The organism is Brucella intermedia LMG 3301 (assembly GCF_000182645.1).
GTDB classification, from domain to species: Bacteria; Pseudomonadota; Alphaproteobacteria; order Rhizobiales; family Rhizobiaceae; genus Brucella; species Brucella intermedia.
In genome coordinates this window covers 1,149,756-1,207,426 of the sequence record NZ_ACQA01000002.1, presented here as the reverse complement: position 1 = coordinate 1,207,426, position 57,671 = coordinate 1,149,756, and the positions used below count along the sequence as shown (strand labels likewise).

The following is a 57,671-nucleotide window of genomic DNA, read 5'->3' as shown; positions in this document are numbered from 1 at the left end:
TTTTCTGTGTTCATTGTGGAGAAGGAGCGTGAGCCCCGGCATTGTCCCGGTTAGGATTCCTCGACAAACTTTGGCACGTTCAAAATGTCCTTGAGGGAAATGACTCAGATCAAGACATAGCAACCCACAAGAAATATACATAAATTCAGTAATTATAATATTGCATTAATTAGTATTATAGCAGATTATCCAATTAAATAATTGGAAATCAAGATTTTTCCTCATGAAATTGCGGTTTATTTTGAATAGCCATCCTTGGAATTTGCGTGATTAATAAAAGTATTAATGCTAACATTATTGTTAATTTAAGCTATACATCATTCTATAGTAAGTTGTTTGTATATTCTGCATTAAATGCCTTGCGATACAATTTACTATTTCCAGTATTACGTGGATAATATCCGGGTATTAATGCAATTCATCCCGTATAAATGAAAATCATGTAAAACATTCTCATGCTTTCACGATGCATGATTTTTTACAGTACGCCGACAATAATTCTCTATTTTAGATATGGAAAAACAACATATTAATTTCGCGATGTAAGTATGACTATAAGCAGAACATTAATTCAAACAGAACGCACACTAAAGGAGAATATTATGTATACTTTAAAACTAATGACCAACATATCCTGTTTGATGATCTTGGCAGGGTTGGTGCCGGCTGCTAATGCTGCACAAGTCAATGGTAAATTGCAGGTCAAAGTCAATATTGGAGCGGCTTGTGAGTTGAAAAGTGGAGATAAGTCCGTTCTCGACTTCGGAAGCTTGAATAACCTGAATGATAAGGATCATGACGAGCAAACTGCTGCCAGCACTGGTGTTGAGATTCAATGTAGCAAAGGCATAGCTTATAAAATAGGTCTCGGTTACGGGCTCAATCCATCTAATAGTCATCGCCAGATGAGCAATGGCGGTTCTTTTGTATCATATGATCTATACCGAGATTCTGCTCGCACTCTATGGTGGGGACGGCTTATAGACACTTCGTCTATACTTAGCGGCGTAGGCAATGGTGTTATCCAATCGTACCCGGTTTATGGACGCATTCCCAAGCAGGCCACACCTGCGACCGGCGCATATTCCGACACTGTATCCATTGAGGTTAGCTTCTAAAACCCTCCCGGAGATATTTCCATGTCCAGAATTTCAGTCTTGCTGGCGGTTGTCTCCGGGTTGGTTTGCGTGAGTAGCGTTCAGGCCGCATCTTTGCAGGTGTCGCCGATTTCCCTCGATCTCACCGCACCCGCCCGTACATCCTCCGTCACACTTCGCAATAATACCGACGGTACAACCAATGTTCAGATTCGTGCTTACAAATGGACTCAGGTCGCGGGTGTAGACCAATTGATGCCTGCCAATGACGTTATCGTTAGTCCGCCTGCTGCCGCGCTGCGGCCAGACACAACCTATACGATCCGTGTCGCTCATCTTGGAGCGCCTTCCCAAAAGATTGAGCAAAGCTATCGTCTCCTCATTGATGAACTGCCTGACATCAATGTTCGTCGCCGCAACACCGTCATCAATTTTGCCACACAATATTCCATTCCGGTGTTTTTTTCCGATCAATCCGCGAGTGCAGATTTGCGTTGGAAAATGCAGCGCAAAGGCAAGGAGCTGGTGATCGAAGCGACCAACTCGGGCACACGTCATGCCAAGGTTGCTAATTTAAGTGCTTCAACGCCTGGCGCACGCGTCAGTTTTGGCAGTGGTCTCAATGGCTATGTGCTGCCCGGCAGCACCATGCGCTGGGCCGTTGCAGTCGGCTCCATTCGGACCGGGGACAAAGTCACCATCAAGGCCGAAGGGGACGACTATGCCGTTAACCAGTCAGTCGTTGTCTCGGGCCACTAGATTAGTAATGACGCTCTGGTGCTTGTTATCCGCAAGCACCAGAGTGGCACAGGCTGAAGAAGCCGCGCCCGCCAACCCTTCAACACAAACATTTATGCTCGGTGTTGTTATTAATGATCAGCCAACCGATGCGATCGCCGCTTTCAAGCGTCTGCCCAATGGCAGATTTGTTGTCACACCGGGTGACTTGGAGACTGCAGGCATCAAGTCAAAGATTGGCAAGTTAGGTCCGGATGGCTTGATTGATCTCGATACGCTGGTCGGCGTTACATGGCGCTATGATGAACCGCGCCAGCTCATACTCTTTACTGCACCGGATGCCGCTCGTGTCCCTAAACGCATCGATATCGGTTCAACAGCCAAACCCATCGACTTTTCCCGCGTGCGCTCCAATCTGGGCTTTGTCCTTAATTACACGCTGTATGGCGCCACGGGTTGGGGCGGTGGTTCGCACAAAGCCTTTAGCGGCAGTTTTGATGCGCGGCTTTTGACACCATACGGTGTCACTTCGACCTCGGCGCTTGGCAAGTTTGATGCCTTCGTGGACAAGACGAGTGAATTCAGCAACGGACTAACCCGTCTCGATAGTAGCTGGCGCTATACCGATCCCAAAAGAGCATTGGTGTATCAGGCTGGTGACAGTATTTCTGGCAGCCTTCCCTGGAGTTCCTCCTGGCGATTTGGCGGCATTCAGTTAAAGCGCAATTTCGCCATTCGCCCCGATCTCGTCACCTCCCCGGTTCCCAATCTGTCCGGCAGCGCCTCCCTGCCTTCATCGCTGGACCTTTATCTTAATAATATCAAAGTCTTCTCAGGCAATGTGCCGGCCGGCCCATTCGATTTCCGCGGACTTCCCTTTATCAATGGCAATGGTGACGCAAGCATTGTCATGCGCGATGCACTTGGTCGTGAAATCCGTACACGTTACGCTTACTATTACGGACCCAACATGGTGGGTAAGGGAATTTTTGACTTCTCGACCGAACTCGGCTTTCCCCGTCTTGGCTATGGTGAGAACTCTTTTGAATATGATCAAAATCTAGCAGGTTCCGCCAGCGTGCGATACGGTCTGACTGACTGGCTAACCATAGAAGGCCATTTTGAAGCCACCAGAGGTCTGGTCAACGGTGGCGCTGGTTTCATCACCAGTCTGGGGTCTTTCGGATCGTTTAGTGCCTCATTGGCTGTCAGCCGTTACAGTGGCGCAGGCGGCGTTGAGAACGGTGGCAAGGCGACAGCCACGTTTCAGACCGGATATAATGGCTATTCGTTCTATGCCGATACCAGTCGTAGTTTTGGTGATTACAATGATATCGGCTTGGTCGTTGACCGGCTGCATGGAGCAAAAACACCGGTCTCCGTTCGCGCGCGCAGCATCGACAATGTGGGCATTTCTTTCCCGCTCTTTTTTGACCCCTCTTCGCTTGGAATTAATTTCTCCCGCGTGCGCGGTGCAGGCAAAGGTGACGATGCCAGTCTTTTGAGTGTTTCGTGGTCACGAACCGTGTTCGAAAAGGCCTCTCTCTATGCGACCGCCTATACGGATTTCGAAAAACGCAAGAACTATGGGTTTTTTGTGGGGTTCAGCATTCCGATTGGCGATAACATGACGGCCTCGGTCAGTGCCGATAGTGATGGTGTTGATACCACTTTGACAAAATCTGCGCGCCTTGGCGAAGACCCGATTGCCTGGTCATTGCGCGATCGCGAAAATCTAAGAGGCGGAGGTAACCGCTCAGCTACCGTTGATTATCGTTCCTCCTTTGGCGAGTTCTCCGGTTCCGTCGATCAGGCTGGTGACATGGGCCGCATAACGGCCACGGCAGATGGTGCGCTTATCATTGCCGGTGGCGGTATATTCTTTGTCAATCAGGTCAGCGACTCCTTTGCTGTCGTCAAGGGCGGCGGGCCCAATGCGCCAGTTTCACTCAATGGTCGGCATGTCACGAATACCAATTCCTCTGGACATGCTGTTGTATCGGACCTGCAATCCTATCAAAACAATACGGTCACCATCGACCCCACGAACCTGGCTGTCGATCTCCAGCCCGAGAGCACGCAGGCCATTGTTGTGCCCGCAGATCGATCCGGTGTTGTCATTGATTTTGGAACAAAACGAATGAGCGCTGCGACGGTCATACTGACAAATGCAGAAGGCAAACCTTTGCCGATGGGAGCGGAAGTCTTGCAGGACGGAACAGGACAGCCCGCAGTTATGGGGTATGACGGCCGTGTATGGCTTACCGACCTGTCTCCGAAAAACAACCTGACCGTAACGTTGCCCGAAGGGCTTGGCACATGCCATGCAAGCTTTGATTACAAGCCGGTTCCGGGCTCCATACCTGAAATTGGCGGGGTGATATGTAAATGAAACGGAGAGCTTTCATGTATATGTCGGGTGTTTTCCCCCCTAGCAGATGCCTGGGCAGTCACAAAACGGCTCAGTCGAACATCTTCCTCTGCCTGCTGGCTCCGATCATATTTGCCATCCTCACATTAGAACTGTCACCGGCTGCGGCCGGTGGCGGTGGGGTCTGTACCCTTAAGAGCCTTGGCACATTCGGCAATACAGTGGTCGATGTTGTGGGGAATGCGGCTGCATCGGCAACAAGTCAGGTGGAGTATAATTGCAGATCGTCCATTAAATTCAACAGTATACAATTTTGCACCTACATACAGGCTGCAGATGGCAATCAGGCAAACTCGCAAGCAGGCAGCACTTTCTATCAGGCGCGGGACGCCAATGCGCATCTTGCCTGGCAGATGAGGCTTCAAAATGGTGGAGATATGCCGGTTGGAAAGTATGGTAGCACAAGATCAACTGTTGGCTGGACACATTATACCAATTGGTCGCCATCAAATCAGAGCACCATTGCCTCACAGCAACTCACATTAACTTATCTCGACCGCCAACAGCAGGATCGTGTGAAGGCGGGCGTTTACAGCAACGCTTATCAACTGGTCACACAATACAAGTTCAATACCGGCACCCCTGCGTCATCGTGCAGTTCAGGTATTGCCGATCCCGACGGAACGATCTTCAGTAATTTTATGACAACTGCGAATGTTACCAAGAACTGCCAGTTGGAGAATTTTCAGGACATTGATTTCGGAAATCAAAATGGACTTGAGTTTACGTCCAGGGGTGCAGGCCAGTTCCGTGCTTATGGCAATGTCGGTATTCGTTGCACATATCAGACGCCCTACAAAATCAGTATAAATAGCGGCGATAATCCTGAAAATGGTGTCGCACGATTAAAGAGTGACAATAATTTTTTACCCTACAAACTGCTCCAAGCAGGATGTAAAGCGGCATGGGACGACAAGAATGTTCTTTCCGGTAACGGCAATACCGTCAACATTGTCGATAATCATCAGGTCTGCGCGGAAATTTTAACGCCACTCGCAATAGCACCGGCACCGGGTATCTATATTGATACCGTTATTGTAACAGCAACGTTTTGAAACAAAGAAAGGAGTAATATCGCCCTGGATTCTGTCGTAGAGTTTTTGGCTTTTCAAGGTTGGAGTTGCCCCTTAGACGTTTGATCACAGGCATGGATGGATCGGGATGAACCTGCATCGTTCTGGCTCTTTTGTCCAGTATTTGCAGATGAATTCATATGGAGCGAGGCCCTTGAGGGTCTTTAATCGTCGGGTAAAAATTGTAGGTCGATACGAAATTGTCGAGATGCTGGCGGAGTCGGTCGCGGCTCTCATAATAAAGCGCTTGACGGTGGTGTCCTTGATGGTTCGGTTTATGCGCTCGATCTGGCCATTGGTCCAAGGATGTTTTGTCTTGGTGGTGCGATGCTCGATATAGTTGGTGGCGCAAGTATATTCGGAGGCACGAGACGGCGGTAAGATAATGCGCGCCCCGCAACCAAAAATACCAAAAACCCGCCAAATGACGGTTTGGCGTTCAAAAATAGCTCACTCTCCACAACATACGAAAGCCGCTCCCAGCACGCTCCACGCTGACACTTCACCCTCGCACAAGAATCTGGAGGTGAGGAAAAGACTTGGCGTGGCGCGGACAATGAAAACTCATGGTACAACAGTTGTCGCATGATTAATTAGGCCTACCACATCCACGGTATCGCCAATCTTACAGCAAGTTTCTTCGACGGGACGAGGTCAACGTTTCCTGGACCACTACTTCACCAGCCGTACCGAACGCGTGTGAGGCGGCGTCGGTGGGGCGGTTGCTACAACAAGAACAATGACAAGTACCCAGTCTATGATGAACGGTCCGGAGATACGAGCCTGTCAAGCTGGGTGACCGCTATGCGTATAACGGAACGCTCGGGTTCCGTGTTTCATTCTAATCCTTTTCGTCTGCAGCTGAGTTTAATGCGTCTGTGTTAATTCAACAAACCGGAATGTTGGTTGGTCCCAAAACTCTTGCCGAATTCAATAGTTTAGCAAATCCTTTGATGACGAATAACATTTGGCGGGCGGTTGCGAATGAGCAATTTGGGCTGGCGGGAATTGCCCCTCCGCAACCAGGCTGTCAACGGCCCGGGTGGGACATCGGCGACCTGCAGGCAATGGAAACGGGGGAAACGTCGCTTCGCGAATTCGACTGCGCTGGGTCGCGTTCTGTGCGCGCTCATGGTTCCCGCAGCAGTCATCAGCAATTCCTCATTTGTAGGGCCCGTCCGTGCCCAGCAGCAATCTGGCTCGGGTGGTGCGGGCGGTGCGGAAGGCACGCCCCCATCGCATTTCGACGCCAAGGGAAATCCGGGCGGACAGGGCTCCGGTGCTTCCGCCATGTCCGGCGGTGGCGGCGGCGGAGGTGGAGCAGGCGGTGCCGCGGGTGGGAATCACGTTGGCAATAACGCTTCCGCCGGAAGGGGCGGCGCTGGTGGCGAAGGTGCAAGAAGCGCGCATGGCGGTGAAGCGGGCACCAACGGTGTCATTGGATATCTAGGGAGTTCGGTCCCCGGTGTTCTGCTCCTGCGCGGTTTGGCTGGCGATAGCGGCAAGCCAGGCGATGTCGGGAAAAAGGGGCAAAGTGCATTTGCAACCGGCAATGGCGCTTCCGGCGGTGGCGGGGGCGGAGGCGGTGGGGGCGGAACGGGCGCGATTTTCACCGGCGATGTGATGACATTGCACCAGCAGACGGTCATTGGTGGGGATGGTGGTGCTGGTGGTGCTGGCGGAAAAGGTGGCGACGGCGTTACCGTATGGAACGTCTTCACTGTTTCTCCGGGCGAGGGTGGCAGCGGCGGGGGTGGCGGTGGCGGTGGCGGCGGTGGCACCGGCATATCAACGGCTTTCAACCTTACTGTCCGCAGCGGTGGCACGATTTTAGGGGGCATGGGCGGTGCTGGCGGGGCTGGCGGCATCTCGGGCATGCATGCGGACGAAAACAACAGCGGCAGCATCATGGTCTGCGAGGACGATGAGGGCGAGATTGAATGTTCCAGCCCGATTTCGATCCCGTCCGCATCTTATGACACGCTTACAACCGGCGGCGGACGCAGTGGCGACGGCGGTGGCGGTGGAGACGCTATCAGCAGTTCGGGTCAATCCGTAATCGCGATTGAAACAGGTGTCACGGTGCGTGGTGGCGATGGCGGGCGGGGCGGTGCAAGTCTGCCCGGCGGCAATACGGCGTCCGATGGTGGACACGGAGGTCGTGGTGGCGACGGGATCACGTCGACGGGCGAGGCTGCAACCATCACTAATGCTGGTGCCATAAGCGGTGGTAATGGAGGCAACGGTGGACGCGGCGGTGGTGGTGCGGATACCGGCGGTAATGGCGGCAAAGGTGGCGACGGCGGCATCGGTATGTCCATGAGGGCCGGCGGAACGCTGGCCAATGTAAACGGGGCCAGTATCTCGGGCGGCAACGCCGGTGCTGGTGGTAAAGCGCCATCAGCTCCCTTCAATCCGCCATCCTGGTGGTACAAGGGCGCGGATGGGCAGAACGGAACCGCGGGGGTCGGGGTCTATTTCTCGTCCGGCGACGCGACGTTGTTCAACGCCGGTACGATTTCCGGCGGTGTCAATCAGGACGGTTCCTACGCCAATGCAGTTACGTTTTCCGGCAGCAACAATACGCTGGTCCTCGGAGCGGGTTACACCTTCAACGGCAAGGTGGTTGCGGGTTCGAGCGCCCAGAACACGCTGGTCTTCGGCGGAAGCGGTACGGCTCAGTTCGAACTGACTGGTTTTGAAAGGAGATTTCAGGGGTTCGACGCGCTGGAGAAGCGTGACAGCAGCACATGGACTTTGACCGGCTCGGCTGAAACGTTCAGCGGCGATCTCGGTGTTCATGGCGGAACACTGGTTCTGGCCTCCGGTGCTCAGCTCAACACCACAGACGTTCTTATCGGTTCGGTGCAGGGTGAAAGCGCCTTGCTGGAGGTGACGGGCAGCGGCACCAGCCTCAACATAAGCGGCGCGTTGAATGTTGGAGGTTACGGCGATGACTCGCTGAATGTTGAAAATGGTGGGCGGGTTAATGTCGGCGGCGATCTTTCCGTCGGCGACACTGCATCGGCGATTGCGGGTTTGCAAAATGGGTTGACGGTCAGCGGGAAGGGTTCCACGCTTCATTTCGGTGGCACCGCCGATATTGGCGCTCTCCTTTCTGTGACGGACGGCGGCGCGGTTCACGGCAGGCAGTTACACGTTGGTGCGGGTGATCCGGGCAGCAATGCGGCGCAGATCACGGTTGATGGTGCCGGTTCGCTCCTGAATGTTGCTGAAATCGATGTCGGTTCGGTCGGGAACGGTTCGCTGACGGTGTCGAATGGCGCAAGCGTTGGACAGGCTGCGGCGGGCAGCGTCTTGCAGGTCGGACAGAACGGCGCGCAAGGTATCGTGAATGTTGGCGCGGCTACGGGCGATACCGCGGCTGCAGCCGGAACAATTCACAGCACTGTGGCGCTGGGCAATCAGGGCACGCTCAACCTCAATCATAATACGACCGGCTACCGCTTCGATACGACGGTGGAAGGCACCGGCACGGTCAATTTCCTTGGCGGAACGACGACAGTCTCCGGGCAGGGACTGGCCCAGTTTTCCGGTCAGTCGAATATCGACAACAGCAGTGTGGTCCTGGCGAGTTCGGCTGTGGTCGGTGGCAATGTCGCCGTCAACACTGGCGGCACACTGAGTGGTTCCGGCACATTGGGCAGTACCATGGTCAGGAGCGGCGGTACGATCATTGCCGGTTCGCAGTCGCAACTGAAGGTCAACGGCGATCTCACGCTGGAGAGTGGGGCGAGCTTTAACTACGATCTAGGCACGTCCAACGCCCATAAGGCTGCGTCCATTCAGGTCAACGGTGATTTGACATTAAACGGTGCGACAGTGAATGTCACCGGCACCTCCGATAGCGCATTGATCGGCTATCATCGTCTGATTTCCTATGGCGGAGCGCTGACGACTGCCAATGCCGGTTTGGTGGTAGGCGAAACGCCGATTACCGATCCCATCGGTTATTCATATGCCATCGATTACGCGCCGAATGTCGTGGATCTCATAGCGCTGCCGAACGGTCTGGACCTTCTCCAGGTATGGGGCGGCAGTGCATCGGCTCTTGACGGCGGCGATGGAACCTGGTCGGCATCGGATCAGAACTGGCTCGATCCGCTGGGCGGCAGCAGCGCACTGGGTTCGGGATGGGGAAGCGCCTATGGGGTGTTCCGCGGCATTGGCGGTACGGTCACGCTGGATGGAACGCAAACAGCTGTTGGCCTACAATTCGTGAGGGGCGATTATACTATCACCGGGGGCACCGCCCTGAACCTCATCAGCTACTCGGGAAATGGTATTATCATCCCCGTGCCGGAATTACGGGTACTGGCCGGTGAAACCGCAACAATCGAATCGACGATTACCGGAAGCAAGGGTTTTGAGAAAACCGGTGACGGGCTGCTCATTCTGTCCGGTTCCAACAGTTATTCCGGCGGCACCATCCTCAGTGCGGGCACCCTACAGATTTCGGCGGCGGATAATCTAGGGCAGGCCAGGAACGATCTTACGATCAACAACGGCACCTTACAGACGATCGGCACCATATCGTTTGGCAGTCTTGTAACGCTCGGTGGTGAAGCGGCATTTGATGTCGCATCGGGCACGGAACTGCAACTGACCGGGATTATTTCCGGTTCCGGTTCGTTGACCAAGCAGGGCGATGGCACGCTGCTTGCCGGAAATACGGCCAACGGATGGTCCGGTGGCACGCTGATAGAAGCGGGAACATTGCGCATGGCGGCAGGTAGCGCCGGTGCGTTGCCCGATATGACCGACTATGTGATGACCGGCGGTACGCTGGATCTCAATGGCAATGCCCTGACCATGCGTTCCTTGTGGGGCAGCGACGGTATCATCGCTATCGATAATGCGAGTCTTACCGTCAATCAGGATGAGGACACGGTTTTTGCGGGCGACATAACGGGCGCAAGCGCCAATAGCAGCCTGACCAAGGACGGCGACGGCATTCTGGTCCTGACCGGCAACAACAGTTTTCAGGGGCGGACCAATATTCTGGGCGGTATGCTCGCAATATACGAGGCAGAGAATATCGGCACCGGAGCGGCAGGCATTTCAATCAGCAATGCAACGCTCACGACGCTTGGCGATATTACCTTGGCCCGCGATTTTGAACTTTCCGGTACGGCGACAGTCGACACGCTGCTTGGCACGGCGCTCGATCTGACCGCCGATGTGTCGGGCAGCGGCTCGCTATATAAGGAAGGGGCGGGCTCGCTTATCATCAGCGGCGGTGCCAGCCATAGCGGCGGTACCACGATTGCCAACGGTTTCCTGCAAATCGGCAATGGCGGCACCACGGGTTCGATTGCGGGCAATATCGTCAATAATGGCGGTCTCGTCTTCGACCGCCTGAACAGCTACACCTATTCCGGCATGGTTTTGGGGGGCGGGCGCGTTGATCCAGGCAGGGGCGGGCACCACTGTCCTCACTGGTGAAAACAGCTATACCGGCAACACGTTTATCGCTGGTGGAACGTTGCAGATCGGCGATGGCGAAACCACAGGCTCTATCATCGGTGGTGTTCTGAATGAAGGGATTCTGGCCGTAAACCGGTCGAACAACTACAATTTCGAAGGGCTGATCGTCGGCACCGGTTCATTCGTGCAGGCGGGCCCCGGTATGACCATTCTCACCGCCGACAACGCCTATTATGGCGGGACGACCATCGCCCATGGCACGCTGCAACTTGGGAACGGCGGTAATTCAGGCTGGATCGAAGGCGATGTCGTGAATAATGGCACGCTCGCCTTCAATCGTTCGAATGCAGTGCTTTTCTCCGGTGCTATCAGCGGCAGCGGCAACGTTAACCAGATCGGCGCTGGAACGACGGTTCTTGCAGGCGAGAACAGTTATACCGGTGGTACGATTATTCAATCCGGCGCGCTGGTCATCGGCAATGGCGGGATGACCGGCTCAATCAAGGGCAATGTCGAGAATGACGGCATCCTTGCCTTCAACCGCGCCGACACGATGACTTATGCAGGCACGATCAGCGGTTCGGGTGGGGTGCAACAGATTGGACGAGGCACAACCATCCTGACCGGCAGCAACAACTATACCGGCGCGACGACGATTGCAGCCGGGCGCCTGCAAATCGGCAATGGCGGTACGTCCGGTTCCATCACCGGTCACGTGCTCAATGACGGCACGCTGGCCTTCAATCGTTCCGATACGGTGACCTTCGACGGCATGGTGTGGGGCGAGGGAAAGCTGGAGCAGGCGGGCGCCGGTACACTCGTTCTTACCGGCAGAAATCAGTATGGCGGTGGCCTCACTATATCCTCCGGCACACTGCAACTGGGGGATGGCAGCGAAAATGGCACGCTTACCGCCAATGTCGAGAACAATGGGCAGTTCATCATCAATCGTTCTGGAACGGTCGTGCTGAAAGGCGATATTTCCGGTTCCGGTTCGCTCGAGCAAATCGGCAGCGGCGTGACGGTGCTCGCAGGCAATAACAGCTACGGTGGTGGCACCACGTTGCAATCCGGAACGCTGGTGGTCGGGCTTGGTGATAGCGGAGGGATTGCGGGCAATATCGTCAATAATGCTTCGCTCGCCTTCAATCGCGCGGACAAGTACAGCTTTTCGGGCGCCATTTCCGGGACAGGCGCAGTCTGGCAGATCGGCGAGGGTACAACCGTTCTCAGCGGCAACAGCAGCTATTCGGGCGCGACCGGCGTTTATGATGGCCGGCTGGCGATCAACGGCTCGATCGCGACCTCATCGCTGGTCACCGTCTATGGAGGCGGCGAACTTGGGGGGAATGGCAACGTTTCCACCACGCATATCGACGGGGGCACGCTTGCGCCCGGCAATTCCATCGGAACGCTGACGGTGAGCGGCGATTTGAGCTTCACCGGCACATCGACCTATGCCGTGGAGGTTTCGGCATCTGACGCCGATCGGGTCAATGTTACTGGTCGGGCGGATTTGGGTGGCGCGACGGTGGCAGCGACGTTCGCACCCGATAAATATGTCATGCGCCGCTATACGATCCTCAATGCGGGCGGCGGAATTGGCGATACTCGGTTCAGTGCGGAACTGGCGACCGATCTGCCGCAGAGCTTCAGCTCAAACCTCAGCTACGATGCCGGCAATGTCTATCTCGACCTGACACTGAACATCATCGGTCTCAACATGAACCAGCGCAATGTCTCGGCGACGCTGGTCGATTATTTCAATCGTGAAGGACAGATCCCGCTGGCCTATGGCGGGTTGGATGCGCAAGATCTGACCGTAGCATCGGGCGAACTGGCGACGGCCGTTCAACAGACGACCGTCGATGCGATGAGCCAGTTCATGGCGACGCTGGCCGATCCGTTGGTCGCGGGAGGAACGAAAACAGCAGCCTCCGTTGAACACGATCCTTTCAAGACCCGCTGGAATGTATGGGGTGCAGGCTTTGGCTCATCGCGCTCGGTCGAGGGCGACAGCAACATCGGATCGCATGATTTGCGCAGCAGGATCAACGGTATGGCCGTCGGCGCCGACTACCGGCTGTCGCCCGATACCTTGCTCGGCTTTGCCGTGGGTGGCGGACATAGCAGTTTCAGCGTCTCCGATGGTCTCGGCAGCGGCAATTCCGACCTGTTCCAACTGGGCCTTTATGGTCGCCAGACGGTCGGAGATGCTTATTTCAGTGCGGTCCTGGCTTATGGCTGGCAGGATATCGAGACAGAACGCGCTGTCACGTTGAATGGTTTCGATACGTTACAGGCCGGTTATGACGCCAACGCATGGTCAGGTCGTCTGGAAGCCGGTTATCGTTTCGACACGCCATGGATGGGGATTACACCCTATGCCGCCGGGCAGTTCGTCAGCCTCGACCTGCCGTCCTATGGAGAAAAGGTCGGCAGTGGTGAGGATACCTATGCACTCGACTATGCATCCCGGCAGGAAACGGTCGGGCGTAGCGAACTGGGCTTGAGAGCAGACAGATCCTTTGCGCTCGGCGACGGAGTTTTCACCCTGCGCGGCAGGGTTGCGTGGGTGAGGAACTTCAACAATGACCGCATCACCTCGGCTTCCTTCGTCGAACTGCCAGGGGCCAGCTTTGTCGTGAACGGCGCTTCAGTCTCGCGCGATACGGGCCTTGCAAGCATTTCAGCCGAAATGCTGTGGGACAACGGCTTGTCGCTGGGTGCGGCTTTTGACTCGGAATTTTCGGAAGCGAGCAGCAATTATGCCGGAAAGGGCATGCTGCGATATAAATGGTAAGATCGTCGGGCTGGCGGAACTGCGCCAGCCGAGGGGGCAATTACGAACGCGGAACCCTGGTCCAATGGCCGGTGCCGCCGTCATTATAGAAATCGATGTCAAAACCCTGTACCTGACCTTGATCGACTTTGAAGACGATGGATGCGAGCGAACCAACAAGTTCGGCTTCTCCGACCGGGACGAAGGCGAAAGTGTCGCCGTCCCAATGTTGCAGCGGGAACTGCATTTGCTTCGGACCGAGAACGAGTGTCAGCGTTCCGTTGACTTCCTTGACTTCCGTCTTGCCAAAATAGGCATTATCGAAACTGCCGGTATATTCCTGCAAGGCTTTGGACGGTAATGGCGCGGCTGGCTTCTCCTTGAAGGACAAGTCGCCCTGTGGCTGGAAAAAGCCCTTCATGGCACCGTTATATGCGGCGAACCAGTCCCGGGAGGCTTTGCCGTAGAGCGCTATGTCCGTGAATTGCGCAACCACCGATTCCGCGGCGCCCACCGGTGCGCCATTGGTCAGGACGATGATGCCGATATCGGCCGAGGGTACGATCTTGAACGCCGTGCCCGCGCCGAGCAGGAAGGCGCCGGAATGGCCCATCGACGGGCGACCGCCGAGTTCCGTGTTGACGTTGAAACCATAGCCATAGAAGCCGGATCGGGCGCTGGTATCGTGTGCGCGGGCGCTGAAGGATTGCGGCGAAAGCGCTGGCAGGAGCGCCTCTTCCGCGATCAGGCGCTTACCCTTGTACTCGCCATTGGCCAGCAGCAGTTTCACCCATTCCGCCAGATCGACGACGGTGGACGACACGCCGCCTGCCGGCGCCTGTTCATCGGCATTGCGCTGCCCGAGAGGCAGGAACCTACCGTTCTGATAAACATGCAGTGCGGCGCGATTGTCATTCGCCACATAATCGGCATGGCGATAGCTGGTCGATTTCATACCCAGCGGCTGGAGAAGCTGTTCGTCGGCGAGTTTGTCCCATGGTTCATGCGCTGCCGCTGCAACCGCCTCCGCACCGATGGTCGTGCTGAAATTCGCATAATGATAGGAGGTGCGGAACGGATCGAGCGGCAAATGCTGCAAGCGGGCGATGACGTCGTTGCGTTTGAAGCCGAGGTCTTCGAGATCGTCGCCCGCCGTGCCCGGCAAACCGCTGCGATGTGCAAAGAAATCCCCGATGGTTCCGTGTTCGGACACATAGTCGTTGTTCAGTTTGAAACCGGAAAGATGTTTTGCCACCGGATCGTCCCACGCAACCACGCCCTTCGTCACCTCAATGGAAGCAACCGTCGCGGATATGGATTTCGAAATCGAAGCGATCTGGAACACGGTGTCGGCATTGACGGCGGCGTCCTTGCCGATTTCCCTTTTGCCGTAGCCTTTCGCAAGCACGGTCTTGTCGCCGCTGACCACGGCGACCGCCATGCCGGGAACATGGCTGCGCTTCATGATGTCGGCCACGATCTGCGGCAGGGCCTTGAGCGCGTTTTCGGTGCTTCCTTTCGGAATTTGCACGACATCGGCAGCCGGATTGGGTTGGCGCTGAATGGAAACCGACTGCGACAGGGCAGCTGTCGAGCAGCCGAGCACGAACAGACAGGCTAGGACGATGGATGACGTACTGGTTCTCATGCTGGCTTTCATGGCTGCCTTAAAACCCCGTTTGATAAGCGATGCGGAAAACACCCTGATTGATGTTCAGGGTCTGGTCGCGTTGGTGGACGAGCCCTGTTTGCAGAATGATGCCGATAGGCGTGACATAGGTAACTGTGCCTGCTACGCCCCAATCCCAATCGGATTGAAGCCCGTATTGCGCCAGTCTTTCGTCCCCGCCGGACAGTTTGCGTATCGCGGTTGTGGCGTTGAACTGCCAGTGGTCGTGGGAGAGCGACAAGGATGTCACGCCATTGCCATTGGAGACCGGCGTGCCACGAAAGGCGCTTGAAAAAGTGGCTTCGTTGAACCAGCTCAGGTTCCACTTGTCGGTCAGAGCCGTGTCATAGCGCAGCCGGGCGGAAATCGTGTTGGCGCCTTCGCCATAACCGGGCTCCGCCTCCAGTCTTCCGACATCCACGCCGCCGGATATGTTCTTCAAGCCCGGCACGTTGCGGAAATCATAAGTCAGGATGAACGAGTTCAGGTCGTTGCTGAATGCAGGCGGTTGGCCTTCGGTGGGCGAGATGAAACCGTCGTCGAGGCTGAGGCGGCGGTCGAGAACCGTATCGTCGCGTTTGAACACCAGACCGGCGAAGGAATGCGCGCCCATATTTTCGGTATTGAAGGTATAGCGACCGCCAAGCCCGATGGAGCCCTTATACTGAAAATCATCGGTGAAGCCGGTGTAAAGCCCATCAATGGCGTGCCAGCCGTCGCCGAAGCCGATGTCCATCTTGCCGCCATAGAGCGCAAAATTGTCACGGGTGTAAGAGGCGAACAGGTTTTTCAGATTGAAGCCAAGATCGGAAAAGGCGTTGTCGTTCGTTGCTTCTACGGAAGAGTCGAAGGTGATTTTCGAAAGGATGGAAAATTGCTGCGACAATTGCCAGACAAGGGCGGCTTCCGCCGTGGGCTGCACGCTGTTCCAGTGCGAACGCGGAATCTGACCGTTGCTGTCCTTGATGCCGAAATAGCCGGTATAGCCGGTCATGAACAGCAGTTGACCGTTCAGTTTCGGATAATCGCCGGTCGCATCCGTGTCGCCCAGCTTGCTGTAGGGCGTCAGGAATATTTCGGTTTTGAAAATGTCGCGCTTTTCTTGCGCAAAAGCGTCTGGCGTTCCGGCCCCAAGCAAGGCTGTGGCACCAAGCAGAGTGCTGTATATCAGGTGACCGGAAAAGGCTGCTTTCTGTCGCCTGCCAAATCGCCGAAGCGGCGCGAAATTCTGCATGGTTATCGGGCCAGTTCAGCGGCCAGTTCGCGTATCTGCGAATGGATATTCTCGAACATGCCGAAATTGACCCGGCTGGCAACGACGAAAATACCGAGCTTGCGATTGGGCGACAGAACCGCATAACTCATGAAACCGCCGAGACCACCGCTTTTACCGAGCAGGAACGGGGTTTCATCACGGGGCAAGGTAGCAACCCAGCCAAGCCCCATGCCGTCCCCTGCCGTTACTTCGGTCCCAACTACATGCTTCAAGCCGTCATAAGGCAGCCAAAGCGTATGATCGATCAGGGCATCTTCCCGCAACTGGTCCGCACCGTCTAGGTGCCAGCGCATCCAGCGCACCATATCGTCCGCAGTCGTGTAGATACCGGCGCTGGCATACATGATATCGGGAACAGGGCTGTTGGCATCCGGCTTGTCGAGAGGGTCGAGCCCGGTCATCAGCCGCTTTTTCTGCTCGTCGCTTAATACGTTGGTCGTGTCGGTGAGCCCTGCCGGTTTCAGCACCTCATTGGCGAGAACAGTGGAATAATCTGCGCCGCCGGCCTTGGCGAGTGCATCACCCAGAAGGCCGTAGCCGAGATTCGAATAAATCGTCGTGGTGCCGGGAACATAAGCAGGCTTGTTGCTGCCGATCCACTTCCAGTAATAATCACGGTCGAAGGCCGCAAACGGATTATCCGTGATTTTCGTATCGGGGTTGGGCAATTCGCGCGGCAGACCTGCGGAATGCGTGGCCAGATCGAGCAGGGTGACAGGGCGTCCGTTAACTTCGACCTTGGCACCTTCCGGCGCATATTTTGCGAGCGGATCGGTCAGTTTGAGTTTGCCTTTGGCGGCGAGCGCCGCCAGCACATCACCGGCAAAAACCTTGGAAACGGAGGCAATACGGAAAACCGAATGCGCGTCCGGCTCGACATTGCTGCCGGGGGCTGTCTCCCCATAGGCCTGGATGATGCTTTTATCGCCCTGCACGACGGCGATGATCAGTCCCGGTGCACCGGAGTTGAGAAAAAGCTGCATGCCTGCCATGGATACGGCATCCTTCAAGGCAAGATCTTCAGCTTTTGTCTGAACGTTGTGGGCAAGCAGAATACTGGCGGTGGCCAGCGAGAGTATTGTGAAATGCGCTAGCATCCGAGATGGCATGCGGGAATCCTCAAAGAACCGTTGGGGAGGATGTTCTGGTGCTATCACCATCCAGTAAACTGTGGGAATAACAAGAATCCAAGGACGAAACGACGTGCCGGTTTGACGAATGACATGCCACCAAAAGCGCAATGGTTCCGACATGTTAAGCGATTATATGCCCATACGCTCGCGCAGTTGTTTTCGGTAGGAGCGTGACACGGGCCATGCCCGGTCAACAGACCGCATCCTGATCTGCCATTTGTCAATTTTTCTGCGGTCCACATTGACGACGTGCAGCGAATTGACGAAAGCGGTTCTGTGTACCCGGAGAAAGATTTTCGACGGCAGCAGGCTGGACCACATGCCCAGCGAGCGCGAATCGAGCAGCATAGACCCATCTTCGAGCCAGATTTCGCTGTAATTGCCTGCCGAACGCACCCCGACGATGATTTCAGGTTGAACGCCGCGCACCACGCCGCGATTGCTCAGATAGACGAGGGGCGCCGCATTTTCGGGCGCGATTGTCTTTTCCAGCGCGTGACCGGTCGAGTATTTTGCCTGTCCGATGAGATTGGCGCATTGGAACAGGGCGTTGACTTCGCTGGTCGACCATATCTTGTTCGCGACGGTCGTGTCGAAGCCGATGATGCCGCGCAGTTTGTTGTCATAGAAGACGGGTACGCTGAGGACGCTTTTATTGCCCTGACGGAGAAACTCTACCTGGATCGCACGCGCCGTCCGGGGCAGGTCTGTCACGTCGTGGACCGCCACCGCATGGCCCAGAACCAGATATTTGTGCAGCCAGGCGATGAGCGTGGTGGGCGTTTCCTGAAGCTCGGAGATATAGGCCCTGGTCTGCCCCCGGCACCATTCATGGGTGTTGCAGAACCGAAGCAGGTTTGGCCGATACTCGATCATCCATGCCCGGTCTGCGTTCGATGCCGTGCCCATCAGGGCGAGTTGTTCAGAGATAGCTTCATCGACGGCATATTTGAGCAGGTTCATGCCGCAGAGATAGGGCCAGTCCAGCACTGCGCTGCGCGCAAGGTCCGCCTTGGCGTGAATCCTGTAAGAGCCTAGGTCTTCTGACACGTCGGTCTGGAGCATGGCCTGTCCCCCGCCCAACCCGGAAATCGAGTGAAATGCCGCGGGGTGTTTTCTTGTCCGATTGGATACCCCGGCATCATTTGCACCAACGAAAAGGGGTGAGCCTACTGCTGATGAATTAGCAACATCAGTTTTGCTCCAACGAAGGGCTTAGTCAAACTTGAGTTTTGAAAATTGGCACTGTGCTGTGTTTTTGTGGGACGTTGTTCCAAAGACCCCGAGAACAGTTGAAGATTTTGGTTGGCGCAATTTTGCTGTCCGATCGCGATTATATCTTGCGCATGCTGAAGCCGGTCGTTTCGGTCTGCCTTTTTTCGAAGCATTTGTCTGGCGCAAATAAATAATCGACGCATCGCGCTTGCCAAAGGTGATGGCTAGCTTAATAAGGCGAAAATGAAAAACAGCTAAACGCTTGATTTTACTGGTGCCGCTTGCGTGACTCGAACACGCGACCCCATCATTACGAATGATGTGCTCTACCAACTGAGCTAAAGCGGCCCGGAACGTTGCGTTCCAATTTCCCGAAGGAGCCAACCGTTTCCGGCTGGACGGTGCGCTGATAACCAAAAGCAGGGAGGAAAGCAAGGCCCAATTCAAACAAACTCCATGTTTGTTCAAAAGCTTTCACAACATGCACGTCGCCACCGCCCTCCAACGCGCAAAAAGCCGGATTTATGAGTAAGCAGGCGATCGTGCCGTGCGAACCGGAAGGCAGTTCTCCCGCGCCAGCCGTCTCGCCGGCGCGGTACCGTCACGTTTCCCGGAATCATGCGCTTGCGCAAAGGCGCTGGCGGGCTTCCTTATATTCCCGCTCGAGGCGGTCGATCAGTTGTCCCGCAGGGGCTACTTCATGGATCGCCCCGATGCCCTGGCCGCAGCCCCAGATATCCTTCCAGGCCTTGGCGCCTTCCTGCTGCGCAGTCTCGAAATCCATCTTGGAAGGATCGGCTTCGGGAAGGTTGTCAGGGTCCATGCCGGAATTGGCGATGGATGGCTTCAGGTAGTTCCCTGCAATGCCGGTAAAGTAGTTGGAATAGACGATGTCGGAGGAAGTCGAGTGGACGATCATCTGTTTGTAGGCATCCGTCGCGCGCGCTTCCGTCGTGGCAATGAACGGCGAGCCGATGTAGGCGAGGTCAGCGCCCATGGCCTGTGCGGCAAGAATCGAGTTTCCGTTGGCGATGGCGCCCGAAAGGAGCAGGGGACCGTCGAACCAGGAGCGGATTTCCTGCACGAGCGCGAAGGGCGACAGCGAACCGGCATGGCCGCCCGCACCGGCTGCCACCGCGATGAGACCATCCGCGCCCTTGCGAATTGCCGAATTGGCGTGACGGTTGTTGATGACGTCATGGAGGACGATGCCGCCATAGGAATGGATTGCCGCATTCACTTCCGGCACGGCACCGAGCGAGGAGATGACGATCGGCACCTTGTATTTCACGCAAAGGCCGAGATCGTGCTCGAGGCGCTTGTTGGAACGGTGCACGATCTGGTTGACGGCGAAGGGTGCTGACGGCCGGTCCGGATTGGCCTTGTCGTAAGCAGCAAGCCCTTCGGTGATTTCCGCCAGCCACTCATCGAGTTGTGCCTCTGGACGGGCATTGAGAGCAGGAAAGGAACCGACGACGCCTGCCTTGCACTGCGCCATCACCAGAGCCGGATGCGAAATGATGAATAGGGGAGCGCCAACCACCGGGATGCGCAATCTGCTTTTCAGAATATCCGGCAAGGCCATTTTCAATCTTCCTCCATGATTGACGTTTCCGTAAACGTAATAGTTCTAGCATCTCCTTGCCGGGCGGCAATATCAAAAGCACGCAAGCGGGTCTGTCGCCGCTCAGCCGTCTTTCGGCATTGCGACAGAACATGCCGAACACGATCGATATGGCGCCCCTTATTTATTGGACGACACGCGCGAAGAGAATCGCCGCTATAGTTGAGGATGTTTCGAGCACCTGCAATGGGTGCAGTTTGGTATTGCAGAACTATACGGATGGGGGAAAACCGCATTCAGAGTTAATATTTGGTGTCTCTGTTAAGCTTATCGGCTAGTCAAAGCGGGTGAAGAACAGGTAAATGCCTTGATTCAGACGTTAATTTCGCTGAGGCTTATGAAAGCGTCTGCATCGGGAACCGCTTGCACCTGTTGAGGGCGTAACGAGACGGCGGAAAAACGAACAAGGGAAGAGCAGCCTTTGGAAAGCATTGAGCGCGCGATCAGGAATGCATTTGCCAAGGCGGATGCACACAATCCGGCGACCCGCCAGCGAATCTATGAATCCGCCTGGGGTGCGCATGAGCGCGCTCTTGCGACAAACGCCGCGCTCAGCGATGCGCAGAAGGAACAGCGCCGCCAGAACCTCAAGGACGCGATCTCCGGCATCGAACAGGAATTCAAGACCGGTGGAGAGACGAGCGCCCGTCACGAGCCGACGCTCGATGCACCCCTGAGGGAAGACCCGGTGCTTGGCGGCAGGGTAGAGGAAACATCGCCCGCGCTCGATACCGGCGATATTCGTGCGACTTCGCGGCAGAAGAAGCGCAGCAATGCCGACCTCGGCTATGAGGGCGGCGTTTCGCGGAAGGACCGCCGCAAGAAGAAGCGCCATTCGCCTTTCTACAGCTACGGCATTCCAGGGCTTGTGCTCGCGGTTGCGGCTTTCATCGGCTATTCGCTTTATAACAGCTTTATCGATCTGAGCAGCGGACCGGCCAACAATCCGCTGCACAGTGAAGGCAATATCGCTCCCCTTAAGGAAGGCGAGGAGCCGGGCGGGTTGAAATGGATCACCATCTTCCAGCCTTCGGAAGCCACACGCATGTCGGTCAAGGGACGCGCCACGGCTGAAATCAGGCAGGAGGGCACGCGCAGCTTCGCCCGCATCCAGTCCGCCGGAGCCGAAGATACGGTCACATTCGATGTGGGTGAGGGCATTCTGGATCAGCTGGTTGGCAAGACGGCGACCTTCAACATCGTGGCCCGCGCCGACGACGGCAAGACGACCCAGATGTCTGTCAACTGCGATTTCGGCGGTCTCGGCGATTGCGGACGCAGGCGCTACGATGTGCGCGATTCCGTGAGCGATTTCCTTTTCGACATGGAAATGCCATCGGGCCAGAAGGCAGGCCGTGCAGGCACGATCACGGTCAATTCGGATCTCAGCGGTTCCGGCAAGGCGGTCAATATCTACGAAATCCGCGTTTCGACGGCGGCCAAATAATCAGGAGAGCAGCTTTTCCAGCGTTTCGAGCCGGTCCGCTTCGCGGGGCGGCTTGTCCCAGCGCAGCCGCGAAAAACGCGGAAAGCGCATGGCGACCCCCGATTTGTGGCGCGTGGAACGGTTGAGACCTTCAAAGGCGACTTCCACGACCAGCCCATGATCGGGTTCGGCGCGCACGGATCGCACCGGCCCGAAACGCTCGGTGGTATTCTCGCGCACAAACTTGTCCAACAATTTCAGTTCCTCGTCCGTAAAGCCGAAATAGGCCTTGCCGACCGGCACGAGCACGGGTTCATCCTCCGGTCCCGTCCATACGGCGAAGGTGAAATCGGAATAATAGCTCGACCGTTTGCCGTGCCCGCGCTGGGCATAGACGATCACCGCATCGACGGTGAAGGGATCGCGCTTCCATTTGAACCACGGTCCCTTGGGACGGCCCGGAAGATAGGCACTGTCGTGGCGTTTCAGCATGACGCCTTCGACGACCGGATGTGGCGGATTGGCGCGAAACCGCGCCAATTCCTCAAAGTCGGAAAATGGCAGAACGGGCGAGAGATCGAAGCGGCGCGGATCGAGCCTGCTGACAAAGCTTTGCAGGCGCGCGCGGCGCTCCAGAAAGGGCAGGGCGCGCAGATCGGCGCCGGTCTGCTGGTTCCCTTCCTGCAACAGGTCATAGGCCCGCACGAAGGCCGGATAGTCGCGCAACTGTTTTGCGCTTACCGTCTTGCGGTTCAGCCTCTGCTGCAGGTCGGAGAATGTGGCTGTCTCTATACCGGTTTCGCCGTGATGGCCAACCAGCAACTCGCCATCGATCGCCCCTTCGAAATCCATGGCTTCCAGAATATCTGGGAACGCGCCGGAGATATCGTCCCCGGTGCGCGAATAGAGGCGGCGCAGGCCGTTTTCCGCGACAGCCTGAACGCGAATGCCATCCCATTTCCACTCGGCCGTAAAGGCGGATGCGTCAAGCGAGGGGATTTCCGCTTCATCAAGGGCCGTCGCCAGCATGACAGGGCGAAATGGAGCGGCTGCGGTGGCCGCAGGCTTTTCCCCGCGGCCTTCCAGCCAGGCGAACAGCGCCTCATAGGGTGGTGACTGGCCGTGCCAGAGTTCTTCTATTTCCACGACGTCGACGCCGCCGAAATCTGCCAGCGCCTGCTTGGCCAGACGGGCGGACACCCCCACGCGCAAGCCCCCGGTCACGAGCTTCAAGAGTGCGTAACGTTCGGAAATGCCAAGCACGTCGAGCCATCCGGCGACGAGCATCGGGCCTTCGCGGCGCGAAGCGTTCTGCAATTCGTGCACCACGATGCCAAGCGGCAGATCGGCTCCGGGGGCAGTTTCGCTGGGGCCGGGCCAGATCAGCGAGATCGTTTCGGCAAGATCACCGACATAATCGTAGGAATAGGCAAACAATGTTGGGTCTGTCCGCTCGGCGATGAGCGCGCGCAGCATGGCCGGCTTTACGCTTTGCAGCTCCAGATCGCGGGTGATCGCTGCCAGCGCCACCCCGCGATCAGGGTCCGGCGTGGTGCGGAAATGGTCGATAAGCAAGCGCAGCTTGCCGTTGCGCTGCGGCGTCAGAACGAGCCGGTCAAGAAGTTCGGCGAAAGCGCGCATCAGTCGCCCTCATCTTCATAGCCGACGAGATGCAGCGGCTTTGCCGGTATGTTCTGCAACTCGCACCAGCGAACGAGAGCTTCCTCACGCCCATGGGTAACCCACACTTCTGCGGGGGCGATTTCCGTTATGGTCGCCGTCAGCTCATCCCAGTCGCAATGGTCGGAAATGATGAGCGGCAGTTCAACGCCCTGCTGTTTGGCGCGCTGTCGGATGCGCATCCAGCCCGAGGCAAAGGCTGGGACCGGATCGGGAAACCGTCGCGCCCAGCGGTCGGAGAAAGCCGAGGGCGGGCCGACGATGATCTTTCCTGCAAAATCCGGTTGTACCGCACTGCGTTCCAGGGTGGCCGGTTCGAGAGGTCCGAGATCGACACCTTGCGTTTGATAATACTCGCAGATATTTTCCAGCGCGCCGTGGATATAGATCGGTTCCCAATAGCCTGCATTGCGTATGAGCTTGATGACCCGTTGCGCTTTGCCCAGCGAATAAGCCCCGACAAGATGCGCACGCTCGGGAAACTGCCGGATCGATTTGAGAAGCGTCGCGATCTCGTGTGCTGCATCCGGGTGACGGAATACCGGCAGGGCAAAAGTGGCTTCGGTGATGAAGACATCACAGGCGACGGGCTCAAAAGGGGCGCATGTCGGATCGGCTGCACGCTTGTAGTCGCCCGAAGCGACGATGCGGGTGCCGTCCATCTCCACCGCGATCTGGGCCGAGCCAAGCACATGGCCCGCTCCATGAAAGCTTATCCGCACGCCATTGAGCGTGAGGGTTTCGCCGAGGCTTACCGGTTGCGTCGTTTCTGCGAAATTCACCCCATAGCGCAACGCCATGATGTCGAGTGTTTCGCGCGTTGCCAGCACATGGGTGTGGCCCGAACGCGCGTGGTCGGAGTGCCCGTGGGTGATGAGCGCACGTTCCACCGGGCGCACCGGGTCGATGTAAAAATCGCCGGGCGGGCAATAAAGACCTTTGGGAGAGGAGCATAGAAGCTGGTTGAAGCGCATGGTTTTCAAGATAGGTCACGAAGTTCACCCCGAAAAGGGAGGGAGCTTGCGTCTGCTGACAAAATGAGAACAAAAGTGAACAAACACCTTGGCGGTTCGCCTCGCTGCGATTAGATTGACGGCGTGACACTGAACCAGAAACCCGCCGCCGCATCTGCCGCCTTTCCCTTGCCGGACCGTTTTCTCGAATGGTTTGCGGCCAAGGGCTGGTCGCCGCGCGCCCATCAGCTGGAGCTTCTGGCGCGTGCCGAACAGGGCCAGTCCACGCTGCTGATTGCCCCGACCGGCGCGGGCAAGACGCTGGCCGGTTTTCTGCCTGCGCTGGTTGATCTGGAAAAACGCGGACGCCAGAAGCCCGGCATGGCGAAACGCGGCGTGCATACGCTTTATATCTCGCCGCTAAAGGCACTTGCGGTCGATATTCACCGCAATCTCACCGTGCCGGTCGAGGAAATGGGTCTCGACATCACCATCGAGACGCGCACCGGCGATACGCCTGCGCACAAGCGCCAGCGACAGAAACTGGCGCCGCCGGATATTCTGCTGACGACGCCGGAGCAGCTTGCGCTGTTGATCGCATCCAAGGGTGCGGAACAGTTCTTCAAGGACCTGCGCTACGTGGTGCTGGACGAATTGCACTCGCTGGTCATTTCCAAGCGCGGGCATCTTCTGGCGCTGGGGCTGGCGCGATTGCGCCGCCTGCAACCGCAATTGCAGACCATCGGCCTCTCCGCAACGGTGGCGGAGCCTGACCAGCTGCGCCGCTGGCTGGTGGAACAGGATGGCGACGATTCCATGGCCGGTCTTGTGACGGTCGATGGCGGCGCCAAGCCGGAAATCACCATTCTCGATTCCGATGAGCGCGTGCCATGGGCAGGACATTCCTCGCGCTATGCCATCCCAGATATCTACGAGGCGATCCGCCAGCACCGCACGACGCTTCTGTTCGTCAATACCCGCAGCCAGGCGGAGATGCTGTTTCAGGAACTCTGGCGGGTCAATGAGGACACGCTGCCGATTGCGCTGCATCACGGTTCACTCGATGCGAGCCAGCGCCGCAAGGTCGAGCAGGCCATGGCCGCCAACACTTTGCGCGCTGTGGTCGCGACCTCGACGCTCGATCTCGGGATCGACTGGGGCGATGTCGATCTGGTCATTCATGTCGGCGCGCCGAAGGGGGCGAGCCGCCTCGCGCAGCGTATCGGTCGCGCCAACCACCGGATGGACGAGCCGAGCCGGGCCATTCTAGTACCCGCCAACCGCTTCGAGGTGATGGAGTGCCGCGCCGCACTCGACGCAAATTATCTGGGTGCACAGGATACGCCGCCCCTAATCCAAGGGGCGCTGGATGTGCTGGCCCAGCACGTGCTTGGCATGGCCTGCGCCGAACCTTTCCAGGCCGACCAGCTTTACCGTGAGGTGCGGAGCGCCGCACCCTATTGGAGCCTTCCGCGAGACACGTTCGACCGCATTCTGAATTTCGTGGCGACCGGCGGCTATGCGCTCAAGACCTATGAGCGGTTTGCGAAAATCCGCAAGACCGTGGACGGCACGTGGCGGGTGTCCAATCCGCGCATCGCGCAGCAATATCGGCTCAATATCGGCACGATTGTCGAAGCGCCGGAGCTGAATGTCCGGCTTACTCGCGGCGGCAAGGGCGGAAGCGCAAGGGGTGGACGTGTCCTTGGCCGGATCGAGGAATATTTCCTGGAGACGCTGACTGCTGGCGACACCTTCCTGTTTGCCGGAAAGGTTCTGCGCTTCGAAGGCATCCGCGAGAATGAATGCATCGCCTCCAATGCGGCCGGTCAAGATGCCAAGATACCTGTCTATGCGGGAGGGAAGTTTCCGCTTTCGACCTATCTTGCCGCGCAGGTGCGCGCCATGCTCGCCGACCGCACACGCTGGCAGTTTCTGCCGGAACAGGTGCGGGAATGGCTGGAAGTGCAGCAATGGAAATCCGTGCTGCCTGCAACGGACGAGCTTTTGATCGAAACCTTTCCGCGCGGCAGTCGCTTCTACATGGTCGCCTATCCTTTCGAGGGCCGGCTGGCTCACCAGACGCTCGGCATGTTGCTGACACGCCGTCTGGAACGCATGGGCGCGCATCCGCTGGGCTTCGTCGCGACCGATTATTCGCTGGGCTTATGGGGCCTCAAGGATATGGGCGCGATGATCGGCACGGGAAAACTCAGCCTTACCCGGCTCTTCGATGAGGACATGCTGGGCGACGATCTCGAAGCATGGCTTGATGAAAGCTACCTTCTCAAACGCACTTTCCGCAATTGCGCCGTGATTTCCGGGCTTATCGAGCGCCGTCATCCGGGACAGGAAAAGACAGGCCGTCAGGTTACGGTTTCCACCGACCTGATCTATGACGTCCTGCGGACCCACGAGCCGGACCATATTCTATTGCAGGCGACGCGCGCGGATGCCGCGACGGGGCTGCTGGATATCAGGCGTCTGGGCGACATGCTGGCGCGCGTGAAAGGCCATCTGCTGCACAAGCCGCTCGACAGGATTTCGCCGCTGGCGCTGCCTGTGATGCTTGAAATCGGGCGCGAGCGCGTGGCAGGCGAGGGCGATGAAATGCTGCTTGAAGAAGCGGCGGATGATCTGATCAGGGAAGCAATGCAATGAAAACTGCGGTGTGGGGAAGTGGAGAGGCCTATAATCTGGCCCATACGCAAGTGCGTGACGTTGCGGCTTTGTGCGATCCATCCGGCGCGCTGTTTCTGCCCGATCTGCACATACTCATCGTTTCCGACCTGCATCTGGAAAAAGGCTCGTCCTTTGCCCGGCGCGGCCAACTCATCCCGCCCTATGACACAGCGGCAACGCTCGACATGCTGGCGGTGGCCATCGCGCGCTATCAGCCACGAACCGTCATCAGCCTCGGCGACAGTTTTCACGATGCCAAGGCCAGCGAGCGTCTGCCGTCGCTTTATGCCATCCGGCTGAAATCGCTGATGGAGCATCGCGACTGGTTCTGGATCACCGGCAATCACGATCCTGATCGCCCGGTCGACCTGCCGGGGGATTGTGTCGAGGAACTGGCGGTCGGACCGCTCACCTTCCGGCATGAGCCGTCACGCAAGGCCGGGCAGGGCGAGATCGCAGGCCATCTTCATCCTGCCGCGCGCATCGTCAGGCGCGGCCGGTCGGTGCGACGCCCCTGTTTCGTGAGCGACGGGGAACGGCTCATTATGCCTGCTTTCGGAGCCTATACGGGTGCGCTTAACATTCTGGATCGCGCCTTCCGCGGGCTCTTCGCCGATGAGGCGCTGCGCGCCTATATGCTCGGTCAGGGCAAGGTTTACCCGATAGCACGCGGTGCGCTTTATGGCGGTTAATCCCGACGGAACAGAATGCGCCCGAACCATCCGGTGAAGACGGCAAGGAAAACGGCAAACAGGCCGTAGAGAAAGCTGTTCTGATGGGCCGCGTTGTAGATGCTCTGCTCGAAACCCGCCTTGACGATTTCCAGGCTGGCATTGGCTTCCCGCAGGAAAACGCCGTTGCGAAACAGAAGCGCCCGAGCCTTGTGGCGACCCACCGGCACGTTGGCGGGGAGGTTGAGCGTGGCGCGGAACAAGGTGCGCGAAATGAACTCCACGCCACCGATGCGCTGCGTATAGAGGCCCTGGCGGATTTTCATCTCGCGCAGTTCATTGCCAAATCTCGGAATATTGCCGGACAGGCTGGCAGGGTCTTCCGGCACGAGATAGAAATTGCGCACGCCCACGGAAAGCTGGCGATAGGTTTTCTCGTCGGTAATGTCCTGCAAATTGCGGGTGGATGCCAGCGAGTATGAGAGCGGGACGCCCATGAATGTCTCTGAAACCGCATTCACCCACACGCCGAGATAACGGTCCTTCTTGCGCACGACCAGATCGCGGGACGGGCCTTGCAGCACCACGATGATGTCGTAACGGCCCTGTCGCTGGATCGTGGGATCGGCATTGTCGAGCGCGCCGAATATTGTGAGATCGGTGCCGCCGAAATTCGATGTGATGGCGATGGTTTCGGTCGAAAGGCCGATTTCGATGGTCTCATCGGCGGGGTTCTGCAATTGCGGAACCGTGTTGCCATTACCGCTGGAATCGACCTGCGCGAGCGCGCTTCCCGTCATCAGAAGGAAGATCAATGCGGAGGAAAGCGTGAGGCCCCGCATGTCAGATATCCGCAATCGAAATGGAGAACAGGTTGTCCGGCCGCACGAAAAGCCCGAAGGCGAGGCGCAGGCCGACCGCCAGCACCAGAAGCGCCAGCAGAAGACGCAATTGTTCGCCGCGCAGTTTCTGCCCGGCACGTGCGCCATACTGCGCGCCGATGACACCACCAACCATCAGAAGGAAGGCAAGCACAATATCGATGGATTGGTTGGTCGTTGCTTGCAGGACGGTCGTGACCGCAGTGACGAAGGTGATCTGAAACAGCGAGGTTCCGACAACCACATTGGTCGGAACATGCAGCAGATAGATGAGTGCCGGAACCATGATGAAGCCGCCGCCGACACCCATGACCGAGGAAAGGAGGCCGATGAAGAAACCGATGCCGAGCACCGGAATGATGCTGACATAGATGGTGGACGCACGAAACCGCATCTTGAAGGGCAGGCGGTGTATCCATGTGTGCTGGCCCGAGCGCCGCACGGCCCCGCCCTGACCCTTCTTCACGCGGCGAAGCGCTCGCAGGCTTTCCACGAGCATCAGTCCGCCGACGGTGCCGAGAAAGAAAACGTAGAGAATGGAGACGATCAGGTCCAACTGGCCGAGATCGCGCAGCCATGAAAAGACGAAGATACCGACGAGGGACCCCAATATGCCGCCTGCCACCAGAAACAGGCCGAGCTTGATATCGAGCGTTCGACGTTTGAAATGCGCCAGCGCGCCTGAAACCGACGAGGCGATGACCTGATTGGCGCCTGTGGCGACCGCGATGGCAGGTGGAATGTTATAAAAGATCAACAGTGGCGTGATGAGAAATCCGCCGCCAACACCGAACAATCCGGAAAGAAAACCCACGGCGGCGCCCATGCCGAGTAGAACCAGCATGTTGACCGACAATTCCGCAATGGGAAGATAAATACCCAATTCCCAACCCGGCTTTCACGAACGCACGACATACAGCTGCTTGCGGTCGCGTTTCTCCGCAAGATGTCTCACCTTACCAAAGCATCTCGGGCAACATTATGAAAATAGTGTGCGCCCGGAAATGCATGAAAACAAGTAGTTAGGCTTTAGTCTGCTCGTGAGTTCCAGCCTGGCCACCTCTCATAATGTCTTGCTCTGTCGTCATCGGGAAGTCAAACGCCGATTGCCGATAAGGTTACCTTGCAGGACTATATTGAAGGAAAAATCCGGGGTGTTGTTCAAGAACAACAAAAAGAGCGCCGGAGATCATCGAAAACAGCTTTTATCCAGATAATCCTACCGATTATATGGGATATACTTCAGAGATTGCGGCGCTGATGCACAATGAATCAGTCTGCTGCGTTCTGGCGATTGCTGATGACAATATTGATATCTTCTTTCGGCGTGATGACCGAATGGCCGGACGAGGGATAAAACTGCGCACGGATTGAAATATTGTCCGACATCTTGCTGTCGGTCAGGCTGCCGTTCTTTATGATGTAAAGGTAGGGATTGGTCAGGTTGACACTGAAATTCCCGGCGAAACGGCTGCTGGATTTGAAGCCGAAGCAGTTCATGCTTTCGGCATAATAGCTGCCATTCATCACATTCCAGTCTTCCATCGGGCTGGAGCGTGTCAGGCAGGTTTTCTTGCCGTCCGGCGTGGTGAAATTCGCATTGAAGGATACGGCTATGAAGATGTTCTTCAGTTCAGAACTGCCGGAAAGAACCTTGAAAATGGATTTGTAGGGATGAATGTCTTCGGCGGGAATAAGCTGCTTGTCGCCGGAGGAGATTTCAAAGTCGATCGCATCCCCCTGGAAATTTTTGATATCCTTGTCGAGCGCGAGAGGGATTTTCGCGATGATACCGTTTTCCATGTCGTTGTTTACATGCAAGAGCATAGTCTATCCCCTCGTTGATAGGGTGTAGATAATAAGCCTCAACGAGTCGGATCAACCTGTCACTTCTTTCAGAAGAATACGGACGAAACGCAGGAAGGGCGGCCTGGGCCGCCCTTGCAGATATCCTTATGGCTCCAATGAGTTACTTGTTCTTTTCAAGCAGGAGCTGAACCAGTTTCTGGTCGACATCGCCGGTGGGCTTCTGTCCGTTTGCCTTCTGGAACGCCGCAATCGCGGCGCGGGTCTTGCCGCCCATAACACCATCGGCTGTGCCGATGTCATAGCCGTTTTTCTGAAGGATGAGCTGGATGTTGCGGACGGCCTTCTTCATGTCCACCGAGCCGGTGGTGACAGGCTTTGCTTCGGTCCACGCATCCGGAACGTCGATGGAATTGGTCGCCTGATCGAGCGGCTTCGCCTTCCACAGCTTCACCATATCCTTGGCGCGTTCGAGTTGCTCCGGCTTCAACGCCTTGGCGATCTGGTCGCGCTTGTCGGCTGCGTCCTTGTCACCGGCATTGGCGGCAAGCGAGAACCACTTGTAGCTTTCTTCCAGATTGACCGGCATGCCAAGGCCCTTGGCGGCAAGAATGCCGAGATTGAACTGGCTGTCCTTGACGCCGAGTTCAGCCGCATCGGTGAACCAGCGCACGGCTGAAGCATTGTCCGGGTTGCCATTGGCGCCGGTTGCGAAAAGCACGGCGAGATTATGCATCGCGCTCGCATTGCCCTGCTGGGCCGAGAGCTGGTACCAGGTCTTGGCCTTGTCCAGATCGCGGGGCATGCCAAGGCCCTTTTCGTTGAAGTTGCCGAGACGATACTGCGCGGGGGCAAAGCCCTGACCTGCCGAAATCTCGTACCACTGTGCCGCCTTGGCAAAGTCGGCGGCAACGCCGCGGCCTTCCATGTAACGGTTGCCGACTTCAAAGAGCGCGCGCGCGTCGCCCTTGGCGGCGGCTTCACGAAGCGCTGCCGGACCGGCTTCTTCCGGCACCGGCGGAATGGCAGCTTGAGACTGGGCTGCGGGCTCGGTCGCTGCCGTGGTTTCCACCGGCTGCACCGGATTGGCGGCCGTTTCCGTCGCCGTCACGGCAGGCTGTTCGACATGTGCCGGGATTTCCATCGCGGCCTGTTGCTCGTCTGTCTGCGCTGCTTTTTCCTCGCGCGGTTCCGTGATCGGAGCTGGCGCCACAGGGGCAGCTTCAGCGGATGGCTGTGCTGCGGGCGTGGTGTCGGCGGTGATCTTGGCGGCGATTTCGTCCGCTGGCGCAGGCGTCGTGTCCGCGGCAGTGGTGTCGATCTGCGCTGGCGCGGTATCGATTGCCGTTTCCAGCGGCTCGTCGCGGTTGAGGAATGCAGAACCGATCTGCAGTCCGGCCATGGCGATCATCACGGCGCCGATGGCCATCAGGATAGGCTTGCGCTGGCGCTGGATCATGTCGCCAACGGACGATTTCTTCTTGTTCGTGCGCTTCGCCGCACCCCTCTGAAGCTGCTCGGACTCGGCGGCGGCAAGCTGGGCGGCGCGCCGGGCGGCGGTTATGAAGTCCACCTTGCCGTTGGCGGCAAGTGCGGCATCGGCAGCATCTTCGCGCTGGCGGCGTTCTTCACGCACCCGCTTCATGATCGAATTGAGGTCCGGCATGCCTTCACCCTCGGGGCGAGGGGACGGGGTCCGTTCCAGCTCGGGTTCCTTGCGGGTGATCGCTTCCACGGCAGCTAGTTTGCTGTCGAAGGCAGGGGTGTCGAATGTCGCGTCGAAGGCGGTGGCTTCGAGCACTTCGTCGCTCTTACCGGCGGATTTGTCGGCGCGGCGACCGCGTATCGCTTTGGCGAAACCGCCGAAGAGCGAGGACTTTTCAGCCGTGACGTCTGCTCGCGTGTCGGCGGGACCGGCTTCGCTCTGGACGGTTGCAAATGCCGCTGCCGCAGCCGCTGCGGCTGGTGACCGCGTTGTCGACGGGCGCTGCGAACCGGAATTGGGGGAGGGCAGCCTTTCGCCGTCCGATCGACCCGCGACGTCCTGCTCCAGCCTGGCCAGGCGGTCGACGATCTTGACCAGCGTGTCATGGACGGTCTCGAATGTCTTGCCGTTGCGTTCGTCGGAATTGCGCGCCAGCGCTTCCAGCGATTTCATGTCCTCGGCCAACTGCCGGGCAATCACGCTGTCATTGTGCGATCCGTGCTGTAGAACGCGTGCAACGGCGCTTTCTGCCGCCTCACGCGCTGCATCGAGCACGGTTTCACGATTGGAGGCGATGGAGCGCTCAATGGAATCGAGACGCGGTTTCAGTTCGGCAATCTCGGCCACCGGTTGTGCAAGGTGGTGGGCGATATTGGCAATCTGATCCTCAAGGCTCCGGATCGCCTTCACGTCCAGCCCCGGACCGTCATAGGCCGGTGCCTGAAGGAGACCCAGCGAAATCTGCTGCGAAAGATCGTCGATCCGGCCTTCCAGCGTATGGAGCGCACTGGTGTCGACATGCTGCGTGGCATATTGCGCGTCGAGGCGCTCGGTCAGTTCCGCAAAGCGGCGTTCGATCTTGTCCAGAACCAGAGGATGCGGCTCCTCCGACCGGCGTTCGGCTGCTTCGAGCTTCTGGCCGATGGCTTCAAGACGCGCTTCAACGGCGTGATAGTCGGACTGGCTGAGATTTTCCATCACCTTGCCAACTTGATTGGCGAGGAGGTTGATCTGGTGGGCAAGCTGGTCGATCACGCCATCCGGCAGTGCCGAACCGCTCGAAAGCCCGTCGATGCGTGAGGAAAGTTCGCCCAGCTTGCGGTAAAGCGCGTCGGAATTCTGCTGCGTCGCCGAAGTGGCGAGTTGGTCCGCAAGTTCCGCCAGACGGCCTTCGATCCGTTCCAGCCGGCGCGCGCCGTCCTGATCGGGCCGCTGTGCGCGGCTTGTCGCGATGATGGCGCGGCTGATTTCGTCCAGCCGCTCGTCGATCTGCTGGAGACGGTTCTGTTCGAGCGACGCGGCGTGTTGCGGGCTCAGCGATTCCTCGATGGAGTTTGCCAGCTGGCTGATGCGGTCTTCGATCGCGCTCAAACGGTTCGATTGCGGCAAGGTGCCGATTGCGTCGCGCACCTGCTCAAGCCGCGAGCCGATGGCGTCCAGCGCGGGATCGACAGCGTTATGACGCTGCTCGAATGCCTCGAAACGGGCGTCGAAGCGATCCCAGCGGTTGTTGAGGCGATGCAGGGTTTCCTCGCGGGCAAGGCCCTGGACGGTGCGGTTGAGCTCATCGAGCTGACGGCGGAGCGCCTGCGCATTGGCCTCACTGCTGCGGTCTGCAAGATGGCGCACGCTGTCACTGATGCGCTCGAAGTCTTCGCTTACCCTTTGCGAGAGCCCTTCTTCGCTTGCGGCGCGCTGAAGGCGGGGTCATTTCGCGGCTGGCGCGGCTGACCTCGACATTGGATGCATAAGGCAGCGGCTCTTCATGGCTTTCGCGCATGCGGCGCAGGTTTTCGGCGATTTCGGCGAGGCCCGTTAGGGTTTCGTCCGGATAGCGGGCGGGCTGGCGTTCCGAGCGCAGGATGTTGCGCATATCGGGAGCACCGTCCTGTTCCAGATCTTTCAGGCGCTTTTCCAGGCTTGCCAATGTGCGATTGAGTTCTTCCATCGCCGGCGAAGGCGCCCGGCGCTCACGGCGGGCGTTCAATTCGTCGATGATGGATCGTGAACCTGACGCCAGATCTGGGTTTGCCATGAGAAATTCACTTTTTCCAATGATAGAGACCGCCGGGGCAAATTTCGCCAACGCAACTGGCAAGAATTTGCTCTGCCTACATTTGTACAAACGTGGTAAACAACTCGTTAATATATGCAGCTAAGTGAATGCTTTCGTGGGTGCGGCACGGCATCTCACGGTTGAGCGGACCGGACACGGCATGTCGAGCACCAGGCGGCATGAAAGCGGATCAATCAAGCATGGCAGGCGAGTGAATTGCGGCGGCGAATGTAAAACGAGCTGCGGCACTGACAGCAGTGTCAATGTGAGCTGTCATCAATATTGGTTCCATCGCGCATGCGCGCGGTGACCGGGGTTTCCGGGGGCGGAAACAGGGTAGAACATGAGTAAACGGTCGAACGCGCCGGAACAGGCGGCAGATGTAGCGATTGCGGATCTGCTGACCGGTGCAGGTGGTAATGCGCGGAGGGAGAACCAGACAGGCGGTCAATTATATCGGATCGGCGATCTTGCCGAGGAATTCGACCTGACGTTGCGGGCCTTGCGCTTTTATGAAGATAAGGGATTGCTTAGTCCACGCCGTGCGGGCGTGACACGGCTCTACGACAACAAGGACCATACGAGACTGCGGCTCGTCCTGTTCGGGCGCCGCATCGGCTTCACGCTCGGCGAAATGGGGCAATTGATCAGCGTGTGGGAAAACGGCATTACCGATCCCGCCGAGACCGAGAATCTGCGCCAGCGCTTCAAGGAAAAGCTCCACGAACTTGAGAAGAAGAAGAACGAGATAGACCGGTCCGTCGAGGAACTTCGGGCCATTCTGGCGCGAATGGCACGCCCGCCGATTTGATCAAGGCCGGGTGTAGCGTCCCAGCCTCGTGGGAGGGACTTCCAAGGCCTCTTTGTTTCAGCCTGTCGCATGAAGTGTGCCGCCCGGCGGGAACCTGCGCGCTTCACACCGGTTATTTCAGCCTTGCGACCGATAACGCATCCGCAAAGTGGTTTTTCGGGTGCGTGTCAAACGAACCGACAGAGCGCTGGCCGGATTCAGATCAGGTCAAATCCGCTCTGATGCGAAAGTGAGGCTGAAAATGAAAAAGGCTCTTGTTCTGACCGCAGCGGTGTTTCTTGCCGGCTCGGGTATTGCGCTGACGCAAGATCGAGTACTTGTCGAAGTGCCGCAAGCGGCACGCGATTATGTCATTGCAAATCCATCGGATCCCGTCGTTATCGAAGGCGAAATAAGCGATGGTTATGTCCTGCCCGACGCAATCGCCGTTCACCCAATCCCGGACAATCCGGATTTCGGCTATATCTATGTCAATGGCGAGCCGGTAATCGTGTCCATGCAGAACCGCCGGGTCGTCTATTATGCCGAGGGGCCGAATGCCGGGCCCCCGGTGCCGACTGAAATCGTGACCTATATCGAAACCAACCCCGTCGATCCGGTCGTCATCGAAGGAGGCATCGCTGAAGGAACGATAATTCCACAGGATGTGCCTCTCGTCGCCGTACCCGACCAGCCGGCATATTCCTATGTCTATGTGGAAGATCGCCCGGCCCTGATCGATACGCAGACGCGCCGCGTCGTATGGGTCAAGTAAGGCCAGTTGGAAAGAGATGGAAAAAGGCGGCAATTCTGCCGCCTTTCTTCATGGTCGCATGCGAATTGACGGCCCGTATCTTGCCAGAAAAATCCAATATTTTTTGGTAATTTTTATGTTAATTCGGGCGCTTTTCCGCTCTTCTTGAAAGAATTATAACGAAGTCGAATTGATGGTGAAAAAATAAATTTGGCTCTGTGCCCTTGTAGTGGGGGTAATAAGGGTATATCTATTAAAAATCGATTTTGTCATCGAACGACAAGGCGCACCAGGCGTCATGACTTTTCTTTCAATTTCGTAAAACGCGACGAAAATTATTTCGTTATCTTCCAACCATGCGAATTGAAAGGAATTCTCTATGGCAAACGGAACAGTAAAATTCTTTAATGGCGGCAAGGGCTTTGGGTTTATTCAGCCTGAGGATGGTTCGCCGGATGAGTTCGTTCACATTTCTGCAGTTGAGCGTGCAGGCATGCATACGCTCAATGAAGGTCAGAAGGTGAGCTTCGAGTTGGTGGCGGATCGCCGTTCCGGCAAGAAGGCCGCCGATAATCTTCAGGCGCTTTAACTCGGGCGCAAAGTGATTGTCTCCGATCTTTGACCACGGATGTACTGGCACTGATTGTTGAGGCGATTGAAAGGTCGGGTTTTCCCGGCCTTTTTTATTTTCAAGTGCATCCCAAGTGTGAAGCGGCTTTTGACCGGGAGTAAATAGAATGCTCGAACAAAAATCGGCAGGACTGACCAAGGACACGCTGTTCAAGAAACCGCTTTCGCGGATGGAAGCCAAGAACGCCATTACCGACAAAACGGCAAAGGCTATCCTGCAGCACGAAAAAGCCGCGGTCGATGCCAAGACGGAGCGATTGAAAGCCGCGCGCCTCGAGCGCGACAGGCGAGCCCCGTAGCCGGTCTGTGCAGTCATACAAGCGAATGAATTGAGGTGGCCGTGGCAACACGATGAAATGATTGGATTTTGTCGGTTTGTGCGCGGCTGAGAAAGGAGCTGAATTGCAAGTATTGGTAAGAGACAATAATGTCGATCAGGCGCTGCGCGTGCTCAAGAAGAAGATGCAGCGCGAGGGAATTCTCCGTGAACTGAAAGAACGCAGGGCTTATGAAAAGCCTTCGGAAAGGCGTGTGCGCGAGAAGGGCGAGGCTATTCGCCGGGCGCGCAAGGATGCCAAGAAGAGGGCACAGCGCGAAGGTTTGCTGCCGAAGCCGAAGAAGAAGGTTGCTCCCGCACGGTCGAGAACCCCGGTCGCTTCCGCACCGGCGACATCTTCTGCCGCCTGACCTGCGACCCCGAAGTTTCGGGCCTAGATCGTTCAAGACAGACCGCCGGATCGAAAGCGTTCCGGCGGTTTTTTATTGGCCGCACCACGTCCCCGCTGGGCTGTCTGACATTGCTGCCTTGCGCTCCCGGTCCCCTGGGGTGCGCATTTCCCCATCCCGCACGAAGTTATGTAATTTTTGACGTTTACGGAAACGTCAAAGTAGGTTAGCTTCGGTCCGAAATTGACGGGGTGAGCGCGGATTCCGTGAGGTGCTCGGTCAAAAAGGCGGCAAAAAGGACTGTTTTTCGGAGAAATTCGTCCGGTTTTGCTGCAACATGCGCGCTGTCACAACATTTCGCTATAATGTGGCATGCAGGCATGAAACGCGGTTAAGGGCTCGTTCCAATCATCGCGGAACGGCTCAGGTGGTGAATTGGAGGATTTCTATGCCGAGCTATCGCGCGCCAGTTGAGGATACGAATTTCGTTCTCAACGACGTTCTGAATTATCAGCGTTACAACAATCTGCCGGGCTTTGCCGACGCGTCGCCCGATGTCGTCGAGGCGATCCTGTCGGAAGGCGCGAAGCTTGCGGAAGGCACCTTGTTCCCGGTCAACCACACGGCCGACCGCGAAGGTTGCAAGCGTTCGTCGGATGGCTCGGTCACCACGCCGAAGGGCTTCAAGGAAGCCTATGATCTCTATCGTGAAGGCGGCTGGCTCGGCCTCGCCGTGCCGGAGCAATATGGCGGACAGGGGCTTCCCTATCTGCTGCATACGGCTGTCGGCGAATATATGTCTTCTGCCAATATGGCGCTCACCATGTATCCGGGCCTGACGCAGGGCGCGATTGCCGCGATCCTGACCCATGGCACCGACGAGCAGAAGGACACCTATCTGCCCAAGATGGTTGAAGGCACCTGGACCGGCACGATGAACCTGACCGAGCCGCATTGCGGTACGGATCTGGGCCTGCTGCGCACCAGCGCCACCCCGCAGGAAGACGGTTCCTATAAGATTTCCGGCCAGAAGATTTTCATCTCGGCTGGTGAACACGACATGTCGGAAAACATCATCCATCTGGTGCTGGCCCGCATCGACGGCGCGCCGGAAGGCGTGAAGGGCATTTCGCTGTTCATCGTGCCGAAGTTCATTCTTGACGAAAACGGCAATCCGGGCGAGCGCAACGGCGTTTCCTGCGGTTCCATCGAAGAAAAGATGGGCATTCACGGCAATGCCACCTGCGTCATGAATTATGACGAGGCAAAGGGTTATCTCATCGGCGAAGCCCACAAAGGCCTGCGCGCCATGTTCACCATGATGAACGAAGCGCGTCTGGGCGTGGCCTTGCAGGGGCTTTCGATTGCCGAAACCGCTTACCAGAATGCTGTGATCTATGCGCGTGAGCGCATTCAGGGCCGTGCGCTTTCGGGTGCCGCAGCGCCCGATAAAAAGGCCGATCCGATCATCGTTCATCCGGATATTCGCCGCAACCTCATGAATATCCGCGCTTTCAACGAAGCCGGCCGCGCGCTCATTCTGTGGACGGCGCTCAACTCCGATATCGCGCACCGCTCCGGTGACGAGGCCGAGCGTCAGACTGCCGATGATCTCGTCGGGCTTCTGACGCCCGTGCTGAAAGGCGTTCTGACCGACAAGGGTTTTGAACATGCCGTCATGGCGCAGCAGGTGTTCGGCGGCCACGGCTATATCGAAGAACATGGCATGAGCCAGTATGTGCGCGATGCGCGCATCGCCATGATCTACGAAGGCGCCAACGGCATTCAGGCGCTTGATCTGGTGGGTCGCAAGCTGGCGCTGAACGGTGGTCGCGCGGTTACGGCGTTCTTCAAGGAAGTGGGAGAATTCTGCGAAGCCAATCGTGAGAACGAGAAGCTTTCCTTCTTCACCAAGCACCTGAAGAAGGGCCTCAACGATCTTCAGGCCGCCACCATGTGGCTGATGCAGAATGCGATGGCCAAGCCCGACAATGCCGGTGCCGCCTCCAACGACTATATGCATCTGTTCGGTCTGGTGGCGCTCGGCTTCATGTGGGCGCGGATGGCCAGGATCGCGGAAGAAAAGCTTGGCAGGGGTGAAGGCAACAAGGCTTTCCTCGAAGCCAAGCTTGTCACTGCACGCTATTATTTCGAGCGGATCATGCCGGAAAGTGCAGCCCATCTCGCACGCATCCAGTCGGGTGCGGATTCGATGATGGCGCTCGAAGCGGACACATTCTGAACCAGAGATTACGCCGGGCTTTCGGGCCTGGCGGGCCAAAATTTGGCGGGAAGGAGCAAAAATGGCTGAGGCTTATATTTACGATCACGTGCGCACACCGCGCGGGCGTGGCAAGAAGGACGGTTCGTTGCACGAAGTGCCAGCCGTCCGTCTGGGCGCGAAGGTTCTTGAATCCCTGCGCGACCGCAACGGCATCGACACGGCAAAGGTCGATGACATCATTTTCGGCTGCGTCGATCCTGTCGGCGAAGCTGGTGCAGTTATTCCGCGTTCCGCCGCCTTTGAAGCCGGTTATGACTTCAAGGCGCCGGGCATCCAGATTTCGCGCTTCTGTGCTTCGGGTCTCGATGCGATCAATCTGGCGGCAGCCAAAGTCGCGTTCGGTTCCGACGATCTGGTGATCGCCGGCGGCGTCGAAAGCATGTCGCGCGTCGGCATGGGCATGTCGGGCGGTGCCTGGTACATGGACCCGTCGGTCGGCTTCCCCGGCTATTTCATGCCGCAGGGCGTTTCCGCCGATCTGATCGCCACGAAATACGGCTTCAGCCGCGATGACGTCGACGCCTATGCCGTCGAAAGCCAGAAGCGCGCCGCCAAGTCGTGGGAAAAGGGCTATTTCAAGAACTCGGTCATCCCGATCAAGGACCAGAACGGCCTGACCATTCTCGATCATGATGAGCATATGCGCCCGTCAACCGACATGCAGGCGCTGGGCCAGCTCAACCCATCCTTCGTGATGCCAGGTGAAATGGGCGGCTTCAACGCCGTCGGCATTCAGGCCCATCCGGAAATCGAGACGGTCAACCACGTCCACCATGCCGGTAACTCGTCCGGTATCGTCGATGGCGCGGCTGGCGTCCTCGTCGGTTCCAGGAAGGCTGGCAAGGCATTCGACATGAAGCCGCGCGCCCGTATCCGCGCTTTCTCCAATATCGGTTCCGAACCGGCGCTTATGCTCACCGGCCCGGTCGATGTGACGGAAAAGCTTCTCAAGCAGGCAAAGATGAAGCTCTCGGACATTGATCTGTTCGAACTGAACGAAGCCTTCGCCGCCGTGGTTCTGCGCTACATGCAGGCCTTCGACATTCCGCACGACAAGATCAACGTCAATGGCGGCGCCATTGCCATGGGCCATCCGCTGGGCGCGACCGGCGCAATGATCCTCGGCACGGTGCTGGATGAACTGGAACGCCGTAATCTCAATACCGCGCTGGTGACCTTGTGCATTGGTGCCGGCATGGGCACGGCGACGATCATCGAGCGCGTATAGGGCGAGGGAGGTTTTACGAATGGCTTACACGAATTTCAAAGTTGAAACCGACGCCGACGGCATTGCTCTCGTCACCTGGGACATGCCTGAAAAGTCGATGAACGTCTTCACCGTCGAGGCGATGCAGGAACTGAACGCCATCATCGACGCAACGACCGCCGACGAAAAGGTCAAGGGTGTTGTTATAACATCCGGCAAGGAGAGCTTCTCCGGCGGCGCGGACCTGACCATGCTGGAAGGCATGTTCAAGGAATTCCAGAAGCAGAAGGCCAAGGACCATCAGGCCGCCGTGCAGGCGCTGTTCGACAATGTCGGCAAGATGAGCGGCCTTTTCCGCAAGCTTGAAACCTGCGGCAAGCCCTGGGTTTCGGCCATCAATGGCACCTGCATGGGTGGTGCGTTCGAAATGTCGCTCGCCTGCCATGCCCGCGTGGCATCCGATGCGCCGGGCGTGAAGATGGCTCTGCCGGAAGTCAAGGTCGGCCTTTTCCCCGGCGCTGGCGGTACGCAGCGCGTTCCGCGGCTTGCCAACCAGCAGGACGCGCTTCAGATGATGACGACCGGCTCCAGCCTAACGGCGCAGCGCGCCAAGGCCATGGGCCTCGTCACCGAGATTGCTCCGGCCAAGAAGCTGGTTGAAACCGCCAAGAAGCTCATCAAGGGCGGTCTGAAGCCGGTTCAGCCATGGGATGAAAAGGGCTTCAAGCTTCCGGGCGGCGCGATCTATTCGGCTGCCGGGGCGAACCTTTGGCCGGCCGCAACGGCAATCCTGCGCCGCGAAACTTCCGGCAATTATCCGGCAGCGCTTGCCATCCTGAAATCGGTCTATGAAGGCCTGCTGGTGCCGTTTGACACCGGCCTGAAGATCGAGCAGCGCTACTTCACCGAAATCCTCCAGACGACAGAAGCAGGCATGATGATCCGCTCGCTCTTCGTGTCGCTGCAGGAACTGAACAAGGGCGCGCGCCGCCCGGCGGATGAGAAGCCGACCAAGCTCAAGAAGATCGGCGTTATCGGCGCTGGCTTCATGGGGGCAGGCATTGCCTATGTCACCGCCAAGGCGGGCATTCCGGTGGTACTGATCGACCGCGATCAGGAATCCGCCGACAAGGGCAAGGCGCACACCGCCGATCTGGTGACCAAGGAAATCCAGAAAGGCCGCGCCACTGAGGCCGACAAGGAAAAGCTCCTGTCGCTCATCACCGCGACGCCGGATTATGCTCTTCTCGACGGTGCCGATCTGGTGATCGAAGCCGTGTTCGAGGATCGCGAAGTCAAGCGTGTCGCGACCGAAAAGGCAGAGGAAGTTCTGAAATCGTCGGCGATTTTCGCGTCCAACACCTCGACCCTGCCGATCACCGGTCTGGCGAAAGTTTCCAGACGCCCGAAGAACTTCATCGGCATTCATTTCTTCTCGCCTGTCGACAAGATGATGCTGGTCGAAGTGATCATGGGTAAGAAGACGTCGGACAAGGCGCTGGCCGTCGCACTCGATTACGTTCGTGCGATCAAGAAAACGCCGATCGTCGTCAACGACACGCGCGGCTTCTACGTCAATCGCTGCGTGCTGCGCTATATGTCGGAAGCCTACAACATGCTCGTTGAAGGTGTGCCCGCTGCCATGATCGAAAATGCCGCCCGCATGGCCGGCATGCCGGTCGGTCCACTGGCGCTCAACGACGAAACCGCTATCGACCTGTCGCAGAAAATCCTCAAGGCAACGCTTGCCGATCTGGGCGAAAAGGCTGTCGATCCGCGTCATGTGGAACTGGTGGATCGTCTCGTCAACGAGTTCGACCGCAAGGGCCGCAAAAATGGCAAGGGCTTCTATGATTATCCGGCCAAGCCCGCCAAGAAGCATCTGTGGCCGGGCCTGAAGGACCTCTACCCGCAGCAGGACCCTGACAAGGTCGATGTGAAGGAACTGAAGGAACGCTTCCTCGTCACCATCGCCCTGGAAGCTGCCCGCGTGATGGAAGAAGGCATCGTCACCGACCCGCGTGAAGCCGATGTCGGCTCCATTCTGGCCTTCGGTTTCGCGCCTTATACCGGCGGCACGCTGTCCTATATCGACGGCATGGGTGCGAAGAAGTTCGTCAAGCTCGCCAAGGAATTGCAGAAGAAATACGGCCAGCAGTTCAAGGCGCCGAAGCTTCTCATCGACATGGCTGAAAACGGCGAAAGCTTCTACAAGCGTTTCAATCCGTACAAGACGGAAACGAAGAAGGCAGCGTAAGCTCGTCCCTTCGCAGGATCATCGGGCGCGGCATGTTTCATGCCGCGCTTTTGTTTGCGCTTCCGCCGCTGCTGGATTGCGCTCACCGCCAATAAGAAAATTTTCCCTGTTAATTCAGCCATCTTGCGCAATTCGTGCTTTTTCGGTAGGTTGCAGCTGAAGATGGGACGGAAGATTAGGTTTAAAATCCTTTGAAACATATCTCCTGACGGGGCTGTCTGGATGATATGTCGGAACCTATGTGGCGGATCATGACTATGTTTTCTCACGAGAGCGTGTGGGCGGCCATCGATGCTCTGGCCGAACGTCATTCCCTGAGTGCGTCCGGGCTGGCGCGTCGGGCAGGGCTGGACCCGACGACCTTCAACAAATCCAAGCGCTATGCGTCGGACGGGCGCGCGCGCTGGCCTTCGACGGAATCGCTGGCCAAGGTGATGGAAGCGACCGGCTCGACCTTCGATGAGTTCACACGGCTCATCGGCGGGGAAACCCGCACGCCGCAATTTGGTGAATATACGCAGGACATGCAGTCGATCCCGCTGCTCGGCATGGCCGAAGCGGGCGCGGGCGGCTACTTCGACGATGCCGGTTTTCCCGCAGGGCAAGGCTGGGACATCGTGGAATTTCCCGCCAGCACGGGCGAAGGGGTGTATGCGCTGGAGGTTTCGGGCGACTCCATGTTGCCCCTTTACCGTGATGGCGATACGCTGATCGTTGCACCCAATACCGCCATTCGCCGTGGCGATCGCGTGGTGGTGCGAACGAAAGACGGAGAAGTGATGGCCAAGATTCTGCATCGCCAGACGCCGCGAACCATTGAGCTTCATTCGCTCAATCCAGAGCATCCGAACCGCATCTTCGAGTCCAGGGATATCGAATGGGTCGCCCGCATTTTGTGGGCGAGTCAGTAATGGCGCAATCGCAGAACAGAAGCCACGCGCGCGCCGTTTTCGGCGGGCTAGCGGGTATAACGGGCGCTATACTGGTCGCGGCCTTCGTGGCGCCGTTCTATGGCGCGCTGGACCGTCCCGTCGTCGTCATCGATTCTGGTGATGCACAGACGAAGACCGGTGCGGGCAACGGCATCGTTGTCGAACAGTTCGACTATAACGAGCCGGGAAGCTCGTCTGAAACGGGCAATACGCCGGAGGGAACGCCGTCGCAGCCGGGCCAGACAGGTTCCGCCGATGGGCAGGCGTCTGCGGCAGCAGAAACGGGCAAGCCAAACGATCAGGCTGATGATGGCGGCATGGAACGCGAAGCGCCGCGCCCGCCGCTGAGCGATCTCGGCCTTGCATCCACGCCAAAGCCACCGGAGCCACCGGCACCCGCTACGCCCGTTGACGCAGGCGAGCAGATGCAGCTTTTGCAGCGTCCCGTGGCCGTGGCGGCCGGACGGCTGGAAAGCCAGGGCCGCACGATCGAGTTGCAGGGCATTGAAATCGTGCCCGTCGAACAAACCTGCCAGACCGCTTCCGGCGAAAGCTGGCCGTGCGGCATGCAGGCGCGCACAGCCTTCCGGCAGTGGCTGCGCTCCCGCGCCGTCATGTGCCGCCTGCCGCAAAACGATAGTGGCGCTGCGGTCGCGACCGAATGCACGCTTGGCAACGAAGATGCCGCCGCGTGGCTCGTCGCCAATGGTTGGGCGAAGGCTGCCCCAGGCAGCGCCTATGAGGAAGCAGGCCGCAAGGCCGTGGAAGCACGCCTTGGGATTTTCGGCGACAAGCCCGATACGTCGCTCCCCAATCCGGAACCCGGCAGCAGCGATATGATGGATACCCCTTCACCTCTGGCCCCTGAACCGGAACCGCAGCCGTCATCGCCATCGCCACAGCCGCTGGACGGCTTTCCACCCGCGCCGCCCGCACAATAGAGCGGGACGAATTGAGAGCATTTCCAATGATTTAAGCAGAACAGGAAACGCTCCAAGTCAAGCCATCATCCCGCTCTGGGCAGCAACCGGCCCTATCTAGAGCCGGTGCGAAGCAGCGTGTCGAAGGGTCGGGCCGAAGGGTCGGGCTTGAGCTGAACCTTCGTCCGTCGATTCTTCGACAGGCTCAGGATGATGCTACGCTTCGCTCCGCACCTCAGGATGAGGGTGTCGGTATAAACAAAAGGGGGGCTCGAAGCCGCCCTTTTGTTCGATTTATTGATCTGGGTTAAGTATGTATTGATCTCTACGCTAGTTCGCCAGCCAGCGCCTTTTTGATCAGCGCTCGGGTTTCATCAATGCCGTAAAGCGCGACGAAGGAACCGAAACGCGGGCCGCGTTCCTGACCGATCAGCACTTCATAGAGCATCTGGAAGAAGGAAACCGAAACGCCGGGACCGCCTTCCGGGCTCTTCTTGGCATGATCCTGATAGCGCTCGATGGCGCGGGCGACATCGAGAATGGCGTTCTGGATGTCGTTGCCATCGGTGCCGACAGGCAGCGTTGCGAGCTTCGCATCCAGCGCTTCAAGGGCTGCGCGTTCCACATCGTCCGGCGCACGGAACTGCTTGGTCGGCTTCACGAAATCGTTGAAGTAACGGATCGCATAGCCGACGAGCGCATCGAGTTCCGGATTGTTTTCCGGTGTGACGCCCGGCACGTGCCGCGAGATGAAGCCCCACAGCACGCCCGGATTTTCGGCATTCGATGCACTGACCAGATTGAGCATCAGCGCGAAGGTGACCGGCAGGTTCACCTTCGGCGGGTTGCCGTAATGAATGTGCCAGACCGGATTGTTCAGCCGGTCCTTCCATTCCTGACGCTCATAGGCCGAAAGATAGCTGAAATACTCGTCTACCGCCTTCGGGATGACATCGAAATAGAGTCGCTTGGCGGTCTTCGGCTTCTGGAAATTGTAAAGCGCAAGGCTTTCGGTCGGCGCATAGGCCAGCCATTCGTCGATGGAAATGCCGTTGCCCTTCGACTTGGAAATCTTCTGGCCAAGCTGGTCGAGGAACAGTTCGTAGACGAAATGTTCGGGTGCGCGGCCACCGAGGATTTCGCAAATGCGGTCATAAACGCCAGCATTGGTCTGGTGGTCCTTGCCGAACATTTCGAAATCGACGCCGAGCGCCGCCCAGCGCATGCCGAAATCCGGCTTCCATTGCAGCTTCACATTGCCGCCGGTGACGGGCAGGGTGGTCTCAACGCCGTCCTCATCGTCGAAGGTGATGGTGCCCAGCCTTGGCATCCACGCTCTTCATCGGCACGTAGAGCACGCGGCCGGACTTGGGCGAGATCGGCAGGAACGGGCTGTAGGTGGCCTGCCGTTCTTCGCCGAGCGTCGGCAGCATCACCTTCATGATGTCGTCATAGCGCTCGACGGCCTTGAGAAGCACGGCGTCGAACTTGCCGGATTTGTAATATTCGGTCGCGCTGGCGAACTCGTAATCGAAGCCGAATGTGTCGAGGAAGCGGCACAGCATGGCGTTGTTGTGATCCGCAAAACTCTTGTAGTCGCCGCCGAACGGGTTCGGAACGGCCGAAAGCGGCATTTGCAGATAGGGCTCGAGCGCTGCCCTGTCCGGCACATTGTCGGGGATCTTGCGCATGCCGTCGAGGTCGTCGGAGAAGCAGATCAGGCGCGTCTTGACCTTGTCGCCGGTCAGGATGCGGAAGGCATGGCGCACCATCGAGGTGCGCGCCACTTCGCCAAACGTGCCGATATGCGGCAGGCCGGATGGGCCATAGCCGGTTTCGAAGATCACCGTATCGGGCAGGCCGGTCTTCTCATAGCGCTTGAGGATTTTCTTCGCCTCTTCAAAGGGCCATGCTTTCGCTTCCGCAGCCGCCGCGGTCAGTTCCGGGGTCAGCGTGATTTCGGGAAGGCGGTGCGAAGTCATGATTTTATCCTGATATCCTGTGAAGGGCTTTATTCTTTGAAAACGATGCGCGAAATGCGCACCCCTGCTCTATGGCGCGGCAACCCCGGTGCCGTCAACGGTCAGTGCCGAATTTCCTTGCGTAACCGCGTGAGGCTTCCTAATTTTCCCGTCAATTCCAATGAAATGATGATTCCGATCATGTTGTACAGGAGTAGCCCGATGAAAAAGATCACGCCGCAGGATGCGCTTGTCTACATCATGATCACGACGTCTGCTGCGGACACGACAATGACCGATGCCGAACTGTCGTCCATCGGCAATGTCGTTTCCCGCCTGCCGGTCTTTCAGGGCTTCGACAAGGAGCGCCTGCCGAAACTGGCCAGCGACTGCTATGCGCTTCTGGCGGATGAGGACGGACTGGAAAAAATCCTTGATCTCGCGCATGACGCCTTGCCGGAACGCCTCTACGATACGGCCTATGCGCTGGCCGTCGAAGTGGCGGCCGCCGATCTGCATGTGGAGCAGGAAGAGCTTGAATTCCTCCAGATGCTGCGTGACCGCTGGACGCTGGATGAATTGACCGTCGCCGCCATCGAGCGCAGCGCCCGCGTGCGCTTCCGCAAGCTCGATCCTGCTGTCTAAAACGGCTTTCCTGAGCCTCGGCATGCAAAACGGGCGGAAAATCCGCCCGTTTCTATTTGTTCGGGAAAATCAGCACACGACCGGGAGCAGTCGTGCCTTGCGCCTTTCCAGAGCGACACGCATGATGCGGGCAGCTTCTGCGAATGTGGGCGTTTCCTTCCAGTGTTCAGCATGAATGATGCCGGTCGGGACGATAGCTTTCAGCGCTTCCAGCGTATGGCGCGGCACCATGTCGGTGCAGTTCCACAGGCGGCGGAAGACGACGCTGATCCGTGTCACCTTGCCGTTGATCTGAACGGACGGCTCGGCCGTTTCCAAGGCCCAATCCTCATAGGCATCGACTGCATCCTGAAATGCATGATGCAGATAGATCGGTGCGTGACCGTCATGAAGCGGGGGCAGCAAACTGGACATTTCTGTTTCCTCTCTTCCAATGTGGTTCAGTTTTTCAGGAGGCATTTGCCGCTGGATGGATGAACTGGCAGCGCACAAATGCATTTCAAACAAGAGCCATGAAATGCTCTTCACCGGTCTATGTGTGCCGATCAGAAACTGAAGCTCACGAAATACGACAACACATAATTAACCATGATCTACGGAGAAAGCCCTGTTTGACAAGAGGCGATTTTCTTTAATTCAGCTTTTGGCGGAAAAATAATTCAAACGCATAGGTTGAATTACTGCAATAATAAGCTGGCCAATCTTTGAAATATTAGTTTTACTTTACGGTTACAAATGCCGGAAAACGAAGTCTTTTTCGGCATTTATTGTCACCGTAACAGATTTTGATCCTGTCATTTATGGATGACTGATGTAGAAATGCGAACAACTGAGGCAAGATTGCGGGGCACGGGATATGGCGCAACTGGTTCTGTCGCGTAGGGCTTTTCTGGCGGGCTCAACCGCCTTGGCTGGCGTCGCCGTCTGGCCGCAACGGTCGGCTGCGGCAGGTCAGGCGCAGAAAGGCGGGCGGCTGGTCGTGGCCGCAGATTCAGAGCCGCGCAATCTCAATCCGGCCATCGTGGCATCCAATGGCGTCTTCTTCGTCGCAAGCAAGGTGGTCGAGCCTCTGGCGGAAGCCTCCTTCGAGGGCGAGAACGGTCTCGCGCCGCGTCTTGCCACTGGCTGGGAAGGTTCCGCCGACGGGCTGACGGCGACATTCCGCCTGCGGGATGGTGTCAAATGGCATGACGGCAAGCCCTTCACATCGGCGGATGTGGCCTTTTCGGCGATGGAAGTCTGGAAACCGCTGCAAAACCTTGGCCGTGTCGTCTTCAAGGCGCTGGAAAAGGTCGAAACGCCGGATGATCTGACGGCTATCTTCCATTTCTCCGAGCCGACGCCCTTCCAGCTTATCCGCAATGCCTTGCCGGCCTTGACCGCAGTGCTGCCGAAGCACGTCTTTGCAGGCAGTGACATCATGGCCAGTCCGGCCAATGAAAAGCTCATTGGCACCGGCCCGTTCAAATATGCCGAGCACAAGACCGGCGAATATTACCGGCTGGCCCGCAATGACGATTATTGGGGCGAAGGCGAGCCTTATCTGGACGAGATCATCTATCGCGTGCTGCCGGACAGGGCGGCAGCGGCGGGTGCGCTGGAGGCCGAGGAAATCGACCTGGCCGCCTTTTCCGCCGTGCCGCTTGCCGATCTGGACCGTATCTCGAAGGTTCCGGGCCTCACCGTCATTTCCAAGGGTTATGAGGCGCTGACCTATCAGCTGGTGGTGGAGATCAACCATCGCCGCAAGGAACTGGCCGACCTGAAGGTCAGGCAGGCGATCGCCCACGCTATCGACCGCGATTTCGTCGTGAAGACGATTTTCCTCGGCTATGCCAAGCCTTCGACCGGCCCTGTGCCGCGTTATGACAGCCAGTTTCATACCGATGACGTGCCGTCCTATCCGTTCGATGTCGCCAAGGCCAACGCGCTTCTGGACGAGGGGGGCTACAGGCGGGGCAAGGATGGCACGCGCTTCACGCTGAGGCTTTTGCCCGCACCCTATTTCAACGAAACGAAACAGTTCGGCGATTATCTGCGCCAGGCGCTTGCTGCTGTCGGCATCGATGCGCACATCGTCAACAATGATTCCGCCGCACATCAGAAGGCGGTTTATACCGATCATGATTTCGATCTAGCCATTGCGCCCACGGTCTATCGCGGCGATCCGGCCATATCGACCACAATTCTGGTCGAAAGCGGCATTCCGGCAGGCGTGCCGTTCTCCAATCAGGGCGGCTATGCCAATGCGGAACTGGATGCGCTGATCGCCAAGGCCGCGCGTGAGATCGACGAGAAAAAGCGCACCGCCCTTTACCACCAGTTCCAGCAGATGGTGCAGGCGGATTTGCCGCTCATCAATGTCGCGGAATGGGGTTTCATCACGGTTGCCAGCGACCGCGTGAAGAATGTTTCCAACAATCCGCGCTGGGCTGTTTCCAGCTGGGCGGATACCTGGCTGGAACAGTGACGAACCACCTGGATTGATTGTATCCTGCCATTGTGAAACAGATTCTGGCCCTTTTCCGCAAGCGACTGGCCGGCAGCATCATCGTGCTGCTGATTGTCATTGTCGGCTGCTTTTTCATGCTGGAAAGCGCGCCCGGCGATGCCGTCGATGCCTATGCCGTGACATTCGGCGGGGATGCGGCAACAATTGCAGAAATGCGGGCGCGCTGGGGGCTGGATCAGTCCATCTGGCACCGGCTTGGAGCCTATCTGGCAGCGCTTGCGCAGGGTAATCTCGGCTGGTCCGTCAGTTTCAACCGACCCATTCTTGACGTTATACTGGAACGCCTGCCCAACACGCTGCTTCTGATGGGGGCGGCGACCGCTCTCTCCTTTGCGGTCGGTTCGCTCCTCGGTATTGTGGCCGGGGCGAGGCCCGGAAGCTTTCGCGACCGGCTGCTGTCAGTCGCATCGCTCGTTCTCTATGCGATCCCCGGTTTCTGGCTGGCGCTCGTGCTGGTCATCCTGTTTTCGATCAGGCTGCGCTGGTTGCCGTCGAGCGGCATTGAAACAATCGCTTCCGGCAAGCAAGGACTGGCGCGGGCAGGCGACATTGCCGTCCATCTGGTGCTGCCGGTTGTCTCGCTGGCGGTGATCTATCTGGCGCTTTACCTGCGGGTCATGCGGGCCGCCATGGCCGATATATGGCGCATGGATTTCGTGCGGGCCTTGCGGGCAAGGGGTATTTCGCATTCGCGCATTGTCCTGCGCCACGTGGTGCGCAACGCCTTGCTGCCGCTCGTGACCGTGCTGGGCTTGCAGGCCGCATCGATGCTCGGCGGCAGCGTGGTGATCGAAAGCGTTTTCGCCGTGCCGGGGTTGGGGCGGCTGGCGCAGGAGGCCGTTGCGAGCCGTGACACGCCGCTTCTGCTCGGCGTCATTCTGGTCAGCGCCATCATGGTGATCGTGGTCAATTTCCTCATCGACCTGGTCTATCTCTGGCTCGATCCGCGCATCGCGAGAGGAGATGGCAGGGCATGAACCAGCCTAAACGTTATTTCAGAACGGGTGAGGGCATAACAGGCATGATCCTGCTGGCGCTGCTGGTGCTGGCGGCACTTGCCGCACCTCTCGTCTTTCCCGGCGATCCTTTAAGCATTGTCGCAACACCGCTGCTGCAACCCTTTGAAAGTTCGCAGTTTCTTTTCGGAACAGACCGGCTTGGACGCGATGTTATCGCCGAGCTTTTCTATGGTGCGCGCACATCGCTCGGCGTCGGGCTGGCCGCGGCCCTTGCTTCAATTGTGCTTGGCAGCATCGTCGGAACGCTGGCCGGTTTTGCGGGCGGCATCATCGATGAAGTGCTGATGCGGATCACTGAAGCCTTCCAGACAGTTCCGGGCTTCCTGCTGGCGCTGGCGCTCACCAGCATTGCCGGGCCGTCGCTGCCGGTGCTGATTGCTGCAATCGCCCTTTCAAGCTGGACACAGGCCGCGCGTCTCACGCGCGGGCAGGTGCTTTCGATCCGCGAAAGCGACTATGTGGCCTCGGCCCGCGTCATCGGCATGCATCCGATGGAAATCGCCTTCCGCCAGATATTGCCCAATGCCCTGCCGCCGGTGCTGGCGCTGGCGCCGGTCATCGTCGCTTCCGCCATATTGATCGAAGCCGCCTTGTCCTTTCTGGGGCTGGGCGATCCAAACCGCGTCACCTGGGGCGGCATGATCGCCGAAGGGCGCACGGTCCTGCGTTCCGCCCCTTGGCTTTCCATCCTGCCGGGTCTGGCGCTGGCAATGACTGTTGTCGGCGTCTATCTGGCAGGCGAAGGGCTGACGAACGCCATATTCCGGCGCGAGGTGCTGTCGTGAGCGCCCTTGTCCGCCTTGAGAAGCTCTCCGTATCCTACGGCAGTGAGCCCGCGCTGGAGAATATCGATCTCGATATCGGGCAGGGCGAAACGCTGGCGATCATTGGCGAAAGTGGTTCGGGCAAAAGCACGCTGGCGCTGGCCTTGGCCTCTCTCCTGCCGGGCAATGCGCACATTTCCGGTCAACTGGATTGGGCGGATGGCAAGCCGCGAGCGGGCCGCGACATCGGCTTCGTATTTCAGGACCCCGCATCGAGTTTCGATCCGCTGATGACCGTCGGCGCACAACTTGTGGAAACCATTCGCACCCATGCGCAAATCGACAGGGTGGCGGCGAAAGCAAGAGCGACGGGTCTTTTGGAGCGTGTCCATATTCCGCAAGCCGACGCCAGTTTCGCACGCTATCCACATCAGTTTTCCGGCGGGCAGAAACAGCGCATCGCGATTGCGCTGGCCATTGCCGCCAGCCCGCGCCTGCTGATCGCGGACGAACCGACGAGTGCGCTCGACACCATCGTGCAGAAGGAGATCGTCTCCCTCCTGCGCAAACTGGTGCGCACAGACGGGATGACACTGATATTCATCACCCATGACATCGCGCTGGCCTCGGGACTGGCCGACCGCATCGCCGTTTTCCGGCAGGGAAAGCTGGTGGAGTTCGGCCCGGCACGAAATATCGTCTCCAACCCGCAGACGGATTACACCCGGGCGCTGATTGCCGCCGTGCCGGTGCTGGAGGCGGCGCATGGCTGAACCGCTTCTGCAGGCAGATCAGCTTGTGGTTCGCTATGGCGACACCATTGCGCTTGACGGCATCAGCCTCAAAATCGAGCCGGGCGAAACGCTGGCGCTGGTCGGTCCATCGGGCAGCGGCAAGTCCACGTTGGCGCGCGCACTTCTGCGCCTTCACCCGCTCGAAAGTGGCGCAATCGGCTTTGAGGGCCGCGACTGGCTGGCGCTCAAGGGAGCTGAACTGCGCATGCAGCGCGCGCGCATGCAGATGGTGTTTCAGGACCCGCTTTCAGCCTTCAACCCGCGTGCGAGCGTTTATGATCTCCTGCGCGAGCCGCTGCGCATTCACGGGCTGAAGCGCGACATTGCCAGGCTTCTGCAAAGGGTTGGGCTTGATCCGGCGCTGGCGCAGCGCGGCGTCCATGAGATTTCCGGCGGGCAGCGCCAGCGTGTGGCGATAGCGCGGGCGCTTGCAACTGCTCCGTCGCTGGTCGTGCTGGACGAAGCGGTTTCGGCGCTCGATGTCACCGTTCGCGGCGCCATTCTCGCTTTGTTGCGGGAAATACAGAAAGCCGAGCGGACGGCCTATCTTTTCATCACGCATGATCTCGCGGTCGCTGCCCGGATGGCGGATCGTATCGCCGTAATGGAGCGCGGGCAGATCGTTGAGTGCCGCCCGACGCAGGAATTGATAACGGCACCGCAAGCGCCTGTCACAAAGGCGCTGATCGACGCGGTGCCGAGACTATTTGTCTAAGCCTTGCCCAGTTCCACCGAACGCTTGCGGGCCGCTTCCACGGCTTCGGCCACAAGCGTCTTGAGACGGTCGCCGCCCATCAGCACTTCAAGTGCGGCAGCGGTGGTGCCGTTCGGGCTCGTCACCTGTTCGCGCAGTTTTGACGGCGTGTCCGTGCTGGCATCGGCGAGGGCGCCTGCGCCCATCACGGTCTGCATGGCAAGCAACGCTGCCGTTTCACGCGGTAGACCGGCGGTCACGCCAGCGTCGGTCAGCGCCTCGATGAAGTGGAACACATAAGCCGGGCCGGAACCCGAAACGGCGGTGACGGCATCCATCAGCGCTTCCTCGTCCACACGCGCAACCTTTCCGGAGGTCTCAAGCAGACGCGCGATGAAAGCTTCGTCCTCATCGCTCACATTGGCGTTCTTGTAGGTAACGAGCATGCCCTTGCCGATGGCCGCTGGCGTGTTGGGCATGCAGCGAAGCACGGCAGCGTCCTGTCCCAGCTCGCTTTCAAAAAGCGCGACCGGAATACCCGCTGCGACGCTGACGAAAGTGGCAGCCGATGCAAACCGCTTATAGGCGGGCAGAACCTTTGCCATGACCTGCGGCTTGACGGCTACGAGAACCATGCGCGGCTTCAGATCACCGGGCAGGGCGTCTGCATCGGCAAAGGCATGGACGCCAGCGCCAGCGGCGCGATCACGAAGCGCTTCGGTCGGCTCAACGACATAAACGTCCTTCGCCTTGAGGATACCGCTATCGAGCCAGCCCTTGAGCATGGCGAAGCCCATATTGCCGCAACCGACCAGAATTACCGTGTCATGCATATTGATAGTTCCACCCTTGGAGTTCGTTTGGAGCATGGTATAGCGCCGCCTCGCCGGACTGCGCAAGCATATGCGGCCTATCCACGTGTTTCTAAGGTTAAATCATTGATCGATCAGGCTATATCGCGCACTATGAGCCTGAATTGAGTGGAGTTTCGGAGGGGAAGAATGGATCCGGCTTTGACAACGGGCGTGCCGCCAGCCGAAGCTTTCGGCCATGTCCGCATCATCATAGGCATGATCCTCGGCTTGTGCGTTTCCCGCCTTTTGACGGGACTGGCACGGTTCATCCAGCATCCCGGCAAGCAGAAAATTTATCCGGTCCATCTGGCCTGGGTGGGATTCATCCTGCTTTCGGTCATCCATTTCTGGTGGTTCGAATTCGGCCTGCGCACCATTCAACTGTGGACCTTCGAGAAGTATCTCTTCGTGATCTTCTACGCTGGTCTCCATTTCCTGCTCTGCACGCTGCTCTTTCCCGACAGCATGGAGGAATATACCGGTTACCGCGATTACTTCATCTCCCGGCGCAAGTGGTTTTTCGGCATTCTGGCATTGGTCTACGTGGCCGATTTCATCGACACGCTGTTGAAGGGCGCCGATCACTACCGGGTTTACGGCATCGAATATCCCATACAGGTCGCCTGCTTCATCCTGTTCAGCCTGATTGCCGTGTTCTGGGGTGACAGGCGCTATCATGCGGCTTTTGCTGCCGTTGCGCTGGTTTATCAGATCACCTTCACGCTGCGCCATTTCGCGACCTTGAGTTAAACCTTTCCTGCATTCCGCCGGGTTTCACCGTCCACGATTTCGCGGAACTGGCGCAACAGCGGGTGGCGGGCGGTCTGCCTGACGCCGTAACCCAGGTTGAAAGCATAGTCGAAATCGGGCGGATTGAGCCCGATATTGTGCTGCATCATGGTTTCAAGCTTGTCGAAGCCCTTGGCGAAGATCGCCTCCGGTGAGCGGCCTTCGTTATAATCCGCCCAAAGCTCCATGATTTCCGTACGCAGATCGTCCGGCAGCGGTTCGCACAGCGTCATGAGGTCGGCTCTTTCGCGCTCGGCTCGCCCGTCATCGGCGGATTGATGGATGGCGGGCACATCGCCCGAAATCGCTTCGCCCAGATCGTGGACGATGCACATCTTGATGAGTTTCAGCCGGTCGCAATCGCCCAGTTCCCGGTCGAACAGCGATACCAGCAGGCAAAGCCGCCAGCTATGTTCGGCGGTGCTTTCCGGTCGGCCTTGAGAGGTATGGCCGGAACGTAATGTGCTTTTCAGTCGTTCTGCATTCTGGATAAATCGAATGATGCCGTTCAGCCGGTCTGGATCAATGGTGTATTCCGTTTCGGCGTTCATGCGGGCCTCCTGATTTATCTGCATGAATCAACGTATATAATTGCAATTTTAACGGTTTATTTGCCATGATGAATATTAATCTGGATCAATAAACAGGGTGCAATCGGGACGGAACGATGGTGGAGAGGGACAGAGAGGGGAAACGTGCGGCTGGCCGCCCGCTTCTGGCCTATGCGCCGGAATTCCTGCAACCTGCTTCCTCGTTCCGTGGATTTCAGGATACTGAAGAGCGCGAACATCAAAGACGCCGGGAAGAACTGCTCCGCCGCAAGCAGGAATTGTTGGACGCCGAGCATGATGGCTCCATTGATCCGAAGGCTGATATGCAAGGCCGGATGTACGCCGTGCGTGACGCCTTGCAAGCCAATCTCGATGGTGCAGCGGCCAGGGCGCAACCAGTGCCGCAAACTCCCGCAACCGCTTCAAAGCCTGAAGGCCAGCCGGTGAAATTGCCCCGCCGCAGGCGGCGCTGGGGGCTTCTGGCCGGTTTCACGCTGCTGGGCGGAATTATCGGAACTACCTATGCCTTTCTGGTGCCGCCACAATATGCGGCTACGGCTTCCATGCAGGTCTTCCCGCCGGAGCGGCGCAGCGAAATTGCCTCCAGTGCCGTTCTTGAGCGGGCCGCGCAGATGGCGCGTATTGAACGTGCCGCCGACCTCGGAGCCCCATCCGTTCTGGAGGAACTGCGTTTTCGCCTGACCCGACTGCTGCCCGAAGACCTGCGGTCTCCCGCAGTTGCATGGCCCCACTTGTCGGGCGCGCAATTGCTGCGCCAGCGCCTCGATTTCACGCAGGCGCTGGACAGCGGGACGGTGAATGTCGAAGCGACGGCAGACAAGCCGGAAACGGCGGCACTTCTCGCCAATGCCGTTGCGCAGGCGTTTCGTGATCATCTGCAGGGCGGCGCTTCGCCGGGCGGGCCTGAAGGCGACCTTCCGGCGCGCCTGCAACGGTTGGAAGCAGATGCCGAAGCGGCACGGCAGGCGGCTAATGCCTTTCGTATGAGCCGGGATTTCGGCGATGACAACAACAAGGCCGCGCTTCAGCGCGAGTTCGCCGACAGCAAGGCCGAGACGGCGCGGATCGCAGCCGAGGCCAACAGCCTGAATGGGGCCAGCGCCGAAAGTCTCGTCCGCAAGGGCGTGCCGGAAAGCATGCGTTCGGGAGCCCTCGGAGCGCTGGTGGAGCGCTATCGCATAGCCGGGCAGGGGGGCGAAGCGAAGCAGATCGAGGCCGAGATCGCGACGGAGATTTCAAGCCAGCGCAGCGCTTTGCAGGCCGATCTTAAGAATGCGGTCGAACGTGAACAAAAAGCCGCCGCCGCCGTTGCCGGTTTCGGCTCGACGCCCGCCACGGACGATGACAAAGCTCGCCTGCAAATGCTGGAGCGCGATGCAGCGGCGAAGCAGGCGCTGTTTGAAGATTTGCAGATGCGTGCGGCGCGCGGCGAACCGGTCTCCGCTGGTTCTGCGGCGACGGTGCGGATTGTAGCGCCGGCCATTGCTGAACCGAACCCGCGCGATCTCCCGCCGCAGTGGATCATCGCCCTTGGCTTTGGGGGCGGTTTCCTGCTTGGCCTTCTTTCCATGGCGCTGGCTGGTCGCAAGCCCCGGTCGCCGTCCAAGATGGAAGCCGAACCGGAAGAGGTTCTTGAAACCTATGGCGAGACGCGTCTTGCCGCCGTGATCCGCGAGGCCAATGCGCGGTGGGAAGCCGAGAATGAAGGTGTCAGCCGACCGAGGGAAAACACCGCCCTCGGTCGTGCCATCGACGAGGTGCGTTCGTCCCGCGCTTCGCGGCTCTGACATGACCCGGCGTTCTGAAATTTCATAAAATCCTGCATTGTCGCGCATTCGCCAATTGTCATCGGGCGTCATGACGCTTATGGGCATGTGTGCGGAAAATATGTCGTGTATTTCCCAGACAATCCCGAATGAACGGAGCGCTCGCTATGGCCCAATTGATTGATGGCAAGAAGCTCGCCGAGGATGTGGTTTCCACGGTGAAGACCGAGACCGAAAAGCTCGTGGCTGCAACCGGCATCGTGCCCGGTATTGCAGTGGTGATTGTCGGCGAAGACCCGGCAAGCCAGGTCTATGTCGCTTCCAAGAGCCGCAAGGCCAAGGAATGCGGTTTTCACTCGGTTCAGCATGACCTGCCGGAAACGGCGTCGGAGCGCGAGCTTCTCGACCTGATCGAGAGCCTGAACAACGACCCTGCCATCCACGGCATTCTGGTGCAGTTGCCGCTGCCCGGGCACATCGATTCAGGCCGGGTGATCCAGACCATTTCCCCGGAC

43 protein-coding genes, 1 tRNA gene and 2 pseudogenes (1 of these 46 only partly in view) are annotated in these 57,671 nt (G+C 58.0%); 28 read left to right on the top strand and 18 right to left on the bottom strand.

The features are described from left to right. Positions 1 to 602: 602 nt before the first annotated feature. Genes OINT_RS18110 through OINT_RS18095 form a run of 4 tightly spaced genes read left to right on the top strand, consistent with a single transcriptional unit; the run spans position 603 to position 5,321 of the window. Positions 603 to 1,118 (top strand): Csu type fimbrial protein, encoded by a 516-nt coding sequence (locus tag OINT_RS18110; RefSeq protein WP_006470554.1) that lies wholly within the window; start codon positions 603 to 605, stop codon positions 1,116 to 1,118. A 21-nt stretch (positions 1,119 to 1,139) separates the two neighbouring features. Beyond that, entirely contained in the window at positions 1,140 to 1,856 is a 717-nt protein-coding gene (locus OINT_RS18105; protein WP_006469346.1) for a fimbrial biogenesis chaperone, read from the top strand. Between the two features lie 43 nt (positions 1,857 to 1,899). After that, the gene (locus tag OINT_RS18100; protein WP_006470555.1) at positions 1,900 to 4,227 is read left to right on the top strand and encodes a fimbria/pilus outer membrane usher protein; all 2,328 of its coding nucleotides are present in this window, start codon (positions 1,900 to 1,902) and stop codon (positions 4,225 to 4,227) included. A 14-nt stretch (positions 4,228 to 4,241) separates the two neighbouring features. Continuing rightward, positions 4,242 to 5,321, top strand: a complete 1,080-nt coding sequence (locus tag OINT_RS18095) for a Csu type fimbrial protein (protein WP_006470556.1) — start codon at positions 4,242 to 4,244, stop codon at positions 5,319 to 5,321. An 84-nt stretch (positions 5,322 to 5,405) separates the two neighbouring features. Here OINT_RS18095 and OINT_RS23645 read toward each other — a convergent pair. Beyond that, a pseudogene (locus OINT_RS23645) lies at positions 5,406 to 5,699 on the bottom strand (integrase core domain-containing protein); the annotation flags it as partial. A gap of 624 nt (positions 5,700 to 6,323) precedes the next feature. On the opposite strand from OINT_RS23645, the gene OINT_RS22540 reads away from it, so the two are divergent. Next, the gene (locus OINT_RS22540) at positions 6,324 to 10,805 is read left to right on the top strand and encodes an autotransporter-associated beta strand repeat-containing protein (RefSeq protein ID WP_050791027.1); all 4,482 of its coding nucleotides are present in this window, start codon (positions 6,324 to 6,326) and stop codon (positions 10,803 to 10,805) included. After that, positions 10,765 to 13,590, top strand: a complete 2,826-nt coding sequence (locus OINT_RS18080; RefSeq protein ID WP_006469342.1) for an autotransporter outer membrane beta-barrel domain-containing protein — start codon at positions 10,765 to 10,767, stop codon at positions 13,588 to 13,590. The genes OINT_RS22540 and OINT_RS18080 overlap by 41 nt, the downstream gene beginning before the upstream one ends. Before the next feature lie 40 nt (positions 13,591 to 13,630). Here OINT_RS18080 and OINT_RS18075 read toward each other — a convergent pair whose 3' ends face one another. The 6 genes from OINT_RS18075 to OINT_RS18045 form a co-directional block, all read right to left on the bottom strand. Further along, positions 13,631 to 15,217: a serine hydrolase gene (locus OINT_RS18075; protein WP_006470558.1), complete on the bottom strand. Its 1,587-nt coding sequence runs from the start codon at positions 15,215 to 15,217 to the stop codon at positions 13,631 to 13,633. A gap of 19 nt (positions 15,218 to 15,236) precedes the next feature. Continuing rightward, on the bottom strand, positions 15,237 to 16,376 hold the full coding sequence (locus tag OINT_RS18070) for a hypothetical protein (protein WP_235691683.1): 1,140 nt from the start codon (positions 16,374 to 16,376) through the stop codon (positions 15,237 to 15,239). A 98-nt stretch (positions 16,377 to 16,474) separates the two neighbouring features. After that, positions 16,475 to 17,623, bottom strand: a complete 1,149-nt coding sequence (ampH, locus tag OINT_RS18065) for a D-alanyl-D-alanine-carboxypeptidase/endopeptidase AmpH (protein WP_100229458.1) — start codon at positions 17,621 to 17,623, stop codon at positions 16,475 to 16,477. Positions 17,624 to 17,776: 153 nt separating this feature from the next. Next, entirely contained in the window at positions 17,777 to 18,712 is a 936-nt protein-coding gene (locus OINT_RS18060) for a LytTR family transcriptional regulator DNA-binding domain-containing protein (protein ID WP_006470560.1), read from the bottom strand. Positions 18,713 to 19,134: 422 nt separating this feature from the next. Beyond that, positions 19,135 to 19,210: transfer RNA gene (locus tag OINT_RS18055), tRNA-Thr, on the bottom strand. Positions 19,211 to 19,478: 268 nt separating this feature from the next. Next, positions 19,479 to 20,447 (bottom strand): NAD(P)H-dependent flavin oxidoreductase, encoded by a 969-nt coding sequence (locus OINT_RS18045; protein WP_006470561.1) that lies wholly within the window; start codon positions 20,445 to 20,447, stop codon positions 19,479 to 19,481. A 460-nt stretch (positions 20,448 to 20,907) separates the two neighbouring features. Here OINT_RS18045 and OINT_RS18040 point away from each other — a divergent pair, with 460 nt between their 5' ends. Continuing rightward, positions 20,908 to 21,933, top strand: a complete 1,026-nt coding sequence (locus OINT_RS18040) for a hypothetical protein (protein ID WP_006469334.1) — start codon at positions 20,908 to 20,910, stop codon at positions 21,931 to 21,933. On the opposite strand, the gene OINT_RS18035 is transcribed toward OINT_RS18040, so the two are convergent. Then, complete coding sequence (locus OINT_RS18035; protein WP_006469333.1) at positions 21,934 to 23,553, bottom strand: cisplatin damage response ATP-dependent DNA ligase; 1,620 nt, start codon at positions 23,551 to 23,553, stop codon at positions 21,934 to 21,936. Continuing rightward, positions 23,553 to 24,566, bottom strand: coding sequence for a ligase-associated DNA damage response exonuclease (locus OINT_RS18030; RefSeq protein WP_006470563.1), 1,014 nt, complete (start codon positions 24,564 to 24,566; stop codon positions 23,553 to 23,555). The genes OINT_RS18035 and OINT_RS18030 overlap by 1 nt, the downstream gene beginning before the upstream one ends. Before the next feature lie 123 nt (positions 24,567 to 24,689). Here OINT_RS18030 and OINT_RS18025 point away from each other — a divergent pair, with 123 nt between their 5' ends. Both OINT_RS18025 and pdeM read left to right on the top strand, forming a co-directional pair. Continuing rightward, positions 24,690 to 27,206, top strand: coding sequence for a ligase-associated DNA damage response DEXH box helicase (locus tag OINT_RS18025; RefSeq protein ID WP_006469331.1), 2,517 nt, complete (start codon positions 24,690 to 24,692; stop codon positions 27,204 to 27,206). Next, positions 27,203 to 27,919 carry a ligase-associated DNA damage response endonuclease PdeM gene (pdeM, locus tag OINT_RS18020; protein WP_006469330.1) on the top strand — a complete coding sequence of 239 codons (717 nt, stop codon included), beginning with the start codon at positions 27,203 to 27,205 and terminating at the stop codon, positions 27,917 to 27,919. The genes OINT_RS18025 and pdeM overlap by 4 nt, the downstream gene beginning before the upstream one ends. Here the strand turns inward: pdeM and OINT_RS18015 are convergent. The 5 genes from OINT_RS18015 to OINT_RS24140 all read right to left on the bottom strand — a co-directional run bounded on the left by OINT_RS18015 (position 27,916) and on the right by OINT_RS24140 (position 34,325). Continuing rightward, positions 27,916 to 28,740, bottom strand: a complete 825-nt coding sequence (locus OINT_RS18015) for a TIGR02186 family protein (RefSeq protein ID WP_006470566.1) — start codon at positions 28,738 to 28,740, stop codon at positions 27,916 to 27,918. The two genes, pdeM and OINT_RS18015, sit on opposite strands and share 4 nt — an antisense overlap. A gap of 1 nt (position 28,741) precedes the next feature. Further along, the gene (locus tag OINT_RS18010) at positions 28,742 to 29,623 is read right to left on the bottom strand and encodes a sulfite exporter TauE/SafE family protein (protein ID WP_025090993.1); all 882 of its coding nucleotides are present in this window, start codon (positions 29,621 to 29,623) and stop codon (positions 28,742 to 28,744) included. 428 nt (positions 29,624 to 30,051) lie between these two features. Continuing rightward, positions 30,052 to 30,606, bottom strand: coding sequence for a hypothetical protein (locus OINT_RS18005; RefSeq protein ID WP_006469327.1), 555 nt, complete (start codon positions 30,604 to 30,606; stop codon positions 30,052 to 30,054). Between the two features lie 142 nt (positions 30,607 to 30,748). Next, positions 30,749 to 33,700 (bottom strand): peptidoglycan-binding protein, encoded by a 2,952-nt coding sequence (locus OINT_RS18000; protein WP_412766474.1) that lies wholly within the window; start codon positions 33,698 to 33,700, stop codon positions 30,749 to 30,751. 223 nt (positions 33,701 to 33,923) lie between these two features. Next, positions 33,924 to 34,325, bottom strand: a complete 402-nt coding sequence (locus OINT_RS24140; protein ID WP_039853360.1) for a hypothetical protein — start codon at positions 34,323 to 34,325, stop codon at positions 33,924 to 33,926. A gap of 364 nt (positions 34,326 to 34,689) precedes the next feature. On the opposite strand from OINT_RS24140, the gene OINT_RS17990 reads away from it, so the two are divergent. The 10 genes from OINT_RS17990 to OINT_RS17945 all read left to right on the top strand — a co-directional run bounded on the left by OINT_RS17990 (position 34,690) and on the right by OINT_RS17945 (position 44,807). Then, complete coding sequence (locus tag OINT_RS17990; RefSeq protein ID WP_006469324.1) at positions 34,690 to 35,157, top strand: MerR family transcriptional regulator; 468 nt, start codon at positions 34,690 to 34,692, stop codon at positions 35,155 to 35,157. A 241-nt stretch (positions 35,158 to 35,398) separates the two neighbouring features. Beyond that, positions 35,399 to 35,911: a DUF1236 domain-containing protein gene (locus OINT_RS17985; RefSeq protein WP_006470568.1), complete on the top strand. Its 513-nt coding sequence runs from the start codon at positions 35,399 to 35,401 to the stop codon at positions 35,909 to 35,911. Positions 35,912 to 36,269: 358 nt separating this feature from the next. Continuing rightward, positions 36,270 to 36,479 (top strand): cold-shock protein, encoded by a 210-nt coding sequence (locus OINT_RS17980; RefSeq protein ID WP_006469321.1) that lies wholly within the window; start codon positions 36,270 to 36,272, stop codon positions 36,477 to 36,479. Positions 36,480 to 36,627: 148 nt separating this feature from the next. Continuing rightward, complete coding sequence (locus tag OINT_RS17975; RefSeq protein ID WP_006469319.1) at positions 36,628 to 36,819, top strand: hypothetical protein; 192 nt, start codon at positions 36,628 to 36,630, stop codon at positions 36,817 to 36,819. A 103-nt stretch (positions 36,820 to 36,922) separates the two neighbouring features. Beyond that, a complete protein-coding gene (rpsU, locus tag OINT_RS17970) occupies positions 36,923 to 37,207 on the top strand; it encodes a 30S ribosomal protein S21 (RefSeq protein ID WP_031347041.1) in 285 nt (94 codons plus the stop codon). 427 nt (positions 37,208 to 37,634) lie between these two features. Further along, a complete protein-coding gene (locus OINT_RS17965; protein WP_006470571.1) occupies positions 37,635 to 39,428 on the top strand; it encodes an acyl-CoA dehydrogenase C-terminal domain-containing protein in 1,794 nt (597 codons plus the stop codon). A gap of 61 nt (positions 39,429 to 39,489) precedes the next feature. Continuing rightward, positions 39,490 to 40,698, top strand: a complete 1,209-nt coding sequence (locus tag OINT_RS17960) for an acetyl-CoA C-acetyltransferase (protein WP_006469316.1) — start codon at positions 39,490 to 39,492, stop codon at positions 40,696 to 40,698. A 19-nt stretch (positions 40,699 to 40,717) separates the two neighbouring features. Further along, a complete protein-coding gene (locus OINT_RS17955; RefSeq protein WP_006470572.1) occupies positions 40,718 to 42,934 on the top strand; it encodes a 3-hydroxyacyl-CoA dehydrogenase NAD-binding domain-containing protein in 2,217 nt (738 codons plus the stop codon). A 257-nt stretch (positions 42,935 to 43,191) separates the two neighbouring features. Then, positions 43,192 to 43,845: a S24 family peptidase gene (locus OINT_RS17950; protein WP_006470573.1), complete on the top strand. Its 654-nt coding sequence runs from the start codon at positions 43,192 to 43,194 to the stop codon at positions 43,843 to 43,845. Next, entirely contained in the window at positions 43,845 to 44,807 is a 963-nt protein-coding gene (locus OINT_RS17945; protein ID WP_006470574.1) for a thermonuclease family protein, read from the top strand. Before OINT_RS17950 ends, OINT_RS17945 begins: the two co-directional genes overlap by 1 nt. A 304-nt stretch (positions 44,808 to 45,111) precedes the next feature. Here OINT_RS17945 and OINT_RS17940 read toward each other — a convergent pair. Next, positions 45,112 to 46,768 (bottom strand): annotated as a pseudogene (locus OINT_RS17940) (lysine--tRNA ligase). A 201-nt stretch (positions 46,769 to 46,969) separates the two neighbouring features. Here OINT_RS17940 and OINT_RS17935 point away from each other — a divergent pair. After that, entirely contained in the window at positions 46,970 to 47,392 is a 423-nt protein-coding gene (locus OINT_RS17935) for a tellurite resistance TerB family protein (protein WP_006470576.1), read from the top strand. 69 nt (positions 47,393 to 47,461) lie between these two features. Here OINT_RS17935 and OINT_RS17930 read toward each other — a convergent pair whose 3' ends face one another. Further along, on the bottom strand, positions 47,462 to 47,806 hold the full coding sequence (locus OINT_RS17930) for a BRA0787 family protein (RefSeq protein ID WP_006470577.1): 345 nt from the start codon (positions 47,804 to 47,806) through the stop codon (positions 47,462 to 47,464). A gap of 442 nt (positions 47,807 to 48,248) precedes the next feature. Here OINT_RS17930 and OINT_RS17925 point away from each other — a divergent pair, with 442 nt between their 5' ends. From OINT_RS17925 to OINT_RS17905, 5 genes are read left to right on the top strand one after another with little or no spacing between them, the layout of a single operon-like run. Continuing rightward, positions 48,249 to 49,862 (top strand): ABC transporter substrate-binding protein, encoded by a 1,614-nt coding sequence (locus tag OINT_RS17925; RefSeq protein ID WP_006469310.1) that lies wholly within the window; start codon positions 48,249 to 48,251, stop codon positions 49,860 to 49,862. Between the two features lie 17 nt (positions 49,863 to 49,879). Beyond that, positions 49,880 to 50,881 carry an ABC transporter permease gene (locus OINT_RS17920; protein WP_006469309.1) on the top strand — a complete coding sequence of 334 codons (1,002 nt, stop codon included), beginning with the start codon at positions 49,880 to 49,882 and terminating at the stop codon, positions 50,879 to 50,881. Beyond that, positions 50,878 to 51,708, top strand: coding sequence for an ABC transporter permease (locus tag OINT_RS17915; RefSeq protein ID WP_006469308.1), 831 nt, complete (start codon positions 50,878 to 50,880; stop codon positions 51,706 to 51,708). Before OINT_RS17920 ends, OINT_RS17915 begins: the two co-directional genes overlap by 4 nt. After that, positions 51,705 to 52,460 (top strand): ABC transporter ATP-binding protein, encoded by a 756-nt coding sequence (locus OINT_RS17910; protein ID WP_006469307.1) that lies wholly within the window; start codon positions 51,705 to 51,707, stop codon positions 52,458 to 52,460. The genes OINT_RS17915 and OINT_RS17910 overlap by 4 nt, the downstream gene beginning before the upstream one ends. Further along, complete coding sequence (locus OINT_RS17905) at positions 52,453 to 53,196, top strand: ABC transporter ATP-binding protein (RefSeq protein WP_006470578.1); 744 nt, start codon at positions 52,453 to 52,455, stop codon at positions 53,194 to 53,196. The genes OINT_RS17910 and OINT_RS17905 overlap by 8 nt, the downstream gene beginning before the upstream one ends. Here the strand turns inward: OINT_RS17905 and proC are convergent. Beyond that, positions 53,193 to 54,008, bottom strand: a complete 816-nt coding sequence (proC, locus tag OINT_RS17900) for a pyrroline-5-carboxylate reductase (protein ID WP_006470579.1) — start codon at positions 54,006 to 54,008, stop codon at positions 53,193 to 53,195. The genes OINT_RS17905 and proC overlap by 4 nt on opposite strands. A gap of 168 nt (positions 54,009 to 54,176) precedes the next feature. Between proC and OINT_RS17895 the strand changes: the two genes are divergently transcribed. Continuing rightward, a complete protein-coding gene (locus OINT_RS17895; protein ID WP_006470580.1) occupies positions 54,177 to 54,779 on the top strand; it encodes a hypothetical protein in 603 nt (200 codons plus the stop codon). Here the strand turns inward: OINT_RS17895 and OINT_RS17890 are convergent. Beyond that, complete coding sequence (locus tag OINT_RS17890) at positions 54,776 to 55,369, bottom strand: HD domain-containing protein (RefSeq protein ID WP_006470581.1); 594 nt, start codon at positions 55,367 to 55,369, stop codon at positions 54,776 to 54,778. The genes OINT_RS17895 and OINT_RS17890 overlap by 4 nt on opposite strands. Positions 55,370 to 55,485: 116 nt before the next feature. On the opposite strand from OINT_RS17890, the gene OINT_RS17885 reads away from it, so the two are divergent. Beyond that, positions 55,486 to 57,177, top strand: a complete 1,692-nt coding sequence (locus OINT_RS17885) for a Wzz/FepE/Etk N-terminal domain-containing protein (protein WP_006469302.1) — start codon at positions 55,486 to 55,488, stop codon at positions 57,175 to 57,177. Between the two features lie 146 nt (positions 57,178 to 57,323). After that, on the top strand, positions 57,324 to 57,671 hold the start of the coding sequence (gene folD / locus OINT_RS17880; RefSeq protein ID WP_006470582.1) for a bifunctional methylenetetrahydrofolate dehydrogenase/methenyltetrahydrofolate cyclohydrolase FolD. The gene runs 552 nt beyond the window's last position; 348 of the gene's 900 nt are visible here — the first part of the coding sequence; its start codon is at positions 57,324 to 57,326; its stop codon lies beyond the right edge, outside the window.

What these genes read in the sequence shown, in the direction of transcription:
- OINT_RS18110 (WP_006470554.1), top strand. Translation starts at nt 603, where the DNA reads ATGTATACTTTAAAACTAATGACCAACATATCCTGTTTGATGATCTTG.
- OINT_RS18105 (WP_006469346.1), top strand. Translation starts at nt 1,140, where the DNA reads ATGTCCAGAATTTCAGTCTTGCTGGCGGTTGTCTCCGGGTTGGTTTGC.
- OINT_RS18095 (WP_006470556.1), top strand. Translation starts at nt 4,242, where the DNA reads ATGTATATGTCGGGTGTTTTCCCCCCTAGCAGATGCCTGGGCAGTCAC.
- OINT_RS22540 (WP_050791027.1), top strand. Translation starts at nt 6,324, where the DNA reads ATGAGCAATTTGGGCTGGCGGGAATTGCCCCTCCGCAACCAGGCTGTC.
- OINT_RS18075 (WP_006470558.1), bottom strand. Translation starts at nt 15,217, where the DNA reads ATGAGAACCAGTACGTCATCCATCGTCCTAGCCTGTCTGTTCGTGCTC.
- ampH (WP_100229458.1), bottom strand. Translation starts at nt 17,623, where the DNA reads ATGCCATCTCGGATGCTAGCGCATTTCACAATACTCTCGCTGGCCACC.
- OINT_RS18060 (WP_006470560.1), bottom strand. Translation starts at nt 18,712, where the DNA reads ATGCTCCAGACCGACGTGTCAGAAGACCTAGGCTCTTACAGGATTCAC.
- OINT_RS18045 (WP_006470561.1), bottom strand. Translation starts at nt 20,447, where the DNA reads ATGGCCTTGCCGGATATTCTGAAAAGCAGATTGCGCATCCCGGTGGTT.
- OINT_RS18035 (WP_006469333.1), bottom strand. Translation starts at nt 23,553, where the DNA reads ATGCGCGCTTTCGCCGAACTTCTTGACCGGCTCGTTCTGACGCCGCAG.
- OINT_RS18030 (WP_006470563.1), bottom strand. Translation starts at nt 24,566, where the DNA reads ATGCGCTTCAACCAGCTTCTATGCTCCTCTCCCAAAGGTCTTTATTGC.
- pdeM (WP_006469330.1), top strand. Translation starts at nt 27,203, where the DNA reads ATGAAAACTGCGGTGTGGGGAAGTGGAGAGGCCTATAATCTGGCCCAT.
- OINT_RS18015 (WP_006470566.1), bottom strand. Translation starts at nt 28,740, where the DNA reads ATGCGGGGCCTCACGCTTTCCTCCGCATTGATCTTCCTTCTGATGACG.
- OINT_RS18010 (WP_025090993.1), bottom strand. Translation starts at nt 29,623, where the DNA reads ATGCTGGTTCTACTCGGCATGGGCGCCGCCGTGGGTTTTCTTTCCGGA.
- OINT_RS18005 (WP_006469327.1), bottom strand. Translation starts at nt 30,606, where the DNA reads ATGCTCTTGCATGTAAACAACGACATGGAAAACGGTATCATCGCGAAA.
- OINT_RS24140 (WP_039853360.1), bottom strand. Translation starts at nt 34,325, where the DNA reads ATGGCAAACCCAGATCTGGCGTCAGGTTCACGATCCATCATCGACGAA.
- OINT_RS17990 (WP_006469324.1), top strand. Translation starts at nt 34,690, where the DNA reads ATGAGTAAACGGTCGAACGCGCCGGAACAGGCGGCAGATGTAGCGATT.
- OINT_RS17985 (WP_006470568.1), top strand. Translation starts at nt 35,399, where the DNA reads ATGAAAAAGGCTCTTGTTCTGACCGCAGCGGTGTTTCTTGCCGGCTCG.
- OINT_RS17980 (WP_006469321.1), top strand. Translation starts at nt 36,270, where the DNA reads ATGGCAAACGGAACAGTAAAATTCTTTAATGGCGGCAAGGGCTTTGGG.
- OINT_RS17975 (WP_006469319.1), top strand. Translation starts at nt 36,628, where the DNA reads ATGCTCGAACAAAAATCGGCAGGACTGACCAAGGACACGCTGTTCAAG.
- OINT_RS17965 (WP_006470571.1), top strand. Translation starts at nt 37,635, where the DNA reads ATGCCGAGCTATCGCGCGCCAGTTGAGGATACGAATTTCGTTCTCAAC.
- OINT_RS17960 (WP_006469316.1), top strand. Translation starts at nt 39,490, where the DNA reads ATGGCTGAGGCTTATATTTACGATCACGTGCGCACACCGCGCGGGCGT.
- OINT_RS17955 (WP_006470572.1), top strand. Translation starts at nt 40,718, where the DNA reads ATGGCTTACACGAATTTCAAAGTTGAAACCGACGCCGACGGCATTGCT.
- OINT_RS17950 (WP_006470573.1), top strand. Translation starts at nt 43,192, where the DNA reads ATGTTTTCTCACGAGAGCGTGTGGGCGGCCATCGATGCTCTGGCCGAA.
- OINT_RS17945 (WP_006470574.1), top strand. Translation starts at nt 43,845, where the DNA reads ATGGCGCAATCGCAGAACAGAAGCCACGCGCGCGCCGTTTTCGGCGGG.
- OINT_RS17935 (WP_006470576.1), top strand. Translation starts at nt 46,970, where the DNA reads ATGAAAAAGATCACGCCGCAGGATGCGCTTGTCTACATCATGATCACG.
- OINT_RS17930 (WP_006470577.1), bottom strand. Translation starts at nt 47,806, where the DNA reads ATGTCCAGTTTGCTGCCCCCGCTTCATGACGGTCACGCACCGATCTAT.
- OINT_RS17925 (WP_006469310.1), top strand. Translation starts at nt 48,249, where the DNA reads ATGGCGCAACTGGTTCTGTCGCGTAGGGCTTTTCTGGCGGGCTCAACC.
- OINT_RS17915 (WP_006469308.1), top strand. Translation starts at nt 50,878, where the DNA reads ATGAACCAGCCTAAACGTTATTTCAGAACGGGTGAGGGCATAACAGGC.
- OINT_RS17905 (WP_006470578.1), top strand. Translation starts at nt 52,453, where the DNA reads ATGGCTGAACCGCTTCTGCAGGCAGATCAGCTTGTGGTTCGCTATGGC.
- proC (WP_006470579.1), bottom strand. Translation starts at nt 54,008, where the DNA reads ATGCATGACACGGTAATTCTGGTCGGTTGCGGCAATATGGGCTTCGCC.
- OINT_RS17895 (WP_006470580.1), top strand. Translation starts at nt 54,177, where the DNA reads ATGGATCCGGCTTTGACAACGGGCGTGCCGCCAGCCGAAGCTTTCGGC.
- OINT_RS17890 (WP_006470581.1), bottom strand. Translation starts at nt 55,369, where the DNA reads ATGAACGCCGAAACGGAATACACCATTGATCCAGACCGGCTGAACGGC.
- OINT_RS17885 (WP_006469302.1), top strand. Translation starts at nt 55,486, where the DNA reads ATGGTGGAGAGGGACAGAGAGGGGAAACGTGCGGCTGGCCGCCCGCTT.